This is a genomic window from Chitinophaga sp. SVR4-12A, assembly GCF_056754765.1.
Map to the genome: position 1 here is coordinate 1,211,103 of NZ_JBPGWP010000001.1, position 57,671 is coordinate 1,268,773.

48 protein-coding genes (1 of these 48 only partly in view) are annotated in these 57,671 nt (G+C 49.8%); 20 read left to right on the forward strand and 28 right to left on the reverse strand.

Annotated elements, in window-relative coordinates; genetic code table 11:
• From ACR9Y8_RS04825 to ACR9Y8_RS04890, 14 genes are all read right to left on the reverse strand, one after another.
• Nucleotides 1-7,215, reverse strand: the 5' portion of a protein-coding gene (locus ACR9Y8_RS04825) for a beta strand repeat-containing protein (protein WP_481212102.1). It extends 741 nt beyond the left edge of the window; 7,215 of the gene's 7,956 nt are visible here — the first part of the coding sequence; the start codon lies at nucleotides 7,213-7,215; the stop codon falls past the left edge of the window.
• Nucleotides 7,216-7,236: 21 nt separating this feature from the next.
• Nucleotides 7,237-8,079, reverse strand: coding sequence for a fimbrial biogenesis chaperone (locus tag ACR9Y8_RS04830; RefSeq protein ID WP_481212103.1), 843 nt, complete (start codon nucleotides 8,077-8,079; stop codon nucleotides 7,237-7,239).
• 27 nt (nucleotides 8,080-8,106) lie between these two features.
• Nucleotides 8,107-8,622, reverse strand: coding sequence for a DUF4402 domain-containing protein (locus tag ACR9Y8_RS04835; RefSeq protein ID WP_481212104.1), 516 nt, complete (start codon nucleotides 8,620-8,622; stop codon nucleotides 8,107-8,109).
• A gap of 258 nt (nucleotides 8,623-8,880) precedes the next feature.
• Nucleotides 8,881-9,393: an OmpH/Skp family outer membrane protein gene (locus ACR9Y8_RS04840; RefSeq protein ID WP_481212105.1), complete on the reverse strand. Its 513-nt coding sequence runs from the start codon at nucleotides 9,391-9,393 to the stop codon at nucleotides 8,881-8,883.
• Nucleotides 9,394-9,500: 107 nt separating this feature from the next.
• A complete protein-coding gene (locus tag ACR9Y8_RS04845) occupies nucleotides 9,501-10,877 on the reverse strand; it encodes a glycosyltransferase (protein ID WP_481212106.1) in 1,377 nt (458 codons plus the stop codon).
• A gap of 137 nt (nucleotides 10,878-11,014) precedes the next feature.
• Nucleotides 11,015-11,659, reverse strand: coding sequence for a response regulator (locus ACR9Y8_RS04850; protein ID WP_481212107.1), 645 nt, complete (start codon nucleotides 11,657-11,659; stop codon nucleotides 11,015-11,017).
• A gap of 30 nt (nucleotides 11,660-11,689) precedes the next feature.
• Nucleotides 11,690-14,680, reverse strand: a complete 2,991-nt coding sequence (locus tag ACR9Y8_RS04855; protein ID WP_481212108.1) for a ligand-binding sensor domain-containing protein — start codon at nucleotides 14,678-14,680, stop codon at nucleotides 11,690-11,692.
• Nucleotides 14,681-14,745: 65 nt separating this feature from the next.
• Nucleotides 14,746-15,246 carry a DUF2306 domain-containing protein gene (locus ACR9Y8_RS04860; protein ID WP_481212109.1) on the reverse strand — a complete coding sequence of 167 codons (501 nt, stop codon included), beginning with the start codon at nucleotides 15,244-15,246 and terminating at the stop codon, nucleotides 14,746-14,748.
• Between the two features lie 74 nt (nucleotides 15,247-15,320).
• Nucleotides 15,321-16,910 (reverse strand): amidase, encoded by a 1,590-nt coding sequence (locus tag ACR9Y8_RS04865; protein ID WP_481212110.1) that lies wholly within the window; start codon nucleotides 16,908-16,910, stop codon nucleotides 15,321-15,323.
• Between the two features lie 137 nt (nucleotides 16,911-17,047).
• Nucleotides 17,048-18,181 carry an efflux RND transporter periplasmic adaptor subunit gene (locus ACR9Y8_RS04870; RefSeq protein ID WP_481212111.1) on the reverse strand — a complete coding sequence of 378 codons (1,134 nt, stop codon included), beginning with the start codon at nucleotides 18,179-18,181 and terminating at the stop codon, nucleotides 17,048-17,050.
• Nucleotides 18,182-18,234: 53 nt separating this feature from the next.
• Nucleotides 18,235-21,474: an efflux RND transporter permease subunit gene (locus ACR9Y8_RS04875; protein WP_481212112.1), complete on the reverse strand. Its 3,240-nt coding sequence runs from the start codon at nucleotides 21,472-21,474 to the stop codon at nucleotides 18,235-18,237.
• 30 nt (nucleotides 21,475-21,504) lie between these two features.
• Nucleotides 21,505-22,818, reverse strand: a complete 1,314-nt coding sequence (locus ACR9Y8_RS04880) for a TolC family protein (protein WP_481212113.1) — start codon at nucleotides 22,816-22,818, stop codon at nucleotides 21,505-21,507.
• A 278-nt stretch (nucleotides 22,819-23,096) separates the two neighbouring features.
• Complete coding sequence (gene porY / locus ACR9Y8_RS04885) at nucleotides 23,097-24,410, reverse strand: PorY family sensor histidine kinase (RefSeq protein WP_481212114.1); 1,314 nt, start codon at nucleotides 24,408-24,410, stop codon at nucleotides 23,097-23,099.
• Nucleotides 24,407-25,090, reverse strand: coding sequence for a response regulator transcription factor (locus ACR9Y8_RS04890; protein WP_481212115.1), 684 nt, complete (start codon nucleotides 25,088-25,090; stop codon nucleotides 24,407-24,409). The genes porY and ACR9Y8_RS04890 overlap by 4 nt, the downstream gene beginning before the upstream one ends.
• A gap of 308 nt (nucleotides 25,091-25,398) precedes the next feature.
• Between ACR9Y8_RS04890 and ACR9Y8_RS04895 the strand changes: the two genes are divergently transcribed.
• The gene (locus ACR9Y8_RS04895; RefSeq protein ID WP_481212116.1) at nucleotides 25,399-25,890 is read left to right on the forward strand and encodes a hypothetical protein; all 492 of its coding nucleotides are present in this window, start codon (nucleotides 25,399-25,401) and stop codon (nucleotides 25,888-25,890) included.
• A 48-nt stretch (nucleotides 25,891-25,938) separates the two neighbouring features.
• On the opposite strand, the gene ACR9Y8_RS04900 is transcribed toward ACR9Y8_RS04895, so the two are convergent.
• Nucleotides 25,939-26,112, reverse strand: a complete 174-nt coding sequence (locus ACR9Y8_RS04900) for a hypothetical protein (RefSeq protein WP_481212117.1) — start codon at nucleotides 26,110-26,112, stop codon at nucleotides 25,939-25,941.
• Between the two features lie 147 nt (nucleotides 26,113-26,259).
• The gene (locus ACR9Y8_RS04905) at nucleotides 26,260-27,033 is read right to left on the reverse strand and encodes a helix-turn-helix domain-containing protein (RefSeq protein ID WP_481212118.1); all 774 of its coding nucleotides are present in this window, start codon (nucleotides 27,031-27,033) and stop codon (nucleotides 26,260-26,262) included.
• Nucleotides 27,034-27,135: 102 nt separating this feature from the next.
• Here ACR9Y8_RS04905 and ACR9Y8_RS04910 point away from each other — a divergent pair, with 102 nt between their 5' ends.
• Nucleotides 27,136-27,480 carry an ArsR/SmtB family transcription factor gene (locus ACR9Y8_RS04910; RefSeq protein WP_481212119.1) on the forward strand — a complete coding sequence of 115 codons (345 nt, stop codon included), beginning with the start codon at nucleotides 27,136-27,138 and terminating at the stop codon, nucleotides 27,478-27,480.
• The gene (locus tag ACR9Y8_RS04915; protein WP_481212120.1) at nucleotides 27,464-27,973 is read left to right on the forward strand and encodes an SRPBCC family protein; all 510 of its coding nucleotides are present in this window, start codon (nucleotides 27,464-27,466) and stop codon (nucleotides 27,971-27,973) included. The genes ACR9Y8_RS04910 and ACR9Y8_RS04915 overlap by 17 nt, the downstream gene beginning before the upstream one ends.
• Nucleotides 27,974-28,002: 29 nt before the next feature.
• Here ACR9Y8_RS04915 and ACR9Y8_RS04920 read toward each other — a convergent pair whose 3' ends face one another.
• Entirely contained in the window at nucleotides 28,003-28,545 is a 543-nt protein-coding gene (locus tag ACR9Y8_RS04920; protein WP_481212121.1) for a DUF4199 domain-containing protein, read from the reverse strand.
• Between the two features lie 121 nt (nucleotides 28,546-28,666).
• Nucleotides 28,667-29,140, reverse strand: coding sequence for a response regulator transcription factor (locus ACR9Y8_RS04925; RefSeq protein ID WP_481212122.1), 474 nt, complete (start codon nucleotides 29,138-29,140; stop codon nucleotides 28,667-28,669).
• 47 nt (nucleotides 29,141-29,187) lie between these two features.
• Here ACR9Y8_RS04925 and ACR9Y8_RS04930 point away from each other — a divergent pair, with 47 nt between their 5' ends.
• A complete protein-coding gene (locus tag ACR9Y8_RS04930; RefSeq protein WP_481212123.1) occupies nucleotides 29,188-30,108 on the forward strand; it encodes a ThuA domain-containing protein in 921 nt (306 codons plus the stop codon).
• A 180-nt stretch (nucleotides 30,109-30,288) separates the two neighbouring features.
• Here ACR9Y8_RS04930 and ACR9Y8_RS04935 read toward each other — a convergent pair whose 3' ends face one another.
• The 5 genes from ACR9Y8_RS04935 to ACR9Y8_RS04955 form a co-directional block, all read right to left on the reverse strand.
• On the reverse strand, nucleotides 30,289-30,906 hold the full coding sequence (locus tag ACR9Y8_RS04935) for a hypothetical protein (protein WP_481212124.1): 618 nt from the start codon (nucleotides 30,904-30,906) through the stop codon (nucleotides 30,289-30,291).
• 110 nt (nucleotides 30,907-31,016) lie between these two features.
• Nucleotides 31,017-31,652, reverse strand: a complete 636-nt coding sequence (locus tag ACR9Y8_RS04940) for a hypothetical protein (RefSeq protein ID WP_481212125.1) — start codon at nucleotides 31,650-31,652, stop codon at nucleotides 31,017-31,019.
• Between the two features lie 89 nt (nucleotides 31,653-31,741).
• Complete coding sequence (locus ACR9Y8_RS04945) at nucleotides 31,742-35,170, reverse strand: DEAD/DEAH box helicase (RefSeq protein WP_481212126.1); 3,429 nt, start codon at nucleotides 35,168-35,170, stop codon at nucleotides 31,742-31,744.
• 41 nt (nucleotides 35,171-35,211) lie between these two features.
• On the reverse strand, nucleotides 35,212-35,949 hold the full coding sequence (locus ACR9Y8_RS04950) for a hypothetical protein (protein ID WP_481212127.1): 738 nt from the start codon (nucleotides 35,947-35,949) through the stop codon (nucleotides 35,212-35,214).
• An 18-nt stretch (nucleotides 35,950-35,967) separates the two neighbouring features.
• Nucleotides 35,968-36,756 (reverse strand): DUF3108 domain-containing protein, encoded by a 789-nt coding sequence (locus ACR9Y8_RS04955; RefSeq protein ID WP_481212128.1) that lies wholly within the window; start codon nucleotides 36,754-36,756, stop codon nucleotides 35,968-35,970.
• Between the two features lie 186 nt (nucleotides 36,757-36,942).
• Between ACR9Y8_RS04955 and ACR9Y8_RS04960 the strand changes: the two genes are divergently transcribed.
• The 16 genes from ACR9Y8_RS04960 to ACR9Y8_RS05035 all read left to right on the forward strand — a co-directional run bounded on the left by ACR9Y8_RS04960 (nucleotide 36,943) and on the right by ACR9Y8_RS05035 (nucleotide 50,830).
• Nucleotides 36,943-37,962, forward strand: a complete 1,020-nt coding sequence (locus tag ACR9Y8_RS04960) for a sensor histidine kinase (protein WP_481212129.1) — start codon at nucleotides 36,943-36,945, stop codon at nucleotides 37,960-37,962.
• Complete coding sequence (locus ACR9Y8_RS04965) at nucleotides 37,959-38,669, forward strand: LytR/AlgR family response regulator transcription factor (protein WP_481212130.1); 711 nt, start codon at nucleotides 37,959-37,961, stop codon at nucleotides 38,667-38,669. Before ACR9Y8_RS04960 ends, ACR9Y8_RS04965 begins: the two co-directional genes overlap by 4 nt.
• A 91-nt stretch (nucleotides 38,670-38,760) precedes the next feature.
• Entirely contained in the window at nucleotides 38,761-39,228 is a 468-nt protein-coding gene (locus tag ACR9Y8_RS04970; RefSeq protein WP_481212131.1) for a hypothetical protein, read from the forward strand.
• Between the two features lie 59 nt (nucleotides 39,229-39,287).
• Complete coding sequence (locus ACR9Y8_RS04975; RefSeq protein WP_481212132.1) at nucleotides 39,288-39,638, forward strand: thiol-disulfide oxidoreductase DCC family protein; 351 nt, start codon at nucleotides 39,288-39,290, stop codon at nucleotides 39,636-39,638.
• A 371-nt stretch (nucleotides 39,639-40,009) separates the two neighbouring features.
• Nucleotides 40,010-41,272 (forward strand): dihydroorotase, encoded by a 1,263-nt coding sequence (locus ACR9Y8_RS04980; protein ID WP_481212133.1) that lies wholly within the window; start codon nucleotides 40,010-40,012, stop codon nucleotides 41,270-41,272.
• A 20-nt stretch (nucleotides 41,273-41,292) separates the two neighbouring features.
• Nucleotides 41,293-41,790, forward strand: coding sequence for a DUF4199 domain-containing protein (locus ACR9Y8_RS04985; protein WP_481212134.1), 498 nt, complete (start codon nucleotides 41,293-41,295; stop codon nucleotides 41,788-41,790).
• Nucleotides 41,791-41,816: 26 nt separating this feature from the next.
• Complete coding sequence (locus ACR9Y8_RS04990) at nucleotides 41,817-42,770, forward strand: glycosyltransferase family 2 protein (protein ID WP_481212135.1); 954 nt, start codon at nucleotides 41,817-41,819, stop codon at nucleotides 42,768-42,770.
• Between the two features lie 22 nt (nucleotides 42,771-42,792).
• Nucleotides 42,793-43,932 (forward strand): glycosyltransferase, encoded by a 1,140-nt coding sequence (locus tag ACR9Y8_RS04995; RefSeq protein ID WP_481212136.1) that lies wholly within the window; start codon nucleotides 42,793-42,795, stop codon nucleotides 43,930-43,932.
• 12 nt (nucleotides 43,933-43,944) lie between these two features.
• The gene (locus ACR9Y8_RS05000) at nucleotides 43,945-44,529 is read left to right on the forward strand and encodes a D-sedoheptulose-7-phosphate isomerase (RefSeq protein ID WP_481212137.1); all 585 of its coding nucleotides are present in this window, start codon (nucleotides 43,945-43,947) and stop codon (nucleotides 44,527-44,529) included.
• Between the two features lie 39 nt (nucleotides 44,530-44,568).
• Entirely contained in the window at nucleotides 44,569-45,534 is a 966-nt protein-coding gene (locus ACR9Y8_RS05005) for a hypothetical protein (protein ID WP_481212138.1), read from the forward strand.
• Nucleotides 45,535-45,536: 2 nt separating this feature from the next.
• Nucleotides 45,537-46,070: a YceI family protein gene (locus ACR9Y8_RS05010; RefSeq protein ID WP_481212139.1), complete on the forward strand. Its 534-nt coding sequence runs from the start codon at nucleotides 45,537-45,539 to the stop codon at nucleotides 46,068-46,070.
• A 4-nt stretch (nucleotides 46,071-46,074) separates the two neighbouring features.
• Nucleotides 46,075-46,938 carry a UbiA family prenyltransferase gene (locus ACR9Y8_RS05015; RefSeq protein WP_481212140.1) on the forward strand — a complete coding sequence of 288 codons (864 nt, stop codon included), beginning with the start codon at nucleotides 46,075-46,077 and terminating at the stop codon, nucleotides 46,936-46,938.
• A complete protein-coding gene (locus ACR9Y8_RS05020) occupies nucleotides 46,931-48,031 on the forward strand; it encodes a type III polyketide synthase (protein WP_481212141.1) in 1,101 nt (366 codons plus the stop codon). Before ACR9Y8_RS05015 ends, ACR9Y8_RS05020 begins: the two co-directional genes overlap by 8 nt.
• Nucleotides 48,028-48,732 carry a methyltransferase domain-containing protein gene (locus ACR9Y8_RS05025; protein ID WP_481212142.1) on the forward strand — a complete coding sequence of 235 codons (705 nt, stop codon included), beginning with the start codon at nucleotides 48,028-48,030 and terminating at the stop codon, nucleotides 48,730-48,732. The genes ACR9Y8_RS05020 and ACR9Y8_RS05025 overlap by 4 nt, the downstream gene beginning before the upstream one ends.
• On the forward strand, nucleotides 48,719-49,861 hold the full coding sequence (locus ACR9Y8_RS05030; protein ID WP_481212143.1) for an NAD(P)/FAD-dependent oxidoreductase: 1,143 nt from the start codon (nucleotides 48,719-48,721) through the stop codon (nucleotides 49,859-49,861). Before ACR9Y8_RS05025 ends, ACR9Y8_RS05030 begins: the two co-directional genes overlap by 14 nt.
• A gap of 204 nt (nucleotides 49,862-50,065) precedes the next feature.
• Nucleotides 50,066-50,830, forward strand: coding sequence for a PKD domain-containing protein (locus ACR9Y8_RS05035; protein ID WP_481212144.1), 765 nt, complete (start codon nucleotides 50,066-50,068; stop codon nucleotides 50,828-50,830).
• 263 nt (nucleotides 50,831-51,093) lie between these two features.
• On the opposite strand, the gene ACR9Y8_RS05040 is transcribed toward ACR9Y8_RS05035, so the two are convergent.
• From ACR9Y8_RS05040 to ACR9Y8_RS05060, 5 genes are all read right to left on the reverse strand, one after another.
• A complete protein-coding gene (locus ACR9Y8_RS05040; RefSeq protein WP_481212145.1) occupies nucleotides 51,094-53,640 on the reverse strand; it encodes a DNA gyrase/topoisomerase IV subunit A in 2,547 nt (848 codons plus the stop codon).
• A gap of 15 nt (nucleotides 53,641-53,655) precedes the next feature.
• Nucleotides 53,656-54,054, reverse strand: coding sequence for a hypothetical protein (locus ACR9Y8_RS05045; protein WP_481212146.1), 399 nt, complete (start codon nucleotides 54,052-54,054; stop codon nucleotides 53,656-53,658).
• Between the two features lie 4 nt (nucleotides 54,055-54,058).
• Nucleotides 54,059-54,958 carry a DUF1835 domain-containing protein gene (locus ACR9Y8_RS05050; RefSeq protein ID WP_481212147.1) on the reverse strand — a complete coding sequence of 300 codons (900 nt, stop codon included), beginning with the start codon at nucleotides 54,956-54,958 and terminating at the stop codon, nucleotides 54,059-54,061.
• A 149-nt stretch (nucleotides 54,959-55,107) separates the two neighbouring features.
• Entirely contained in the window at nucleotides 55,108-55,257 is a 150-nt protein-coding gene (locus ACR9Y8_RS05055) for a four helix bundle protein (protein WP_481212148.1), read from the reverse strand.
• A gap of 184 nt (nucleotides 55,258-55,441) precedes the next feature.
• Nucleotides 55,442-57,343, reverse strand: a complete 1,902-nt coding sequence (locus ACR9Y8_RS05060) for a DNA topoisomerase IV subunit B (RefSeq protein WP_481212149.1) — start codon at nucleotides 57,341-57,343, stop codon at nucleotides 55,442-55,444.
• Between the last annotated feature and the right edge of the window lie 328 nt (nucleotides 57,344-57,671).

Here is a 57,671-nt window from a genome sequence, read left to right on the forward strand (position 1 = left end):
ATTATTATTAACAGATAAGGCGCCCGTCACCGGGTAGGCGCCATTGCTTACATGCACGAAGAAACCCTGCATGGCAGGAATAATATTATTGGCGATGCCATCGCTGGAAACACCATTGATGTAAGAACTATAAGCGCCGGTGTACTGATCGGTAGTACCGGGATTGAAGTAGTACACGGCATTATCGATATTGGTACGGGTCCAGCCGCCGGCGGCATCCCAGTCTACCGGAGAAGGATAGGGATTACCTGCCAGGTTAAAGCCCAATGTATAGGTACGGTTGTGATTATAGAGGGTCAGCGAACGGGCGCCGTTGTTCACTACACCGCTGATGTCTATTGTACGCGGAGTAGCAGCTGCCCCGAAGTTTGCAGCATATCCCTGCATAGGGTTCAGTACATTACTGGCAGTAGTGTAACGCACCCAACCCAGTGATGTGAGGTTCTCATCGTAATAGTAGAGCCTGGGAAATGTGGCGTTCAGGTCAAGGTCATTGGCCAGCTCATTCACCGTAGCTGCCTGGAAAGGAGAACTGATATAACGGTAACCAAAAGCGCTGGGCAGATAACGCTGCATGGTAACAGTGCCCAATACAGCTCCTGCACCGCTGCCGCTGATCAATGCTGTTTGCGCAGCGGTAGAGAGCAGGGTAAGATTTCCCGCGGTACTGAAATTACCACTGACGGGCGTTAAGATCCCACTGAGGGATAATGCACCGCCTAAAGTAACACCGGCGCTGTTATTGATATTCAGGTTGCGGATAGTGTTGCCACTGAACAATGCAGCCGGAATAGTTTGTGCAGCAGTGCCGTTCAGCTCAACGGTACCGCTACCGGCGGAAATACTGCCGCTATTGGTAATAGCGCCGCTGATCTGCAGGGTAGCATTTGTCACTGTTATACTGGCGCCGGATTGAATAGTGATAGCGTTACAGGCAGCCGCGCCCGCGGAGATCAGCGGATAGTTGGACAAGGCCGAAGGTATGGTGATAGCCACTGCCGTATTTGGAATAGTATTGGTAGACCAGTTGCCGGATACGAACCAGTTGGTGCTCACCGCGCCTGTCCATATAGCGGCATTCAACAGCTCTCCCACTGCAATATCGTTGAGCGATGTAAGTCCGGTGGCCTGTATAGACGTAGCTAAAGGAGAAGCTATCACAGGCAGCGACCAGGTGCTGCCGTTGTAAACCCCCACTTTAAAATTAGCGGTATTAACCCCTGCGTCTACATCGGTGTTCTTCCAGTTAAGGGTAACTGCAGCGCTGGTAAATATTGTTCCGCTGTTGGTAAGCGTCCAATAGCGGTTCACGCTTTTTGATACATCAATACCCGAAGTGGCCAGGTTGGGATGATCCGGTGTGGTGACGGCGCCCAGCAGGTTGCCCGCAGTGCTTACGCTGGCGAAGAGCACAGTAGCAGGCGTATAATTAGCGGCATCGCCTATCTCAAATGTGCGGGAGACGGCGGAGCCCGTGGCTACGTTCTTCTGTAATTTTCCATACACCCAGCCGGTAGATTGGCCCGCGCCGCTTACGTTAGCGGAAGCGGGTAAGATAAGGGTGTTGTTACCCGTCTGAATAATACCGGTTAAGAAGTTTAGCGTACCGTTCACGGTAATGTTGGACGACAACAGGGCGGAGCCACTGGTCTTTTTAAGGGTCAGATGATTGAAGGCCCCGGTGGAGCTGATGCTTTGTGTGCCAGTGCCGTTCAATACGATGGTACTGCCCGTACTGGTGAATGTGCCGCTGCTCATGCTCCAGTTACCGCCTAAAGTATCCGCAAAATTACCCGGTACAAAACTGCCGTTCGTCAGGGTAAAATTATTGAGGATACGCAGCACAGCGCTGGCAGTTTTAGTACCGGCTGCAGAGATGGTGAGGTTGCCATAAGCCGTGGATGCAGACACCGCCTGTGTGCTGCCTGCATATTCTACTGTACTGAATGTATCCAGGGCGTAGGAATCAAAGACAGGCAGGCTGCTGGTACCACCAATCTTCAGGGTGGCATTATCTTGTATAGTGAGGTCCCCGCCAACATCTTGTGTAAGGGTTTGTGTACCCATATCAAGTGTGCCGCTTTCAATATCCAGGTCTAAAATGTTCGTAATGCTTTTTGAGAGGGTAACAGTGGCGCTGTTCTTGAGGATAGTGAATTGCGCCAATGCAAAAGAGGCGGCGCTGCCGCTGATCACCCCGGGAGTGCTGCCGGTAAAATTGAGTGAGGCAGATGAAGCGTCGATCGTATTATTATTTGTGAAATTATGGGAGATATTGACGTCTGAATTGAGTGTAATGGTACCGGTGACGGTAAGATCATAAAAGGTAGCGTTAGGATTACCGGAAAGCTGACCGGTAGCGCTGCTCATGGTGAACAGGGAAGTACCGCCATTGAGAGTGCCGTCAGCAGTGAGGTTACCGCCAACTGCGAAGCTACGGCTGCCTGCATTAAAAACACCATTACCACCTAAGATAAAGTTGCCGCCGATATTCCAGTCTGCATTCGGCGTAACACCGCTGCTGTTGGTGATGGAAACGTTATTCAATGCAGTAGGGGTGCCGTTCACAGTGATAGCGCCTGTGCCACCAAAGATTACAATACCGGTGCTGGAAAAACCGGTGCCTGTCAGCTGGTAGGTTTTAGCAGTGGAAGGCGTAAAGTTCAGGACGCCGCTGCTGGTCACCGTACCGTTATTGGTGAAGGTACCAATTATGGTATGAGTAGCAGCGCCCCCATTGAAAGTAGCGCCGCTGCTGATGTTAAAAGCCACGCCTATAATCCAGCCTACACTGGCTGTTACGCCTGCTGTATTATTAACGTTCAGGGTGGCATAGGTGGGTGGGCTTGTAGAATTCAGCACCGGTGATACCGTACCATTGAAATTAATGATGCCGCCGGAATTGGAGGTAACCGCGTTGATGAAGCGGATCGTTTGCACCACGGTACCGGTAAAGGTGGCGGCACCATTGCTGATAAGCACCCCCTGGTTGGTTAGATCACCGTTGATGGTGGACTGTCCGGAGCCGCCGTCGTAAGAACCGGTAGAGGTGACCAGCAGCAGCCCATTATAGGTAATATCGCTGCCGCTGACGGCATAGCTGCCGTATACGGTTACTTTGTTGAAGGTGGTATTGCCAGTGATAGTCTTATTGCTCCCGTTCAGGATCACCGTACCGGTACCCGGTGAAAAGGTACCGCTGTTAGACCAGTTGCCACCCAGGTTAACGGTAAAAGCTCCGGCGCTGAAGGTACTGCCGCTGCTGATAGTAAGATCTCCGTTCACCGTGGCAGCAGCGCTCAGTGTTTTGGTATTACCGTTACTGAAGATGAGCTGACCGTAAGAGACACCGGCAACGGATTGAGCACCGGTGCCATTGTAGTTCACGGTACTGCTGGTGCTCAGGGTATAGTTGGTGTAGTTAGCCGGGAAATTATTACTTCCGCCTGTCAGCAGTGTGCAACCGCTGCCTACGGTCATTGTTCCGCCCGCGGAACTACGGTTGGCCGTAAACGTTGACAGATCCAGGGTACCACTGTTTACCGAGAGATTGCCAGTGATGCCGAGATTACCACTCAGTATAGCCGTGCCCGATGCTTTATTGACAGTAAGGTTGTTAAAGGTGGTGGCGGTAATGCTCTGGGCGCCGGTACCATTCAGGGCTACCGTGCCGCTTAATGACACAAAGAAGCCGCTGTTATTCCAGTTGCCGCCTACGGTGGTGGTAACGCCGTCCCCGTTCAGGATGGTGCCGGGACTGATGTTTACGTTGCCAACAACGGTGGTAGGAAAATTGATATCCAGCTCTCCTGCGCTGACAGAAAGTTGCCCGTTCACGGTGGCGCCGCTATTAATGGCGGCGATACCACCGGCTTTGTTAATAACCAGGTTATAATAGCTAACAGGACCAACCAGCTGTGAGGCGGTTCCATTATAGGTAACCGTACTATTCCCCGCGGTGAAGGTGCCGCTGCTGTAGGTAAAATTGCTGCCGATGTTAAACGCACCGGCGCCGGAGAAAATAATGTTAGCGCCGCCGGATTGTGTTAATGCGCCGCTGAGGTTTACGGTGGCAGCGCCAGCATCCAGGCTGATGGTATGCCCGGCCGTACCGTCGCTGAGGATCAGGTCTCCGTTAACGGTCAAAGGCTGTCCGTTCAGCTGGATGGTATGGGCTGCATTGGCAGACCAGGAGCCGGCTACATTTCCGCGTACGGTTAATGCGCCACCGGCAGTAAGAGAGAGATTAGCCGCCTGTGCGCTGCCAAACAGGATACCCTTTACCGTTGTGCTGTTATTAATGACCGGCTGGTTGGTAAAGGCGGCAGTACCTATTTCCACGATATCGTTTGTACCGGGTGGAAGCGAAGGACTACCTGTTACGGAGGTCCAGTTGGCAGCGGTGAACCAGTCGCTGCTCACGGAGCCGTTCCATCTTACCACATTAAGATCGTCGAAGAAGGTCCACCGGCCAGCCGCATCACCTGAGAAGGTCTGTTCCACATAATTGGCCGTGGTGCTGTTGGAAGCTTTGCCCGCTGCGGCCCATGCGCTGCCGGTGTTGCTCCACAACTGCATGGTAGCCTCATTGTTACCATTCAGCTCATCGTCTTCATAGTGCAGTCTTAACGTGGTAACCGGCGACACTACAGCGCCGGTGATGCTGATACTATACTGGCGGTTAACGGCGGCCTGGCGCTGAAAATCCGTGACAGCGCCTTTTGTAACCGATAGCGTGATGGAGGTCACCGTTAAACTAAGGCCCGCAAGGGTAATGGTGGTATTAGGGCTTTCAAAGGCATAGGCAGTGCCCAGTACAAAAGCATGGGTACGTTGAATGTTACCGAAAATAACTCCATTGCCAGTGCGTGTAGTAGTAATAGTGACGGTGTTGCTACCGGTGGTCATGGTGCCGGTGCTCATGTTCAGCGTGCCTACGCTTACATTGCTCAGCAGGGCCAGTTCCAGGCTCGAAGAAGACTTATTAAGGGTAAGGTTATTAAACGTGGTAGCGCCGTTGATAGTGCTATTTACTGTACCGGTAAACGAGATGGTACCGGAGGAAGCGGTGAAAGTACCATTGTTAATCCAGTTGCCCAGCATAGTATGCGTAAAGGAGGATGCATTAAAAGTAGTGGAGGCGGCAATGGTCAGGTCGCCGTTCACGGTAACAGCGCCAGCGGCTGTTTTGGTATTGCCGTTAGACAACATCAGGTTACCATAGGCGCCCCCCGTCACGGTTTGCGCGCCTGTACCATTATAGTTCACTGTATTGGGTGTGGTGGCCGTTACATTCAGGCTGCCGGCGGTGATAGTATAGACCCCTGCAATGCCCAATACCGCGTTGGTAGATAACTGCAGGGAAGTACCGTTCAGCGTAACGTTGAACAGGTTGGCGGTACCATTCAGCGTACTGGTACCTGTAAAGGTAGCAGTGCCCGCCGATGCGGTGAAGCTGCCGCTAACCACCAGGGAAGCGCCTATTGAAAAGCTGGAGGCGGTGCTGATGCTGCCGCTGACAGACAGACCACTGAAGCTGATCGTGCCTGCACCGGAAATAGTTTTAGTAGCGCCGCTTAGTGTAAAAGTACCTGCGCTGGCCGTTAAGCTGCTGCCGCTGCCAACAGATAAGTTACCTGTCAGCGTAATATTGGAGGTGGTACTCACCGTACCGGAGACCGTGAGGTTGTCAAATACAATGCCTGATCCGGTGATGGTTTTAGTAGTGCCGGACAAGGTAGTGGTACCACCGGCGGCATGTGTAAAAGAGCCCGGGCCGCTGGTAGACAGGTTGCCGGCTATATTCAGGCTGCTGTTGGCAACAGCGGTGATGTTGGAAGCGAGAAAAGAAAGGTTGTTGAAATTATGTGTGCCTGTGCCGCTGATGGAAGTGCCGCCACCTGTCATATTCACGGTACTGGTGCTGCCAGTGAAAGTACCGTTATTGACCCAGCTGCCCGCGATGTTGTGCGTAAAGCTGCCGCCATTAAAAGTAGTGGAAGCCCCGATCAAGACGTTGCCGCTTACCGTAATATTAGATGCCGCAGTAAAGCTGAGCGAAGTGCCGGCGCCCAGGTTGCTGGTGAGATTACCGGATATCGTAAAATCGGTAGCAGGCATGGTCTTTACCACTGCGCCCGTACTGGCGGAGAGGGTCAGGTTACCATAAGACTGTGCGGATACAGTTTGACCCGCACCTGCATATTCTACCACACTGGTAAGGCTGAGCGACCGGGTATTGTAGTTGGCCGGGAAAGTATTGGTACCGCCTATCTTCAGCGTAGCGCCGTTGCTGACGGTCAGCGTACCGCCTGCAACGGTGGTGCCGCGGTTAGCAGTAAACGTAGAGAGGTCCAGCGTACCTGCGCTGACAGTGATATTACCGGTATTAGCGGCGGTAGCGTTCAATGCATTCAGGTTACCCGCCAGCGTTTTTACGCCGCTGCCGCTGATGATGAGCGTAGAGTAAGTCACATTCTCCCGAACGGTCTGGTTGACCAGGGTAGCGCTGTAGTCTACCCTGCTGCCTGCACCAAGGCTCACTGTTCCCGACAGGCTATAGTTAGCGGCAAAGGTAGCGGCGTTCACCTTCAGCAGCCCGTTAGCGCCTACCGTTAATGTACCTGTGCCGGATACTACAGGTGGTGTGGCATTTTCAGCCGGGATAAAAGTACCATCTACTGTAAAGGCAGTTATAACAGAAATATTCGTATTCAGTGTAACTGAGCTGCCAGCATTGATGGCCAACCTTCTGAAGGGAGTAGCCGCTGCGCCGTTAATACTCTGGGTCACGCCTGCAAAATTCACCCTGGCATTGTTGGCAGTAGTGGTATAGGTGCCCGCATTGTTCCAGTTGCCTTTAATGGTAAGCACCACGCCTCTGTGAGAGATGCTGCCTCCTGCGTTAAGGTTAAGGTCGCCTGCAATGGTAAGGCTCTTGCTGACGGTGAGCACAGGAGATCCTGTACTGTTGATGGTGAGTGATTTACAGGCAGCAGAACTGCTCACGGTTGGCTGATAGCTGCCAGTGAAGCTGGCATCGCCGATAATGGCGTCCGCAGAAGCAGTGGGTACACCGGCCGTCCAGTTAGACGCATTGTTCCAGGCGGTGCTGACCGTTCCCTTCCAGCTGGTTTGCGCCTGTACTGTAAAAGAGGACAGCAGCAGCAGGATGGCTGCTACGATAGGTAGCCTGGTGGTTCTTTCAAGGCCCATAGTTTAAGTAAGTGTACGCAGTTATTTCAACAGCAGTTCTGCTTCTGACAGCACCACGGGTTTGCCTTTTACCTGTGCAGTGTAGGTAACCTGCAATTTACCATTGCGATAATCCATCCCGTTCTCCTGTGACAGTGGAATGCGCAGCTGCCTTACGCGGCAGGGCGTATATACGGCCACCCCTTTCACGTATCCCACCTGTACAGCTTTGCCCTGCCCGGAGACAGCGCGGACCGTGATATCGCCGTAAACAGACATATCTCCATTGCGCTGCAGGCGCATGTTGAGGCCGGGAACCGTATCATTCGCATTGCTTAGTGAGAGGTCTGCCACCTGTACCTGTGCATTGGATGCGCCCACCTGGATGATCACGGGTATGGTTATACCAAAAACAGGCGTCAGGCGAACAGCAATGGCAACAGCATCTTTGGGAGGCTCCTCTCCCAGCGGCTGCTCCTCGGGTACCGCCCTGAAATAGATATGTGAACGGTATTCTCCCGGCTGCAGCTCATTCATCTTCTCCAGCTGCACTTTAATGGTTTGGGCCTCGCCCGGTCCCAGTGTAACGCTGCGGGGGAAAAAGCGGATATGCCCGCTGGCAAAACGCTGACCGGAGTCTGGCTGTGTGATGGTCTCAAAGGTACCGTCTTCATTCATCCTGATCTCGATCATGGAAATAAGGTAACGGGCGGTGTCCCGTCCGGTATTGGCAAGGTTCAGTTCCCGTGTGCGCTGTGTTCCGTCAAATACCACACGTCTTGGCGTGATCAGCAGGTTGCCCTGCGCAGTGGCGCTTTGACAGTAAAAGATGCTTAGTCCCTGTATGATGCACCAATAGCACATCAGCAGTGATGCTGTTCTCATAGTTAACAAATTTTGCAGCTCTGGTGCTTAGTTGTAATTGACCGTTACGTTAAAGGGCGTTGAAGAAACATAAGTACCGGCGGCCTGTGCGGCAGCCACGCTTAAGGTAGCGCCCACATATAATGTTTGCGTACCTGATGTAAGGGTGCCCGTACCGGAGGGGCTGCTGGTAAATGAGCCTACGGTCATACTGTTGGCGCCACTGGTAATAGTCACAGAAGTGGGCAGCGATATGCTGTAGGTATAACCATCTTCGCCGGTTACGGTAAAGGCTGCAGCAGTCACTGTCCCTGCAGTAGCAGGTAGGGTAACGCCTCCGGTAACGGTACGGGTAGGCGTTGCCGAAGGGGGCAATACTACTGTTCCTCCGGTGGTTGATTGCACGGCCACGTTGCCGAAATTCATGTCTGTTGTTTTGGTAATGGCTATCGGTGTTACGATAGTAGCCGTAGCAGTGGCTGTAGCGGTTTCCTGTGCAGTGGCTTTTGATGAGCAAATAAACAAGGCCAGTGCGGCGCTGATGGGAACGAGGATTCTTTTCATAAACCTATGTTTAAATAATAGTTGAGTACGAACATTAATCTGTCCGGCAGCAATAGGTTATGAAAATAGTTCCTGATTTTCTCGAAGTGATCGCTGTGCTGATAATCTAGGGTGTTCCGGTTATCTTGGTTTATCTACTGGTTCTGAACAATCTGTGTCAAAAGTACAATATTTGCGTGATATAAACAATTAACATGATAAAACGCCCTGATCCGCCTGCGAACAGGCGGAACCAGAGCAAGTTTCCGTATTATCCTCTTATTTGATCCCTAATTTCTGTTTGGCCTGGGCCAGAATATCATCGCAGGTGGCTGTAACGATCATATCCTTGGAACTGTCCAGCACACAAACATATCCCTTCTCCGCTGCAATGTCAGACACAGCTTTCTTGGCCTTTGCCACGATGGGCGCGGTCATTGCCTGCTCCCGGGCGGCCAGCTGCTGTTCTGCACGCGCCTTGTATTGTTCCAGGCTGTTCTGTGCCGTTTGCAGTTCCTGCACTTTAATATCCCTCATGTCCGGTTTCAGGGTAGCTTCTACTTTCTGAAAATCTGCTATTTTGACCTGCAGCTCTTTCATCAGGGTCTCCCCGTCTTTTGCCAGCTCCTTTTCATATAGCTTTAACGAATCATAAGCGCGCTTTGTTTCGGGCATGCTGAAGACCAGCTGCTGCATATCAACATAAGCGATCTTCCCCTGTGCATGACTACGGGTAAATGATAAAGCAATAAAAGCAAAAAGGAGGAATAGGCGTGTACAGTTTTTAAGCATACATTTCATATTTCGTATAAGGTTGTACCGCTAAGTTGCTGCATGTTCCCTGAATAAAAAGTTAAGGGATTGATAAAGGAACGTTAAGGTATACAAACGGTAGGCGTTCAGAAGATGTTTAACCAGTTCATTACCTGGTTTACGCTCAGTTTTGAATGTTCCGCTTTTTCCTCCAGCAGCTGGCTGATATGCCAGGCGCAGAGGGCTTTGGAATCGATGCTGTTCATTTCATCGGCCAGGCGGCTTACGTTCTGCTTATACTTACCGTTGCGCAAGACCTGCCTTACCGCATTATAAATGCTTAAAGGATCGGGCGTTTCTGTGCCAAGGTCGATACCATAGTCAAAATAGCCCACGCGTGAACAGATCTCATTCTTTCCTTCAAACAGGCCTCCGGTCACCATGGGCAGCTCATGCCTGATGCCCAGGAGCGTTCCGCTGTAACCACCATTGGTTACATACACGTGCACGCGGGGCATCACATCTGCGAAAGGTATATAATCTTCGATGATGAGGTTATTGGCTTTATACTTTTCTTTCAGCGCTGCTGTTCCATTGCCGCCGGTGGTAGCAATCACCAGGGTATTGGTATCTCTGAATGCTTCCAGCGTAGGCTCGATGATCTTGCTGGTATCGCGTTCTACTGTTCCCTGGGTAACCAGTATGACAGTTTCATATTGATCAATACGGGGATCAAACCACTTTTCTTCCGCTTTCTTCCGCGATACATAAGGAAAGAGCCCGCCGATAAAGCGTATGTTCTCTCCTATGTCTGTACGGGGGTATTCAAAAGACGCAGTGCCGATCTGCAGTACAAGATCCGCCTGCCTGATCAGCAGGTCTAATAAGATGGACGGCTCATGCGCAACACCATGCCCGGTGAGAATATTGCTGAACACATCTATGCTTTCCCTGAATGCCACTTCCCTTGCGGCTTTATTCATTTCCTGGTATTGCGCGCGTTCCTCATCATTCTTAGGCGGATGGAGGCCTAATCCATAGGGCGCCAGGTCGTTTGATTGCTCTGCCAGCGGAATAATGCCCACGGCCACCACCGGGACATTCATCTTTTTGCTGACAAAGGGAATGCCCGTGAAGAGGTTATCTGCTATCATCAGATCGAAAGGGAAGGTTTTGTAGATCTCCTTCAGATCAATGAAATACTCCGGTCCACGGTTGGCAAATACGTGGATCATATCAAAGTTGAGCTTCTCTCCAGGATCATTGATGGCGCGCCTTTCCGGCATCATCTCATCAAAGTTCAGCGCATTGATATCCGTGCTGTGCACAAAAGGGAAATGGGGTATGCCCAGTTTTGCGAGTTGCTCTTTGAATATAACAGAGGTGAACCAACGAACATCACATCCTGCTTCTTCCTGAAGATATTTCGCGAGGCCGGTGAGGGGGTTAAAGTGGCCATCCGCGGGCACAGTGGCAAACAGGATCTTTTTGCCTTTTAACTGTGTGTTGTGTGCTTTTACCATGACTGACGTTTTAGATGAATTTTGTTGTACACTTATGAGTCATTGTTGACAGGCACAAAAATAGATGGGTTTACATCTCCGTCATATCCCCACATGTGGTGAGAAAGGCTACTGAATTGGGTTATAAGGCTCACTGATTATACGATCTTCTGGTTAATGGCCTTCGCCACTACTTCTGTAAGAGAGGCAACATGCAGCTTTTCATAGATCTTCTTCATGTGGCTGCGCACCGTTTCATAGCTGATATTCAGTTCATAGGCGATCATCTTATAGCTCAAGCCTTTTACAATATGGCCCAATACTTCCTTCTCCTTGGCGGTGAGCTTATATTCTGTTTTCGGCGCCTGTCCTTCTTTATCTCCCTGGTAAATGGAATATAAGACCTTGCGGGCGATCAGCGGCGTCATGGGCGCACCGCCTGCCTGTAGCTCCTGGATGGCATCTGACAGCGACTGGTTCAATGCGCTTTTCAGTATATAACCCGAGGCGCCTGCGCGTATAGATTCAAATATGCGGTCTTCATCTTCAAAAACGGTCTGTATCAGCACCAGCACATTAGGCAGGCTGCTCTTCAGCATCCTGACCGCTTCAATACCGTTGATGCCTGGCATCTCTATGTCCATCAGCACCACTTCCGCGTTACAGTCCACTACTTTCTTCACGCAATCCTGCGCATCCCTGAAGGCGCCCACTACTTCAAAAGAGGGATCGGCGCTCAACAAGAGGCTGATGCTGTTACGGATATTCTTGTTATCGTCAAATATGGCTATTCTGGTACTCATTATACAGCATGTTTAGATCAATATAAAATATCACTTATATAGTATCATCTCGCGGAATGTCAGGATCACCCGGGTGCCTTTGCCGGGGGCACTGTTGATCATTACTGCGCCGTTCAGTTCCTTTGCACGGAATTGCATATTGGGCAGGCCGTTCCCTCTCAGGGTGTCCTGCCCCTGGTTCTCTATTAATGCGGTGTCAAAACCAATACCGTCATCTGCTATTTCTACTTTCACCAGGTGATGGAGATAAGACATAGTGATGGTAAGATGCCTGCACTGCGCATATTTCACGGCATTGTGAATGGCCTCCCTGATGATCAGGAACAGGTTCTTACGTTCTTTCATGCCGAGGTTCATATCCAGCAGGTTGGCCGCACAGTCGGAGCTGAAGCTGATCTCCTTTGCTTTGCACAGGGATTGCGCGTAAGTATCTACCCGCTGCACAATGCTCCGGAAATGGTCATTCCGCGGGTTTAAGGCCCATACGATATCGCCCATTTCGGTGATCATCTCGTTGGCAGATTCGCTGATATTATCCAGCACTTCTGTCAAACGCTCCGGTTTCTGCTGATCAAGAAATCGTTTGGCCACTTCTGAATATACCGCGATGCTGCCCAGGGTAGAACCTACCTGGTCGTGCAGGTCGCGGGCAATACCATTGCGGATGGCCAGCTGCTTTTCCCGTATGCCCACCTGGTAACGGTAAATGCCGTAGCCAACCAGGAAGGATACTATGCATAACAGTACATAGAACCACCAGCGGAGCCAGAACGGCGGCACTACCACGATCTCAATGCTCCTGTACGGCCCATTAAATGTGCCCTTCCAGTTGCGGGCCTGAACCAGGAACTGGTATTTGCCGCCGGGCAGGTTGGAATAAGTGGCTACATTAAATTTACCTGCGTCTACCCAATGCTTGTCAAAACCTTTGAGCATGTAGGCATACTGGATATTATCCCCGCTGAAATCCGGTGCAGAAAAGCTGAGTGAGAAATAATTCTGCGTATAGTTGAGGCGAATGCTTTTTTGTGTAAGCAGGTCGGCAAAGGATTGGTTAAAGATCCTGAAATCAGTAAGGTAAACCGGAGGCGCCATATTGACCAGTTTTACCCGGTTGGGCTGAAAGCTGATGTAATAGTTCTCGCCGCTTGCATACAGGTTACCTTCACTATCCTTGTAAATGTAGCCTCGCAGGCCTTTTGTTTTTTGCAGGGAGGGCAGATCATAACAGCTATAGATGCTGGTGCCGGGATCATACTTGTGAATATGGCCATTGCAGATCATCCATACAATGCCTTTGGCATCTGTTTGCAGGCCTTCTGTAAGATTGCTGGAGTATGGGATGTGCACAAACTGCTGTGTGCTTTTATCGTAGTGATTCAGGCCGCCACCGTAAGTACTGATCCAGAGCTTACTGTCTTTATCCCGCAAAATATCATATACGTAATTGCTGCTGATGCTGTTCCTGATCTCGGGGTCGTTATCCAGGTAGTGAATGGCCGAATCTTTCACCGGGTCCCAATAGCCCAGGCCAAAGCTGGAAGTAGCGAGCCACACGCCTGCGCTGTCCCTGTAAAGGCGCTGGATCAGGTGATCCCTGATATTGTGATGCCGGATGATATTCTTGACAGGATCAGTGCGGGAAATCCACTGCCGGGATTGCAGATCATAATACGTTAGATAATGCCCATAGGGAGATACCAGCAATACAGGATGACCATCGATCGTATCTCTCACGATAGAAACGATCCTGGAATTGATCAGTTGCCGCATGACCGGGTCTTTCTCTGTGTTAGGCAAAAGACTGAGCTGGTTGCGCCGGGGATCATACTTAAAGAGGGAATAATCTGTGCCCAGGTAGCAGGTGCTGTCTTCGTCGATGAAAAACTTGGTCACTGCCAGCGGCTGTCCTTTGTAGCGGATCTCGCGATGCTCATACTGCGGGCTGCCAGGACGTTTTATGTAGATGCCTTTGTTGGTACCTATCCAGAGTTGACGGGCCTTGTCTACATAGAAGTCATAGATCTGCAGATCAGCTGTCTGCCCCGCAGGATAATATTTCTTAAACGGATGAAAGAGCGGGTTGTATACACTCAGGCCATTATTGGTGCCGACCCATACAATGCCGCTGCGGTCTATATATACGGCGTTAGCGTGATCATCGATCAATGAGCCTTCATCAGAAGGATCGTTGCGGTAGTGCTGAAAAGTCTGGTGTTTGGTATCGAAGACGGTAAGGCCGCTGTTCTCGTCCGCCATCCATATTTTTTTATCCGCATCTTCTGCAAAGGAAAGGATCTTATCGCGCGGGAACATACTACCGTCACTGCCCTTTACGGGGACATGCGGCAGGCGGGCGTACAGGCTGTTATTGCGCTTATCTGCTGTGTAGGACAGCGTTCGCGTATTGATCTTCAGTGAGCCGTAGCCTGCACTTTCCACCCAGAGGGTATCCGCGTCAACAGATAGTGAAAGGATGCCCGTAGCGCCTTCCGGTACCGGGGTATCAAACTCCTCCGTACGTTTATTGAAACGTACTACAAAACTTCTGCTGGTAGCCAGCCACAAATAACCCTGCCGGTCTTCCACGATCTTCCTGATATCATTCTCCGGGATACTGCCCGGTTTATGCTCACTATGGCGGAACTGCCTGAACTGGTGCGACTGATGCAAACGGTGATCGTAACGGGTAATGCCGCCATCCCTGGTGGCGATCCAGATCACGCCTTCTTTATCTTCGTAGAGGTCGTTGATGATATTGCCTGAAAGACTGGCGGTGTTGCCGGGATCATTCCTGAATACCGTAAAGAAACGTCCATCATAACGGTTTAATCCATCTTCTGTACCGAACCAGAGAAATCCTTTCTGATCCTGCAGTACACAGTTCACCTTATTGTGAGAAAGGCCATCGCCCATGCGCAGCCTTTTAAAAAAGATATGTTCCTGCTGTGCGCTTGCATGATAAGCCCCCAGCAGGAACAATAATATGATGACGACGTGTTTCCGTAAGTTGTGTCTCATGGATTTCCGTCGCAAAATTACTCAGGTAGCTACAAAAAACAAATCCCCAATACCGGGTAGATCGTTCAAGCGGTGCGTTTATGCCATTTCTGGCGGATGAAGATCTCTGCCAGGGCCAGGTTAGGCAGGTAAAAACAGAAGGCCATTACCTGGTCAAATACACCGTTTAAACGAGGTGTATCGCCTGCTTCACCGGCCAGCAGCAGGCAATATCCATAATGCATCCGGTACAGCAGGGAGCCGGTCGACAAAGCATATAAACGCAGGGCCCAGACCCGGTGGTCATAATAACGTCCTTTGGCCCCGTAGCGGTACGTTTCAAGGGCCGAGATGAACAGCAGCAGATTGTAAATGGAGCAACCTACATCCATGGCAAGGCCGCCATTAGTGCCGCGCAGCCCGATGAGCAGCAGGCCCGCTGCAGCCATCAGCAGGGAGGAAAAGACATACATGCGCCCCGCCCACCGGTGCAGCAGCGGATAACGGATCCGCAAATAACTGACAAGCTGGATGCTGCCAAGCAAAAGATGCACAGTGGAAACGACCGGGTCCGCAGGATAATGCATGATAGCCAATAATTAATAAAAACTTAAAGTTAGCTATCCGCCTGCTGACGGCCTATCACCTAAAACGGTCAGGCCTATCCCAGCAGGTCTTTCCTATACTGCGGCGCCCTGCGCTGTCTGGATGCCTGCTCATAGGCATAGGCCATACTGATCAGTGGAGCTTCCATATAAGCGGTGCCGACAAAAGATAAACCAGCCGGTAGGCCGTGCGCATAGCACATCGGTACCGTGATATGTGGGAACCCGGCAATGGCTGCGGGTGTGGCAAAATAAGGACCGTTATCATAGTCGCCGTTCACCAGGTCGATACACGGCGCAAAGCCGTAGGTAATGCCGCAGACGGCGTCCAGGTGTTGTGCAGTCATCAGCTCAGTGATGATCTGCCGCGAACGAAGCGTTTGCGCCAATGCATCTTTATATTCCTGGCTGTTAAGATCCCCTTTCTCATTGCTTTCGATCAGCGTTTCCTGCTGGAAAAAAGGCATTGCTTTAGAAGCATTGGCGGTATTGAAGGCGATGACTTCTTCCAGTGAGCGGACCTTGGCGCCGGCTGTAGAGAGATAACGGTTAAGGCCGTCTTTGAATTCATAGAGCAGTACTTTGAATTCTGAGCGGGGCGTGATCACGTTCAATGCTTTCAGCAGCTCCACTTCCACAATGATGGCGCCCTGCGCTTTCAGCACCTCAATGGCGGCACGCAGTCCCTTTGCCAGGGCTTCAGGCGCATCCAGGTGCTGCTTCTCAATACCGATACGCTTGCCTTTCAGGCCATCCTTATCGAGAAACTTCGTATAATCTTCCAGGAACTTTCCTTCGCTTTCTTTGGTAATAGGATCTGCTGCATCCACACCGGTGAGCGCGCCCAGCAAAATGGCCGCATCCTGTACAGTGCGGGCCATGGGGCCTGCCGTATCCTGTGTGGCGGAAATGGGAATGATGCCTGAACGACTCCACAATCCCACCGTTGGCTTGATGCCTACCAATCCGTTCGCAGAAGAGGGGCAGGTAATAGAGCCATCCGTTTCTGTTCCGATGCTTACTGCGCAAAGGCTGGCAGACGTGGCGCTGCCTGAACCGGAGCTGGAACCGGAAGGGTTACGGTCAAGGATATACGGGCACCGGGTCTGCCCTCCCCTGCTGCTCCAGGCGCTGGTAGAATGGCTGGACCTGAAATTGGCCCACTCGCTGAGGTTCGTTTTGCCTAAGAGCACGGCGCCGGCTTCACGCAGGCGCTGGATGATGAAGGCATCCTGCTTTGCATGGTGCCCCAGCAAAGCCAGGGAACCGGCCGTGGTCATCATCCTGTCTGCCGTATCGATATTATCTTTCACCAGTACAGGAATGCCGTGCAGCGGACCTCTTACCTTGCCCTGTTTCCTTTCTGCATCCATACGGGCGGCAATAGTAAGGGCATCAGGATTCACTTCGATCACCGAATTCAGCTTAGGCCCCTGCTGATCAATGGCTTTGATCCGGTCCAGGTACTGCCGGGTGATAGATACAGCGGTAGCCTGTCCCTTTTGCATGCGCTCCTGGAGCTGCGCGATGGTGATCTCCTCCAAAGACTGCTGCTGCAGGGTGTTGGCAGCAAAGCCGGGTAAGCGCGAGGCCATCAGCCCCAGACCGGTGACTGAGCCGGCGTGCAGGAAATTTCTCCTGTTCATAAACGGGTTAGTTTGGTATTAATATAGGGAATTTTTGCAGTACTTAATCTACCGGGTAAGGCACTTCTGAAAATGTTGCTAAACGCAAAAGGCCGCCACCTGTCCGGTAACGGCCTTTCCCCTGCGAGGCGCTGAAACTATTTCTTCCCTGCTGTAACCATTGTCAGCTGTTTCACATCCGAACTATCCCTGATCTCCTCACTGGCTGTTTTGACCAACACATCATTCAGCGCCAGGTCCCCAAATACTTCCACTTTGCCATCCACGATACGGCCTGTTTTCACAGGAACCCATATCGCTTTGTTGTTGACCACTTTTATGATATACACCCCCTGGGTGGAATTCAGCACTGCCTTGGAAGGCACTACAAAGGTGCCATCCGCATTGGTTAAGGGGATAGACACTTCCGCCACCATACCAGGCAACAGTTTTACATCATTGTTCACTACGTCCATCTCAATGCTCTGCGCACGCAGGCGTTCATCCAGCGCGCCGGATAACCTGGTCACTTTTGCCTTGAACACCTGGCTGGGCAGGGATTTCACCGTAAAATCCACTTCACTGTTATTTCCCAGGTAACTCACATATGCTTCCGGTACACTTACTATGAGACGCAGCTTCTTCTGCTCCTGCAGTGTGAATATCGGCAGACTGGATCCCGCACCAGCAGGACCTACATAGGCGCCTGCGCTTACATTCCTGCGGCTGATCACTCCATTGAAAGGCGCGCGGATCTCCAGGTAATTGCGGTTATCGCCTACTTCATGGTAGGATGCGCGGGCTGCATCCAACTGCGCCAGGTCTGATTTCTGCTTGGCAAAAGCGATGTCCAGGTCGTTCTGCGATACGGTACCAGGCGTTTTGCTGGTTTCCAGTAAACGATCGTAAGTGGCCTTGCTGGATAAATAAATGGCCTCCTGTGATTTCAGCCGTGACTCAGCGCCAGACAGCTGTGAATTGATCTCAGGCGCTTCCATGGTTACCAGTAACTGCCCGGCATGCACTTCACTGCCCACATCTACATACAGCTTCTTTACAAAGCTGCTTACCTTGGCGTAGAGGTCTACCCGCTGAAAAGCCTGCAGCTCACCCGGGATCTTTATAGAAGAGGATAATTGTTCTTTCTGCAATGAAAATGCTTCCAGTGCAGGCGCGGCAGCCTCCTTGTGTGCATCTTCGCTCTTTGCCTCTGAAGAACCGCAAGCCTGCAATAGGAGCGCAAAGGCGATCACCGGTAAAAGTATAATAACACTTTTAGATACTGGTTTCATAAAATGAGTTTTATTTCCTGTTGTATTTCTTTTCATAATTCAATAACACCTGTTTACGCCTTTGAAGGAACATAATGTACGCTCTCTTCATCTTCCGGATCCAGCGATACGCTCTGGGTAGTCGTCCTGCCCTGCCCCCATGCAAAGGCCAGCGGTAAAATGAACAATGCAGCAAATGTGGAGGCTACCAGTCCGCCGATCACGGCACGGCCCAGCGGTGACGACTGATCGCCTGTTTCACCCAGGCCGCTGGCCATCGGTATCATCCCTACCACCATGGCCAACGCCGTCATCACGATCGGGCGTAAGCGCAGGGCCGCTGCTTCTTTGGCTGCCAGCATCGCATTACCATTGTGCCTGCGTATCTGCTCGGCATTGGTGATCAGCAGCACCGCATTGGAGATAGACACACCTACCGACATGATCATACCCATATAAGACTGCAGGTTCAGCGTAGAACCAGCCAGCATCAGCAGCGCCAGGGAACCTAACAATACCGCCGGTACAGTGGCCAGTACGATAGCAGACACTTTGAACGACTGGAAGTTGGCCGCCAGCATCAGGAAGATCACTACCACCGCCACCAGCAGACCACCTTGCAGGCTGTCCAACGTGTCAGTGAGCGTGTCGCTCAGGCCAATCTGTTCTACCGTCAAACCACGCGGCAGTTCACCCAGTGAGTTGATGGCCTGCTGCACGGCTTTGGAAGCATCTCCCAGGTCTTTATTATTCAGGTTAGCGGTGACCGTCAGGATCGGCAATGCGCCCAGGTCATCATTCTCTCCATAGGTCACATCCGGTGTAATAGAAGCCACATCACTGAGGATAGGACGAGCCGTATTTCTCAGCAGCGGGATCTCGCCTATATCATTCTGGCTGGTGATCTGGTTTTCGGGCACCTGTACCTGTACGTTGTAGCTGAGGCCCGCACGCTCATCCACCCATATATTCTTTTCTGTAAGCCTGGAAGAAGAAGTACTGGCAATGAGCGAACGGGTAATGTCGCCCATATCCACACCCAATTGCGCTGCCCGTACCCTGTCTATATTGATGTTCAGTGCCGGGTAGTTAATAGACTGGCCCAGCTGCACATCCCGCAGGTAAGGTATCTGCTTCAGCTTCTCCACCATCTTCTTCGCATACTGTTCGTTGATCTTCTTGTTCCTTCCTGCGAACCTTACCTCGATCGGTGTAGGCGACCCCTGGCTGAGGATTTTGTCAGTCAGCTCGATCGGCTCAAAGGAGAGCTGCATATCGCGATCGATCTGCCCGGCGCGTTCCCTGATCTTATCTTTCAATTCATCCAGGTTCACGTGATAGCCCTCTTTTACGGCTACCTGCAACACTGCCTCGTGCGGGCCTGCCATCCACAGGAAGATAGGCGCGGTAGAAAACAGCTGCGGGTGCAATCCCACAAACGCAGAGGTGATGGAGACGTTGTCTTTCCCTATAATATCATTTACTGCATTGATCAGTTGTATAGTTTTCTTTTCTGTTTCCTCGATCCGCGTACCATCCGGCTCCCGTAAACGCAGCTGGAACTGGCTGCCATTTACTTTAGGCAATACGTCGCGGCCAATGCTGTTGATCAGCAGGAAAGCCAGGCCGGAGATGATCAGCAGATAAGCTACCACAATAGGTTTGCGGTAAGGCATGATCCTGTCTATAAAGCGCAGGTAACGCAGCCGCAATCTTTCAAAGCGGCTCAGCTTTCCGTCACGGTTGCTGTCTTCTCTTTCTACCAGCGCTTTCTTCTGGTCCCAGGTATCTGCCTCCCGCACTTCAGGAATTGCTTTATCTTCCTGGCCTTTATGATGTTTCACTTTCATGATCCAGTTAGCCATCACCGGCACAAAGGTCTGCGCCAGGAAATAGGAAACGATCATGCTGAAACCAATCGCCAGCGCCAATGGCAGGAACAATGAACCGGGGATGCCGCCCATGGTGAAGGCAGGTGCAAACACGGCGAGGATACAGAAGAGGATCAGCAGTTTCGGGAAAGCGATCTCCTTACATGCGTCCCAGATCGCCAATGCCTTACTTTTGCCCAGATCCAGGTGTTGATGTATATTCTCTATCGTCACCGTACTTTCATCTACCAGGATACCGATAGCCAGTGCAAGGCCGCTCAGTGTCATGATATTGATAGTTTGCCCGAACAGGCTCAGGAACAATACACCGGAGATAATAGAGGTAGGAATAGTAAGGATCACGATCAGTGCTCCCCGCGGGTCTCCCAGGAACAGCAACACCATCAGACCGGTAAGTATGGCGCCGATAACCCCTTCACTTAACAGGCTTTTTACGGAATTGATCACATAAGTAGACTGGTCAAATTCGTAGCTCAGCTTCACATCATCGGGCAACTGTGCCTGTATCCTGGGCAGCGCCTTTTTCAGGTTTTGTACTACTTCCCAGGTAGAAGCATCTGCTGCTTTTGCAATGTCTATATATACCGAACGTTTTCCGTTGATCAGTGCATAGCTGGTGCTTACATCCGCGCCGTCTTCAACGGTGGCCACATCACGCAGGTAAAGGTTTTGCACACCGTTCTTGAAGAGGGGAATATTCTCAAAATCCTTTACCTGCTTGATAGTGGCGTTAGCAGGTGTGATGTAGTTCTTATCGCCGATACGCACATTACCGGATGGCGCCGTCTGGTTATTGAGACGTAAGGCCTCTACCAGCTGATCGGGCGTCATATTATGTGAGCGTAAGAGCTCAGGGTCGGCCTTGATCACCACGGTACGGATATTACCACCAAAAGGCGTTGAACCTACCAACCCGGGAATGGAGGTAAAGGAGGAACGCACGTACACGTTGGCCAGGTCCAGCAATTCATTATTGCTGCGTTTTTCACTGCTCAATACCAGCTGGCCTACCGGCAGCGTGGAAGCGTCAAAACGGATGATGAAGGGCGGGTTAGAGCCCGGCGGGAAGATGGCCTGTATACGATTGGAAAATGCGCTCACTTCTGCGGCCGCCTGCGCCATGTTGGTACCGGGATAAAAGTTGATCTTGATCAGCGTTAAGCCCTGTATGTTCTTTGTCTCAATGCTCTTCACCCCGTTCACGTACAACAATATGTTGATATACTGCTTACCGAAAAAAGATTCCATCTGGGTGGAGGTGTATCCGCCAAACGGGTGGGAAAGATAAATCACCGGCATGTCCAGCTTTGGAAAGATGTCGATCTTGATAGAGGTGACAGCTTTGATCCCAAAGAAGAACAATCCGGCCACTATTACCAGGATGGTAATAGGCTTACGAAGTGCGAAACGGATAAGGTTCATAATGTCTGTATATAATGATCAATTCCACGATTAAAGTTCCTTTTCAAACAGGTTGAAATCACCTGTTGCCGAAGCTTTCAGCAGCAATGCCTGCCATACGTTGTTATAAGCAATGTCGCGATCTGTTTCTGCGCGTACCAATGCATACAGCGCCTGTGTAACATCTACAAGATTAGTGAGACCGTTACGGTAGAGCACAGATTTCTGCAGGTAAGCATCAGAAGCAGCTTTCACCTGCACCGGCGCTTCATAGTAGTTATTAAGCGCGTTTGCTATCTTGGTTTCAGACAATTGATACTGCGCCTTCAGCTGCTGGCTGGCCAGCTCATACTCTGCTTCCAGCCCTTTACTGACAAGCTTTTGCGACTTCACTTGTTGCGAAATACGGAAGGGCTGCGCCAGGTTCCAGGTTACGCCAACACCGATCAGGTAGTTGGTGCGGGTGGGCTTCACGCCATCCCAATAATTGGTAGTATAAGCATGCTGATCCTGGTTATAGGCGGCATTAAATCCCGATCCTCTTGTTTGCAGTACGCCTACTAATGAGAATACCGGGTAATTGAAGGTCTTGTAATATTTAGCCTGTTCATCGCTGACAGCAATGCGACTTTTATACCATTGCAGCAAAGGGTGATCATTTAAAGCAGCTGAATCTCCCAGCATGGAAGGAAGGCGGGAAATAAACACCGTATCCAGGGTAAACTCCTGTACGGGCACTGCCATCAGCTGTGCCAGCTGGTTAGCTGCAGATTGCTCAAAATCCAGTGCCCTTGTCAGCGCGATCCTTGCACTGGATACTTCTGCATTTGCCTGTGCAGAATCTACACCGGCATTCAATCCGTTCTTCACACGGGTCACTACCACACGGCGGAAAGTATCTGCGCGGTTCAGGTTCTTTTGATAGGACTGTGTCAGCTTTTGCGCGGCCAGCAGGTTAAGATAAGCGGCTGCTACCTTTACTTCCTGTTGAAAAATTTCTTGTTGCCAGTCTTTGCTGTCCCTGGTAGCAACCGCTTGCGCTGTTTTGATCTTTTCTTTGGCTCTGCCAAAAGCAAAGAAGTCCCAGTTTATATTGGTCAAATAAAGTGCTCCGAATGCGGCGTTCCAGTTCTGGTCTGGTAAAGCCAGGCCTGAAGAGGAAACACCCAATCCGCCAAAACCGTATAAGGGGCCGTTCTGGCCGTTCACCGTACCGTAGTCCTGTTGGGCGGATAAGTTGAAATTAGGCAGGTAATCACGTTTAGCCTGTACCGCGCTTGCTTTTGAAGCATCTGCATAGTTTGATTTGGCTTTAATGGTACCGTAATTATTCACCGCTGTACGGATGGCATCCTTCAGCGTCAATGTTTCTTGTGCGTTTGTTATTGGTGTGTTTGCAAAAAGTAATCCCAGAAAAATCAACCAATTTTTTATCTCATACATGAAAGAAAGATTTTGCAGCATGATCACTAAAGAAGTGTTTCCGGCTACAAAATGACTATAGGAATTTGAAGTAATCTTGAAGTAGCGTGACTATTTTAAAAAATAGTGATGGAGTAATGATACAAACACAAAGGCCTGGCACATTACGCGCCAGGCCTTACAGGATTGATTCTCAACTGCCGGTTCCGTATATAATATTATCAAGCCAGCACCGCTGCTTCTACATTATCATGTGATATTTTTGCACCTTCATTTTGTGATGCTGGTACAAATTCTATCTGTATCACATGCAGCTGGTTCTTATAATTGTAAGAGATAGAAAAGCCGCACACCTCACAGATCTGTTTCACGATAGCCAGGCCAAGCCCCACGCTATCACTGCTTTGATTGCTTTTCTTAAAGCGCTGGAAAAGCTCTTCTGTAGGCATTTCCGGCGGCAGCCCGGTGTTCCTGATCACAAGCCGCTTATGCGTCAGGGTGAGCTCAATTTTGCCATCCTGTACGTTATGGCGGATGGCGTTGCCCACCAGGTTATTGACCAGCATATCTGCCAATGCAGGATGTATTTTCAGGTAGATGCTCTTGTCAATATCTGTTGTTACGGTAAGATGCTTCATCTCTATCCTGTCTTCATAAGCCGCCAGGATGTCCTTGGTAATTTTGCAGAAGCGGATATTCTCTGAAACCGCATACTCATTATTTTCCAGCTTGGTGAGCAGTACCAGCGAACGGTTGATCTTAGACAATTTCTCAATGGCATTTTGCATGTCGCCGATCAGCTCCGCCTGGTCTTCTTCAATATTTGTTTCGCTCAGCAGCTCCAGTTTATTGCGCAGTACAGCCAGTGGTGTTTGGAGCTCATGAGACGCATTCTCGCTGAACTCTTTTACAGACACATATTCATCTACTGCTTTATCCGTCATTTTCTGCAGGAAAGAATTCAACTCTTTAAACTCGCGGGTGCGGCTGCGGGGAAATTCCACTTTTTCTTTTACGTTGAAGTGCTGTATGGTCTTCATGGTTTGCCGCAAAGAAGAGAGTATTTTCTGAGACACCATCCGGGCGGTTACACACACGCAAAGGATGATGAGCAGCAGTTTCCACACAACAGTGTCCATGATGGCATTCCGGATCTGCCTGCCGCTGGGTATATAATTGGATGAGGAAATACGGTAGTTCGTGTTGCCCACAGCTACATAGGAGTTAACGGTGAGCAGGCTTAACATCCCGGTACTATTGCCGTTGCGGATGTCTGTTTTCGAGATCTTCATCCGCTCTTCGGGCAAGGCGGTAGTTAAAGGGTTCACCAAAGTGGAGGTCCCATCCACCTGCTGATCGCGCCACTGCCCGGCTGCCAGGCGCTTCGCGGCGATATCGTTCAGCTCCTTCAGGCGCGTTATCTCCGATTCATCTATTTTCCTTTCCAGGTTATAATAGCAGATATAGGCGGTAACGGGCGTCAACAGCACAACAATGCCGATAAACCACAAGGATAATTTGTCAACCAGCTTCATACATTAGAAGAATTAAATTTATAGCCTAAGCCATAAACGGTATCAATATAGTCTGCTCCATTCGCTGCACTGATCTTCTTGCGCAGGTTCTTAATATGCTGATATACAAAGTCAAAATTAGCTAAATTATCGGTATAATCGCCCCACAGGTGGGTGGCGATGGACTGCCGGGATAGCACGCGGTTCTTGTTGACGATCAGGTACAGCAGGAGGTCGAACTCCTTGCGCGTGATATCCAGTGTAATTTCATTCACTTTTGCTTCCAGCGTATCTGTATTCAGCGTGATCTCGTTAAAGGAAATGATATTGCTGCCTGCCAGCTTTTTGCGGCGGTACACGGCGCGCAGCCTGGCATGCAGCTCGGGCAGGTGGAAAGGTTTGGTGATATAATCATCTGCACCACCTTCCAGGCCCAGGATCTTGTCGTCCATGGCGTCTTTTGCCGAAATGATCAGGATCCCGCTCTGGATCTTCTGCGCCCTGATAAATTTGAGCAATACCAGTCCGTTTCCATCGGGAAGCATAATGTCCAGCAGGACGCAGTCATAGGTATATAACAACAGCTTTTCCTGCGCTTCATCAAAACTATAAGCCAATTCACAGATATATCCTTCCCTGGCTAAAAAATCATGAACGCTGCCAGCGATCTCCTTGCTATCTTCTACCACTAGTACTTTCATACAGGAACAAAGTTATTGCTGAATTTTGAGACAATTTTGAAGTTGGAATACAAAAAGGAGGGAACTGTCAGGCTACTGTCATCTGTATAAGTTTGAGGTTTGAGGTTTGAAGTTTGAAGTTCGTTGAATGTGAGAGGTTCAAGGCAGGCCGCCCTACTAAATAAAACCTTTAACCTCTAACGAACCTCAAACCTCAAACTTCAAACCTCAGACCTGAGACCTGAAACTTATATCTTTTTGTTAATGTATTAAGCGGTTAGTTATGAATTATTTCCCTTAATTTGCGGCCCTCAAACGATTTTGCAAACATGAGAAACCGATTTATGACCCTGGCAGCCCTGCTGTCATTTTTCACTTTCGCAGCCTGTAAGAACACCCAGCAGGCCAGCGGCGCTGCTACCACTACCGGAGAAGGCCTGGTAACCGAAATGTCTGTACCCGCTACTGTAAAAACTGGCAATCCTGTCATGTTAAAATTTACGGTATATAACAAATCGGGCAAGGAGCTGCAGTTCTGTAAATGGCATACCCCCTTTGAAGGATTTATGTCTTCTTTCCTGGATATACAAAGCAGCAACAATACGGAAGTATTATACAGGGGAGTAATGGCTAAAAGGATCATGCCTCCTCCTGCTGAGGCGTATATCAAGGTACCGGCTGGTAAAAGCGTATCTGTGGATATTGATCTGCTGAAAGGCTATAATCTCTCCGCTCCGGCAACCTACAAAGCAGCTTACCAGGCCAGCGGCATGAGCGGTTTGGAGAAAGTGAATGAAGTGACCTTTACGGTAACAGAATAAGCTGATATTATTCGGGCTATTAAAGGACCTGCGCTACCGCACCAGCGGTCAGAGCTGGTCCTTTTTCCTTTCCTGCTCCCGCTTCTCCTCCGCTATTCCAGCGTTATCTTCCGGTGTGATCAGCTCTTTCCTGTCCTTCCTGTTCCGCAGAACGAGGAATACGATCAGTAAAATGGCCAGCATGACCACCAGGATGCCTAGGATGGTACTACCAGATAGCATACAATAGTTTCCGCTATTACCTTGCCAAATATGTAGATTATGCGGTTAAGAATTTTTTCCACTCCACTCCATCAATACATCAGCCACTCCCCAGGCAATGAATACTACCTGTTGATCAAATGTTCCCTGGTGAAAAACCATCAGTCTTTACCAGTACTCCGCATCCCTGAAAAAGTCTTGCGGGGTCTTACCCGTGAACGCTTTAAAATCTTTGATAAAATGCGCCTGGTCAAAATAACCGGCAGAGAGCGCGGCATCCGTCAGGTTTTTTGTCTGCGAATACCCGTCGATCAGGTGTTTGATCCTTACAATAGAGGAGAATTGCTTGGGAGATGCGCCCGCCTGCCGCCTGAACCGCTTCTCAAAAGCGTCCTGGCTAATATACAAACTGCCGGCAAGATCTTTCATTCGTATAGTCCCCCGCGTGAGTTGTATTGTTTGTATGGCATGCTGCACCAGCTGATCAGGTGCAGGAGATTTTATCTTTGACAGCATCCATTTTTCAGCAATACGGATGCGCTGCAGATCATTGTCCGCCTCCGCCAGCTGCTCTTCTATCGCAGCTACCTCGCTGCCTTTCATCAGCGTATCGAGCGACAGGCTGATATCAGACAGCTCATGCAGCGGTTCCCTGAAAAACGCAGCAGCACCCGCCTCGTGAAAGATGATCAGCAGGTTGGCAGTACCCCGTGCATATTCCATTGAGCGCGCAGACCGCCTGATACCGGAGATCACCGAAGGAGCCATTACATATTGCTGCCCGTCTATCCTGGCGGTTACAGCTCCCCTGAAACGAAAAGCGATCACCAGCGCAGTGTCTGGTAATATATTGTTCACCATACCATCCGCGCTTTCAATGATCATGAAAGTTTTGATGAAAGGTTTCAACACATCCTTCGGAAAATACCGCTCGATTTTCATTGCTTCCAAAGGTAAACGATTCGTGCTATTTAACCACCGCCTGAAAATAAATTTGTAACCAAATGGTTTTATTACATACTTTTGTAACCAAATAGTTACAAGATGTATATCCGGAGAGATGTGTTCCAGGCTATAGCCGATCCTCAACGCAGGGCTATTATAGACCTGCTGGCCCGTCAGCAGCTTACCCTTAATGGCGTGGCAGAACAATTTGATATCAGCAGGCCAGCCATCTCCAAACACATCAAGATCCTGGCAGAATGCGGATTGATCGTGATCCGTCAACAGGGCCGGGAACGCTTTTGTGAAGCCCGTCTTGACGGGTTGAATGAAGTAGCCGGCTGGGTAGGACAATACCAACAGCTATGGGCCGACCGCTTCGATACCCTCGATAATTTTCTTGGTGATTTACAATCAAAAAAGAAGAAATATGGAAAAAAGAAATGACCTTACCGGCGATGCCGCCGCTGGCCAGGTGCTCATTACCCGCGTGTTCAACGCACCGCGTAAACTGGTGTTCAAAGCCTGGACGGATCCCGAGTACCTGAAACACTGGTACGCACCCCCGGGCTGCACCATTGAATTCTACCATTTTGACCTGCGCCCCGGAGGTGGTTTCCTTTCGCTGCTCACCAATCCTGCCCATCATGATTGCCGCTGCAAAAGCACCTTCCTGGAGATAAAAGCGCCGGAAAAACTTGTGTACACCATCGCCTTTGCCGATGAACAGGGCAATCTCCTGACATCTGAGCAGGTAGGTGTGGATGCAGACTGGCCCTCCGAAACAGTGGTGACCGTTACCTTCGAAGAAACGGAGGGTAAAACGACAGTAACCCTCCATCAAACCGTAGCTGAATCCATCGCCAAACGCACCGGCGCACATCCAAGCTGGCTCCTGATGCTCGATAATCTTGATCAGCAACTCCTGGTAGTACAATAAAAGCATAGCCACCGGTAGTGGCTATGCTTTTACCGGGCAGGCGCTACTACCTCTCCTTTTGATTTCCGCCTTAAAATAGCGGCGCTGATAAGAGCGATCACAAGGCCCACCGGCAGTATTTCCAGGTAAGTGAACAAGATCATTACAACAGGGTTCTTATACATCTCGTTGTTCTTTGCCAGTTCTGCTGCCTTCTTTTGCAGCTCCTGCTGACTGGCCCCCGCGGCTTCCGCCTTGCGGAGCAAATGCGCAGTATACTTATCCATAAAATCAGGTACAAAGAAATAGTAGTCCACCAGCCACACCAGCACATACATCGTGGAAGCCACCAGGCAGATATATAAACCTATCCTAAAAGCCTTCCCGAAGGTGATGACCCCGTTATTGTACTTGTCCCTGAAATTTTTAACGCCTACAAAGATCATGGAGAAGGCCAGCAGCATACCGGCATACCCCAATACCATGCTGCCATCAAAATCCTCCCTTTTATAGCATTGAGAAACGGAATACAGCATCATGCAGGAAACAATGAAGCCTGCAATTAACCCGAATACAAGTACATTCTTTTTCATCCTTTTGCAATTTTAGTTTGGTTGATCTACCGCAAATTTGCGCGTTCCGTCCCATTTGCCGGTCATACTTTAGGATGATTTTTGGGATTACAGGCGCATTCCTACCAAAGTATGAAAACACTTAAGGTATGATACTCAGTCGCTTGGCTTTTTCTATAGCCTGCGTCCTGCGTTTTACATCCATTTTTATAAAGAGGTTCGAAGAATGGGTCTTGATCGTGTTCAGGGATACAAACAAACGGCCGGCGATCTCCTGGTTACTTAATCCTTCCGCCATTAATTGCAATACTTCCAGCTCCCGGCTGCTCAGTCCTAATTTGTTCAGCTCACCATGGTTCAGGGTAAATACCGGCGGACGGCTGACAGGTACTTCCTTCTCGACGATCACGGTCTTTATCTTTGGTTTGGCCAGCTTCAGCGCCAGCCAGATGCCCAATGCCGTGAAAATAAGCGCAATGGCGCCGATATAGATTTCGAAGGCGTGGTCGATAATAATAAACCGCAGCTCCAGCCATTTCAGCAGGAATAATAGCAACGCCAGGCTAGCCCCGTATAAGAGGATATGTTTGTTCCTTGTGAAAAACTTAAAAGCCATCACCAAAAATAAGATATTATCTTAGCCTCCATACCAAACCTATGAACATGCCCGGCAAAATATGCACCTTGCTGCTCACTGGCTTACTTAGCTTTTTCATGGCAGCTGCACAGCCAAAGCAACAAAAACAGATCAACGTGCTGATCGTAGACGGATTCAGCAATCACGACTGGCAACAGACCACCAAACTCGTAAAACAGATCCTGACGGCCACCGGTCGTTTTAACGTGGATGTCTCTACCACTCCCTCCACAGCTACCGCCCGCGAATGGAAAGACTGGGACCCTGATTTCGACAAGTACGATGTGATCATCCAGAACACCAATAATATCAAGGACAGCACCCTACGATGGCCCCGCAAGGTGGAACGCCACCTGGAAAAATATGTGCGCGACGGCGGCGGCTTATACATCCTGCATTCTGCCAACAATGCATTTCCCGACTGGACGGAATACAATAATATGATCGGCCTCGGTTGGCGCCCCGCCACCGCGGGTATTGCGCTGGAAATTGACGCGAAGAAACACATTATCCAAATCCCGCCCGGCAAAGGAGAAGGCACCAGCCATGGCGACCGCTTCGATGCCCTGATCCATGTGATTCACCGGCATCCTATCAACAAAGGTTTCCCCGAATACTGGAAAACCGCTTCCATGGAACTGTACCTTTACCCACGCGGCCCTGCTGAAAATATAACGGTATTATCTGCCGCTACAGACAGTATCGGCGGCAAAACCTGGCCCGTAGAATGGACCGTTGCCTACGGACAAGGCCGTGTTTATAATTCAAGCATGGGCCACCTGTGGAAAGGCGATACCTTTCCGCCCAGCTATCGTTGCGCCGGTTTCCAGACCACGTTGATAAGGGCAACAGAATGGCTGGCCACCGGGAAGGTCACCTACCCGGTACCTGCGGATTTTCCATCGGCCAATGGGGTAAGCCTTCGCCCGGCAGCCTCCATTCCATAGGCACAAAGTCTTATTTAGCGGTGTATACTTTCACCCAGTGTACATAGGTAGTACCTGTTTTAATTTTGGAAGGATCAAAATCGTCGCCGAAATACCGGGTGAATAAAAGAAAGGGCCTGAAAGCCGGAACGATCTTCGCCGTTCCAACTTTCAGGCCCTCAGGCAGGTAAAGTCTGCAGACTATTTTCTTTTCTTCAGTTTTACAACCTGGTCTGCCACGTTCACTGTCTTGCTGAGATAACCGTTTGCAGTTTCCTGGTTGCTCATGGCAATCCTGGTACGCAGCACCAATGTGTCGCCAGACCAGGAATATTTAGAACCGGAAGGTGTGCTGGCAACGCCTGTGCCCGAGCCGTCGGGGTTCTCAACGAAACCTTTCTCAAAATAAACTGAATCCGCTCCTACCAGCTTATAAGGCGCATGGCTGCTAAGTTTTGGCAGGTCAAATTTGAAAGGGATCTCCAGTTCAGATTCGAAAACGCCATCAGAATAAGACTTTGCATTCACTACTGTGTCAACAGAATAAATAAAATCCGTGTTTGTAAAGTTGGTAGCGTCCACTGTAACGGTCCCCCCGTTATTCTTGGTAACATAGTTACTGGTGGTGATCGTCATCTGGTCAATATCCGGGCCGGTAACAGTAACTGTACTTTGTGATGCTACGGTCATGCCAACAAAATCGTAAGTACCCTTTAGTGTGTCCGGATTGGTCTCGCCTGGCGCTGTTTCGTCTTTGCTGCAGGAATAAAGTACAGTACAAGCGGCAGCTAACAAAAGTGTAAATCTTGTGAATTTCATTAGTTTGGGTTTGGGTGGTGTTGTATAGGAATAAAGCCCGCAAGTTAAGCCTTTCCCAATCCAAACAGATAACATTAAAATACCATATTTAAATGTAAGATCTTCTCAGCCTATTTCCTTTTCTTCAGCTTTATAACCTGGTTTGCCATGGCCACAATCTCGTAGATATAACTATTTGTCATTCGTCCTTCACTTATGGCAAATCTGGTACGTAGGATCAATGTATCGCCAGACCAGGAGTATTTAAATCCTGAGGGACTGGCGGGAAATTCCAGGGAGGAACCATCCTTGTAGTCAATAAAACCGTTCTCAAAATAAATGGAATCCATACCTACCAGCTTATAAGGCGCCTGGCGGCTAAGGTTTGACGCGTGAAACCATAAACGGACATCTCCATCAGACTTGAGCACACCATCTGAATAAAACTTCTCGTGTACTAAGGTGTCAATAGTATACATAAGATCTGTGATCGTGAATGTACTTGTGTCCACGGTTACCGTACCACCATTCTCCTTGCTGATGTAATAGGCGGTAGTGATCCTCTTTTCGTCAACATCAACGGGATTGGCAATGCCATCTGTAGTGATAACTGTACTTTGCGAAGCCACTGTCATACCAGCAAAATCGTAAGTACCCTTGAGTTCCTTTGAATTGTCTCCCTCATCGGGCGGAGTGTCGTCTTTGCTACAGGAATAAAGAACAGTGGATGCCGCAGCTAACAACAGTGCAAACTTTTTGATGGTCATTTTTTGGGGGATTTAGTTTAAATATAGGTTGAATACCCTATAAGTTACTGCTTTTCCCGCCCCCCACCAATAACATTAAAATGCCATATTCATATATGGGGCATATACCCGCCACGTTCCCGTATAAACGCTATCAACTGCCGGTAAACAGGATTGCTGCACAACAGCGTTGGCTCTCCGGTAATAAGCAACTGCTTCCTGGCCCTGGTAATGGCCACATTCAGCTTACGATCTATCAGTTGCCCTTCATCCACGGTCTCATTGGCCAGCAGGTCCAGCTGGTAGCGCTGGTTCACACAGCATGAATAGATAATGATGTCACGTTGCGAGCCCTGGTAGCGCTCTACGGTATCAACAGTAATATCATTCAGTTCCGGGATCTGCAGCTGGTGGATGCTGCGTTTAATACAGGCGATCTGGTTCCGGTAGGGCGCTATCACACCTATGCAATCCTCTGGTGTAAAAGGCAGCCCGTTCAGGCGGTACAGGCTATACAGCTGCTGTAACAGCAGGGCAACAATGCCCGCCTCGCAGGAATTGCTTTTGGGATGCTTGTCGTCCGTTTGTTTCTCCGAAGGGATGAACAGCAGCCGTTTGGTAGCCAGCGCCTGTTGCAATGGCTGGGCGGGATCAAAGCGGGCAAACTCAATATCGCCCGACTGATGCGGCAGCGGAACGGCCTGCAGCTGACCATTGTAAAAAGCCATATTGGGAAACAAGGCGATTTCCGGGTGCATACGCCCCTGCTTCCGCAACATGCCCCACACAGGCGATTGCGCATCATCTTTATGCAGCTGGTACAAGCGCTCGAATAGTGATCGCCGCCTGTCGGTAAGGCCCATCGCATGTAATGCAGGGTCCTCCACCCGCGAGTCCCGCTCCCGCTGTAATACCACGGCAGGTAACTGTTTATGATCGCCTATGAGGATGAACCTGCCGATAGCGTTACGTCCGGCTGTATCGCGGGCAGAGAGGATGCCCAGCAAATGCGGCTCCAGAATCTGTGAGGCTTCGTCAATGATGGCCACATCAAAACGTTTCAGGCGGAACAATTCCATCTTGCCGGATATAGCCGCCACCGTGCCCACAAATATGCGATGCTCCTGTATTTTCGTTCTCACCTGCGTCCTGTTATCACAAGCGGAAATAACGTTCTCCAATAAACGCTCCCGGTACGCCGGCTCGCAGGAAAGTGAAGGCCCGATCCGTATATAAGCCGGACCGCCTTCAATACTATGCAGCGCTTTGCAGATCTCATCTACGGCACGGTTAGTATACGACAGCAGCAGGATATTGCAGGCCGGATCAGCCGCAAAGGCCTCCACCATGCTTTTCAGGGCTACGGAGGTTTTGCCTGTTCCCGGCGGACCTAATAACAGGAAATAATCCCTGGCCTGCTTTGCTTTCAGCACAATCTCCCTCACCTCATCAGGGCACTGCAAAGTAGCCGGTATACTTACATCCGCTTCCTGCTGCGGCTTGCGCTGGTGCAACAGCAATTCCTGCCGGTCATTGTTTGCCTGCAGAAAAGCATATAAGCCCCTGCACATAGCGGTATAGGAAGTATCCAGGAAATCGTGCTCTATCGCATATTTGCTGTCAGCCGGCAACACCGAAGGATTCCGCTGGCGATAGCGCAGCCGGATAGTCAGCTCATGCGGCGTCAGCGAAGCAATGGTTCCTTTGAAGATCTGCCTGTTGGTAACATTATCTTTCCTGCTGTTACGCTGGTAGAGGATCACAATATCCCCTTCCCTGAAATTGGGCATGAAGTCTTCTTCATAGGCAGGTATCTGTAGCCGGATAGATGGCGACTGCTGTGCGGCATGATTCTCCAGGATACTGAGATCCGGCAGTATCTCGCCCGATTCCAGCTTATCTTCGAGGGGCGACAGCCAAAGCGAAGAGATCCCTTTATTCGTATCGTAATTGGTATCCCCCGCCTTGGAGATATAATGCTCCCTGGTAACAAACGTATAGAAGCTGTGAAAATAAGCCAGCGCCAGGGGCGAAGCATCGGTAAAAGGCCGTTTAAAAGCGCTTATCTGCGGAATAATGAATTGCTCTACAAACCTGCTTTGTACCGCTTCTCCCTGTATCAGCACATCTGGCGATATACTGTCTATCAGCTGCCTGGACGCCTGCAGCGGCTGATCATTGGCAATACTCCGCTCCTGCGCCACGATCAGGTTACGGATGTTTAATATCTCCTTGATGGCCGCCATAAACGGCTGGGATAAACGCAGGTTGGCATTGCTGTCGGCATACCTGGAGTACAGGATAAAAGTATCCAGCTGCTTGAACGCTACTCCCAGCACTTTCTGTATTACGATCTGGTAGATGAAAGCCTGCGAGCGGTGGTTCTTTCCAATGAGTGTAGTATTCGTTTCTGGGTAGGGCGATTTCCCCGACTTCAGCTCTATCACGATCTGCCGCTTCCCGTCCGCTTCCAGCTGCAAATAATCCAGCCTTCCCTGTACGCCCAGGTGCTCGCAGATAAAGCTGGGCTCCAGTACGCCATTCTCCCGGTTGATTTGCTTAGCCGGGAACACCTCGTTCACCACCTGTTTGATATTGTTGAACTGCAGCCGCGCATCCTCAAAGAAGGCCCATTCATGTTCTTTGGCGCTGAAGTCTGCACAGGTGGCGAATTCAAAGGGTAAGGACTTAAACACCTGCTGCATGGTATCCTTGTACACCACCTGCTGATGCTCCTTTTCATTCACAAATTCATCCAGGAAAACGTTCGCCGCATTACCCAGCAAAATATGCCGCGAGTTCTTCGGCGCTTCCAGCTTGCTCTGTATATAATACAGCGGATGACTGCCGTATTCTTTCATACATTCTGCCAATGAGCTGATATCCACGAGGTAATCCGGTTCCAGGATGATCAGGTCCGGGTAGTAAATATTGTCTTCATCCACCACCACATCCAGCAGGTTGAGCTGGCAACCTTTCCATAGTACGGCAATGGTACTTCCGAAGGCTTCTTTTATCTCCGCTGTATGATGGCAGATCCTGATCGGCACATCCGCCGGTGTTTCTTCATCAAACGCGTATATATACTGCTGGTCGCTTGACAGCACCGTTACCCGGATCCGTTCATGCCGCAGATCCCTCCTGCGATGCCTGGGCTTATAAACATCCGTTTCCGGCAACAGCTCCTGCAGAGCTGCAGGAACAGGGATGTTATAAAAATGGCTGAGTACTTCGCAGATGGCTTTCAGGTCCTGCAGATAATCTTCGCCCGTAGGGTTAAAATCATTATGGAGCACGCTGTTGGCATGGATCCGGAAAGTATTGATGCGGTAGGTGGCCCTGGCGTTCAGCTTCGTTTGCTGACAAACATAGTTCAGCCGGGAGAACAGGTTGGAGAATTGCATATGCTCCCCGGCTGCCATGTGCTTGCACACCCGCTCGAGCAGCAAACGTAAACGGGTATACTTCTCCTTTAATGTATTATTCGCCTGATGATACTGCAGCAGCTCATCGAAGAAAACAGCCCCTGTAATGTCCATGTCAACAACAAATGAAGCAGCAAATATACAATCTTCAGTTGTTACGGATGACTGCGGAGCCATTGCTCCATATCTACCAGGGTAATACCTGGCTTGCGGCCCAGTTCTTCCCGCAGTACGTTACAATTCTCGATCCCGTTCAACACCAGGATCCGCTTACCGGGATGCTCCTTTGCCGCCTGCAAGGTGATCTTTACAATATGCTGCGTCCAGCGAATGCCGCATTCCACATCCACCGGTCCTGTCAGCCGGTCTTCGATCACCCTTTTCCCTGCCAGCGCCTGGTCAGTGATCCGGCTGTTCACATCAGCAGGTGTTTGCCAACCGGCTTTCAGCACCTCAAAGATGCTGAGCGTCATTTGTTCCACCGACCTGGCGGCCTCCGGCCGCTCCCGCTTAAATTGCTGACGTACGTCCTTTACCGCAGTCACGATCTCGGTAAACATCGGCTCCGGCGGCTCTGCCGCATAAACGGCATATTCTCCGCCATTGATAGCGGGGAAAATAGCGCCGGGATATTCTATCTTGGAAGGGAACACCTTTTGTTCCTGCAGCTCGGTGGGCGTCACATCCAGCACAAACACATCCGGTTTGATAGCCGCTATGATCTTCTTCAGCGTATCCAGGTCATACACCGGCGTGGTTTTGTGCCGGCTGTAAAGGGTAGCCAGCACATAAACCTCGCTCTTGTCCTTATCCGGCAAAAAGCTTACCGGCAGGGCGCTCATGAAAAATACAACACACAGGAATAGAATGGCGGGCATAGTGAGCTTTTTCATCGCGATAATATTGAAGTATTATAACTTAAATTTTTCAAGGACATCCGGTGTTAATCCCGGCAGTTTAATTTTATAACGGTACTTCCCGTCATACTCATCCTCTTCCTTGAGCAGCTCATGTCCTTTTTTGCTGATCCAGAAAATTTGCGAGTAGGCCTTACCGGTGGGATCTGTGCCTGTTGTCAGCAACTTCCAGCAATCCACTTCGCGGTTATCCAGTGTATGAAGCGTTTCGCTGCCGCTTACCTTGTACAGCACAAATCCAGGAGGCGATAAGCCTGCATCATAGAAACTGATCGCAAAGCTTTTACCTGCTGCCAGCGGCAGCATCTCAAAAGTTTCTATATCCAGGTGCCAGTTGAGGTTAGGCCGCTCAAATGCCAGCTCAAAACTCTGCTGCACATTTCCCTGGACAGTATCTGCACCGGCAATGCGGGCGCTGCCCCAGTTGTAAGCAGCCACCTTACCACCTCCATTGGAGGAATGGTACAGCGGCGCAAAATCTTTGGTGCTGTTGAGCGAGAGGAAAGTTTTATACCGGCTACTATCTGTTGTGTACCAGTGCTGGCTGATCACGAACACCTGCCGCCCGTTCTTTTGCTCAATGCGCACATCCCGCATCCAGTAAGAGAACTGCAGTACACGATTGGATTGCGGCCATTGATGATATACCAGGTATTGCCGCAGCCCCGGTTTCAACAAAGCCGTGTTTAAATGACCGGACCCGGGGTAGACGGTATCGGTCTGCGCATATAATGCTACCGTACAGCATAACTGTAAAAGGAGCAGTATTAAATATCTTTTCATCTGCATAGTTTGATGATCAGGGATATGTAAATTTCATCCTCCACCCGCTCATTTAAAAGCCGCTTCAATGAACAGGTAAAGTTTTTTAATCACCGCACCATTCGCTTCAATACTCCCAATCATTGAGAATATCTGCCTGATGGTTGAAAAAAGATCCCGGCCATGAAATTCTTTGTACTTTTAATTATGAACATTTTAAGCGGGAAAGCAAGTCCCGTACAACTGCAATGGCTCATCTGGGGAGTAGTGTTCCTCATCAACTTTCTTTCATTGCTTCCTATGGACGGAGTGGTGCAGGCAGCCACTTACGCTACCCTTTCCATTGTCTTCTACGCCATTATCATCTACGGCAACCTGAATTTCCTGATACCGGTTTTCTATGAAAAGAACCGTATCGTACTATATGTGATCTGTTCCATCCTTTTTCTTGCACTGGTAGGTATTGTAAGAAGCTACCTTTCGCAGTTCGTCTACAATCGTTTCTTTGCAGAAAAACCAGTGCCCCTTACCATGAAGGCCATTACTTACGGCAGCATTACCGGTATGGTGGCCTACATCCTCAGCTTCGTCTTCCGGCTGGCCCTGGGTTATTTTAAGCTGAAGCAGGAGGCAGACGAGATCATTGCCCAGAAAAGCCAGGCAGAGCTCAACCTGCTGAAATCACAGGTGCAACCGCATTTCCTGTTCAATACACTCAACAACATCTACTACGAAGCTTACCGCGAATCACCCCGTACCGCTATGTTCATTGAACGGCTTTCGGAGATCATGCGTTATTTTGTGGACGAAAGCCCTAAAGAGGAAGTGGCATTGAACACCGAGATCCAGTTCCTGGAAAACTATATCGCCCTGGAACGGATTCGTATACGCCATGCAGTGGCCATCACCTTCACCAAACAATGCAATGCATCCAGCGGTATTCCGCCCATGCTGTTAATGACCTTTGTGGAGAATATCTTCAAGCATGGTATAGATAAATCCAGCAGCGAAAACGAAGTGGTGATATCCCTGCTGCAGCAGGATGGTTACCTGGAGTTCCGCACACAAAACCTGCTGCATCCGCCGCAGGCAGCTGCCCCGGAGCGCGGCTCCGGTTTGCAGAACCTGCAGCAACGGCTCTCATTGCTGTTCGGCGCTAACTTCGAGCTCCGCACCTGGCCCTCCGGGAAATACTATAACGCTTTTTTAAAAATTCCGATCCAATGAACCTGCGCTGCATCATCGTAGACGACGAGCCCAATGCGGTAAACCTCCTGGAAATGTTCATCCAGCAAAGCACCCAATGGCAGCTGATGGCCAAATGTTACGATGCGCTGGAGGCAATGACATTCCTGAAAACACAGGAAGTGGATTTTATTTTCCTGGACATTAACATGCCCCATCTTAGCGGTATGGAAATGGCCGCCCTGCTTCCTGCAGGAACACATATCGTTTTCACCACAGCCTATTCGGAATATGCAGCCGACAGTTACGGCTTTACCACCCTCGATTACCTGCTGAAGCCCATTACCCTCAAACGCTTTTATGCGGCTGTACAGAAAATAGAATCGCACTTCGCCAGGAAAGACCGCAGTCAGCCCCTCCCCGCGCCAGCCGCAGAAGAATATATCTTCATAAAATCAGGGAAAACATTGCATAAAGTGCTGCTGAAAGATATTCTTTATGTGGAAGGAGAAAAGGAGTATGCAAGACTGGTTACCAGTACCGAGCAATTGCTGATCTATCGCCGTATGAAAGAGATCGAAGAACAACTGAGCAGCCCCTTCATCAGGGTGCATCAGTCTTATATCATCAACATAGCGCGCCTGGACAAGATCCAGGATAACCACATCTTCATTGGCGGCAGGCAGATCCCTGTGAGCGATAAGTTCCGCGACCAGTTCATGGCAGCCGTGCGGCAGCGTACCTTTTAGCCATGCGGAATGTTGATAATTAATTTAGGGTATGCGGCAGATAAATGATTAAACTATTCTCTATATTTACCCGCAATTTTTTCATATCATCATGCGAAAATCCCTTACCACTTGCAGCCTTCTACTTGGATTAGTAGGTTGCCTTCCGGCAGACAGTCAGACAGCAGGAGCACACAAACCGGTTATTGACAGCCTGCAATTCCTTCCTCACAATACACCGTTCTTCTACGAACACGAAAATGATGAATCATTCGCAGTAGACAGCAGTTTACGCAACCGGCTGAACTGGATCGACGGATTGGCAGCAGGATACATCGAAGGTTCTGAAGATCCCTCTATTCAGCAGGCAACGAGCGACAGCACCATGCAATGGACCTGGGACAGGCTACTGCATACTGACACGGCAGCGTTTGTAGTGCTTCGCCTGGGCCATGATGAATTCAACGGCCAGGAAAAAATGTTTGCTACAGACCGCTGGCTGTATGTGGATACCCTTTCCCGCAAAATGTATGAGTATGATGTGCCGAATGATAGTTTGATCAGGTGGAATGGAAGATAGGCGTTGAATTCCCTGAAAATCTTTAACTTTGCGTCCGCAAATCAGATTTTGGGGGCTTTATGCAGGCAGATAATATCATTTTGTTCGATGGAAGCTGTGCTTTTTGCAATGGCTTTATCCGCCGGATACTCAAGGTAGACAGGGTGCGTTTCCGCCTCTGCGACCAGCAAAGCAGACAATTTAAGGTAATCGCGCAGGAACACCGCCTGCCCGTCTCTACAGGGAAGAAAGCAGGTACTATTTACCTGATACAGGGTGGCAAAGCCTATAGCCGGGCCAGGGCCGTTGCCCGCATCCTGCGCGGCTGCCACCGTCGTTATCGCATTATGGGCCGGATCATGGAGCTGGTGCCTCCCTTCCTCTCCAATTTAATATATAACCGGATCGCCAAACGCCATAAGACTGAGTAAACCTACCCGCTACATACCCTCCACATACCCTTGTCAAAACCTGGTACTATTTAAACCCGCTTCAAGTCCGCCTCAGGTCCACCTCATATCCAGCTCAACACCAGTTCTACATAGGTTCTCCTGGCCGTTTACACGCCGCATGCTCCTGGTGTTAATTTAGTATCAGCTTAGTCAGTGCTTAGAGAGTGCTTAGTCAGCGCCTGGTGAGCGCTTAGTAAGTACTTTGTAAGCCCCTGATCCCTCCCCGCTCCCCTCACCTTTTCCCCCATAACTGACAACTGACAACTTACGACTGACGACTTTTTATATTACTTTTGCCCCCGGACTTTTGACCAAGCATTATTCTTACAGACAGGTTTTATTTGTACAGCATGCACATACTACTTAAAAACGTCAAGATTGTCGCACCTACGTCCGGTTTCCACGGACAACAGCAGGATATCCTGATAGAGAACGGGATGATCCGCCAGATAGCCCCCGCTATCCAGGCAGACAATGCCAAAATAGTGACTGGCGGCAACCTGCACGTTTCCATTGGATGGATGGATATTTTTGCCCATTTCTGCGACCCGGGGCAGGAATATAAGGAAGACCTGCAAAGCGGTGCCCTTGCCGCGGCAAAAGGCGGTTTTACCACCGTCATGATCGTGCCCAATACCCAACCGGCCCTTCATACCAAACCGCAGATAACCTATGTGCTCAGCCAGACCGCCCACAGCCCTGTACAGGTACTGCCCATTGGCGCAGCCACCAAGAACCTGGAGGGCGCCTCCCTGTCTGAAATGTATGAAATGCACGAAACCGGGGCCGTCGCCTTTTCGGACGGCTTTAAGCCCATCCAGTCGCCCGGCCTCCTCCTCAAAGCCCTGCAATATGTGAAAGCCTTTGACGGCACCATAATACAAGTACCTGACGATCAGAGCATTTCAGCACATGGTCTCATGCACGAAGGCATCTTTTCCACCCGCCTGGGTATGCCCGGCAAACCGGCCATCGCAGAAGAGCTGATCATCCAGCGGGATATCGAACTGGCTGAATATACGGGCTCCCGTCTCCACTTTACAGGCGTCAGCACGGCCAGGTCTATAGAACTGATCTCCAGGGCGAAGGCGCGGGGCATCCATGTTACCTGCTCCGTAACGCCATACCACCTTTCGCTTACAGACGGCCACCTGCTGCATTACAATACCAACCTGAAAGTGAACCCGCCCCTGCGTACTGCGGAGGATGTGGCGGCCCTGCAGCAAGCGGTGCTCGATGGCGTAGTAGATGGTATCGCTACCCACCACCAGCCGCAGGACTGGGACGCCAAACAGCTGGAGTTCGAGTACGCCAAAAACGGCATGATCGGACTCGAAACCTGCTTTGGGGTGCTGCGTAGACATATTCCCCAGCTGCCGCTGGAGCAGCTGATCACGCTGCTGGCCATCCAGCCACGCCGGATCTTTAACCTCCCCGTACCTGAAATAAAGGAAGGCGCTGTAGCCAACCTCACCATTTTTGACCCAGACGCTGACTATACATTTACACAAGCGGATATTGCTTCCCGGTCTAAAAATTCAGCGTATATTGGCGAGCAGTTGAAAGGCCAGGTGAAGGGAATTATCAGTAATAACCAGGTTCTGTTTTCTTAATCCTTATAAACCTTACGCTCATGAACTCTAAAACCCATATTCAGTATGGCCTGATAATCAGTGCAATTGTAATACTGTTTTCTACACTATTCTATATACTTCATATCAATACCCAGAAATGGACACAATGGGTAGGGATACTGATCATGTTCGTGGGCGTTATCATTTCCTGCATTCAATTTGCGAAAGCGAATGACGGCAATGTAACTTTTGGCAATGTTTTTGGCAATGGGTTCAAAACCACCGCCATTGTAGCGCTGGTGACAATAGCATTCTCTGTGCTGTTTGTGCTCATTTTCCCCGATATCAAGGAACAAGCCCTTGAACAGGTGCGCCGCGATATGGAAAAACAGGGCCAGGCAGACGATGTGATCGACAAAGCAGTGGCCATGACCGATAAGATGTTCATCGTGTTCATGCTGGCGGGCGGGATCTTCGGCACCCTGTTCTTTGGTGTTATCGCCTCCCTGATAGGGGCCGCCGTAGCCAAAAAGAATCCGAATGCAAGGGCGATCTAAAGTAACGTTACAAGACTAATTGACAGATGAGCATAGACATATCCGTTATCGTTCCACTGATGAACGAAGAAGAATCTTTACCTGAACTGGCTGCCTGGATCGATCGGGTGATGCAGGCGAATAACTTTTCATACGAGATATGGATGGTAGACGACGGCAGCACCGACAATTCCTGGCAGGTGATCCGTCAGCTCACTGAAGAGAATAAGCACATCAAAGCGATCCGCTTCCGCCGCAACTACGGCAAATCCGCCGCCCTCAATGAAGGCTTCAGGGCCGCACAGGGCAGCGTGATCATCACCATGGATGCCGATCTGCAGGATAGCCCCGACGAGATTCCGGAGCTGTACCGCATGATCAAAGAAGACGGCTATGACCTCGTCAGCGGCTGGAAAAAGAAGCGCTACGATAACGCTATCACCAAGAACCTGCCCAGTAAATTATATAACTACACTACTACCAAAATGAGCGGCGTTAAGCTGCACGATATGAACTGCGGCCTGAAATCCTACCGCAAAAAAGTAGTGAAGTCTATCGAAGTATATGGCGAAATGCACCGCTATATTCCCGTGATCGCCAAATGGGCAGGCTTCCGTAATATCGGTGAGAAACCGGTGGAGCACCGCGCCCGTAAATACGGCGTATCTAAATTCGGGCTGGAACGTTTTGTGAACGGCTTTCTTGACCTGGCTTCCATCATGTTCATCGGCAAATTCGGTAAGCGGCCCATGCACCTCTTCGGCGCATTGGGAACGGTGTTCTTTATACTGGGCTTCGGCATCGCATTCTACCTCGCCTACGCCAAAATATTCTTTGATAAGTATAACATGACAGACAGGCCTATCTTTTACTTCGCCATGCTGTGCATGATCATCGGCTCGCAGCTTTTCCTCACCGGTTTCATTGGCGAACTCGTGGCCCGCAGCGCACCGGAACGCAATAATTACCTGGTAGAAGAACGGATAACGCAGAACGCTTAATGCAAAACGTTCAGCTAAAAAGATGACATCACCTAAAAAGAAAATACTCATCCTGGGAACTGCCCATCCTTACCGCGGCGGACTGGCAGCCTTTAATGAACGGCTGGCGCAGGAGCTGCAGCTGACGGATGACGTGGAGATATGGACCTTCACCGTGCAGTATCCCAACTTCATATTTCCAGGTAAAACGCAATACGCTACAGAGCCGCCGCCTGCTAATCTGCGGATCCGCCGTCTTGTCAATTCCATCAACCCGCTGAACTGGTGGATCACCGGCCGTAAATTACGCCGCCTTGCGCCAGACCTCGTCATGGTGCGGTACTGGCTGCCCTTTATGGGGCCTTGCCTGGGTACCATTCTCCGCCTGGGAAAGAAAGGCAGCCGTCCCAAAATAGTGGCCATGCTGGATAACGTAGTGCCGCATGAAAAAAGACCGGGCAACGTACCCTTTACCCGCTACTTCCTCAAGCCAGTGGATGCATTCATCGCCATGAGCCAGTCCGTATTGAACGACCTGCGCCGCTTTGAGCCGCTGAAACCTGCGCAGCTCATCCCCCATCCTATCTACGACAACTACGGGCCTATTCTGCCCAAAGCCGTAGCCAGGGAACATCTTAAGCTTGACAATAACAAACGCTATATACTCTTCTTCGGCTTTATCCGCCAGTACAAAGGCCTGGACCTGCTGCTACAGGCCATGGGCGATGAACGCCTGCGACAGCTCGATGTGCATCTCATCGTGGCAGGAGAATTCTACGAAGATGCAGCGCCATATCACCAGCTGATAGAACAGTTTCACCTGGGCGAGCGGGTACTGCTGCATTCTGAATTCATTCCCAATGAAGCGGTCAAAGATTATTTCTGTGCAGCCGACCTGGTGGTACAGCCCTATAAAAGCGCCACCCAGAGCGGTATTTCACAGATCGCTTACCACTTCGAAAAACCGATGGTGGTTACCAATGTAGGCGGCCTCGCAGAAACAATACCGGATAATAAAGTAGGCTTCATCTGTGAACCGGAACCGGGAGCAATAGCAACAGTCGTGGAAAAATATTACCGGGATCAGCGGGAGGCGGATATGACCGCTGCCCTCCGTATAGAGAAGCAAAAGTATTCCTGGCAAAGGTTGGCAGCAGAATTGCATAGGTTAGCCGAGAGCTAAACCGCTGCCCTTATGAGCCTGATAGACAAGATAACGGAAACCATTCAACAGAGCATCGAAGTAAAGAAAGCTATCCTCCGGGATACCGACCTGTTGAACACCATACAACAGGTGGCCGATGTGATCACGCATTGCCTGGAACAGCACGGTAAAGTGCTTTTCTGTGGCAACGGCGGCAGCGCGGCAGATGCGCAACACCTGGCCGCTGAGTTCTCCGGCAGGTTCTATAAAGACCGTGATCCGCTGTATGCAGAAGCATTACATTGCAACAGCTCTTACCTCACCGCAGTGGGTAATGATTACGGATATGACCAGGTATACGCCCGCATACTGCGCGGCATTGGTCAGGATGGCGATGTGCTGGTAGGCATCTCTACATCCGGCAACTCCGTAAATATCCTGGAAGCTATGAAGGTGGCCAGGGAAAAAAGAATGACAGTAATCAGCATGACCGGCGACACCGGCGGCAAAATGAAAGAAAATAGTGATTATCTCATCAACATACCATCCACTGATACGCCACGTATCCAGGAATCGCACATCACCGTGGGCCACATCATCTGCGAGATCGTGGAAAACAACCTCTTTGGGGACTGAACACAATAAATACATTAAAATATTCGTAATAGGTAGGATATGAAGAAAGTAATATACCTGCTGTTATGGTCCTTTACCTGTGTAACTACCTTACAGGCACAGCGCCTGAGCGCAGCTGACAGCGCGGTGATGCTCAAACAGCTGGACACCCTTCGCCTCCTGGCCGATACTATTCTGAACGGAAGGACGGAAGACGTAAGACTGCCCGCCAGCGATCGCTTTATCCCGGTACTGGTACGTACGCTCAAAGCAAAATACTCATTTGATTTTCCTTTTGATTCACTGCGCAGCATCAGCGTGCAATACCCGCAGGACAGCACTTTCCGGATCTTTACATGGGGACTGGAGAATGAAAGCGGGTTTTACCGCCACTTCGGCGCCATACAAATGAACACAAAGAACGGGGAGCTGAAACTCTTTCCGCTCTTCGATAATTCTGATTACACCGCTAATACCGATACCGTTACAGACAACCGCGGCTGGTACGGATGTCTCTATTACAAGATCCAGCAGCTGCACTACTTCAATACCGAATACTACACGCTGTTTGGCTACGATGCCAACAACATGCGCAGCACCAAAAAGCTGCTGGATATGCTGACCTTTAAAAATGGCAGACCTGTTTTTGGCGGCCCTTACTTCAGCTTCGCAGAAGATACCGTGCCCAAGCCTGTGCGCAAGCGCTTCATACTGGAATACAACAAGAACGCCACGATCAGCCTCAGTTACAATGCCGAAATGGATATGATCGTATACGATCACCTGATCTCGGCAACCAATGAGCCCGGAAAACCGTATACGTATGTGCCCGATCTGGACTATGAAGGTTTTAAATGGAAAGGCGGCAAATGGGTACATGTAGAGAAAGTATTCCATGACGCCCTTAAACTGGGAAAATTCCCGGTGCAGCAACCACAGGATCAAAGTAAAAAGAACCTGATGCGCCCGCAAACCGCCGAAGAGATGGAAGCAGAAAAGGCAACGAAGAAACGTAAAAACAAGTAACAATGAAAAGGGCTATCGTTACGCTTACCGCGGTGCTGTGCTTCATGGCGTCCGCTTTCACGCTGATCCATGCAGACAGCTGGAAGATCACAGACAGCTATTCCATTAAATTTGACGGCAAAGGCGCCTCCGGTACATTCAGGGGCTTAAAGGGAGACATTGTGTTCGATGAGCATGATCTTCCCAACTCCCGTTTTAACGTTTCCATTGATGTAAATACGATCAATACCGGTATTGGTCTGAAGAATAAACACGCCAAAAGCGAGAAATACTTTGATGCGGAAAAGTATCCGCAGATCCGGTTCACTTCCAAAAGCATCAAACAGGCAGACAAAGCTTATGTTGCCACAGGCACCATGGAGATCCACGGCGTTAAAAAGGAAATATCCTTACCTTTCAAATACAGTAAAACCGGAACGGGCGCCTTATTCACCTCCAGTTTTGAGATCAACCGGCTCGATTATAAGGTCGGAAGCTCACACTGGCTGCTCGGCAGTACTTTCACTGTAGAGCTGTCGGTACCCGTCACAAAATAACTGCATGCTACAAGCTTCCACTATACAGCTGCTCCGCTTTCCTTTCTCTTATTTCCTGATGCCGGTGTATTGGTTTGCGATGAGCTTTGTACCGGATATTAATTGGATGCTGGCGATCCTTATCTTTGTATTGCTGCACCTGCTGCTTTACCCGGCCAGCAATGGTTATAACAGCTATATGGACAGGGATGAAAGCAGCATCGGCGGCCTTGAAAAACCGATGCAACCTACACGACAGCTATTTTATGTAACGCTGCTGATGGATCTGGCAGCTTTTCTGCTGGCATTCCTGGTGTCGCCCGGCTTTGCCCTGGCGCTGGGCTGCTACATACTCTGTTCCCGCGCCTACAGCAACCGCCGTATCCGGCTCAAACGCTTTCCCGTTACCGGCTATCTCACCGTCATCCTGAACCAGGGTACCCTGGTGTTTTGCATGGTTTACTACGGCGCTGTCAGCGGCGCCACCCTGCCCATACCCTGGCTCCCCGCACTGGCGGCCGCTTTCCTGATAGGTGGTTTTTACCCCGTTACACAGGTATACCAGCACGAAGCCGACGCAAAAGACGGGGTTACCACCCTCAGCATGCGGCTGGGGAAAAGGGGCACCTTTATTTTCTGCGCCGCCATGTACGCCGTAGCCTTTGGCCTGTTGTTTGTTTATTATAAGCAGAGGCAACAATTAGCGGATTTTATGCTCTTACAGCTCTTTTTTATACCCGTTATATACTTTTTTATACGATGGGTACTGCAGGTATGGAGAGAACCGTCGGCAGCAGATTTTAAACACACAATGCGGATGAATATCATAGCCGGTACATGTACGAACCTGGCTTTCATTATATTACTAATCAAACATCAACTTGGCTGAGATCATTTCAATAGGAACGGCGGTGCCTGCTTATTGCCACAAGCAGGAGGATATCCTGCATTTTATGCAACAGGCACATCGTCTGGGAGAAACAGACAAACGTAAACTGGCTTTCCTCTACCATCACAGCGGGATTGAAACCCGCTACTCCGTGCTGTCAGACTTTAGCCTGCCGCACGACCAATGGACATTCCTGGCCTCTATGAACGGCAACGGCGGCGATACCCTCATTTCCATAGACGACCGCCTGGAGGTCTATAAAAGAGAAGCCCTTCCACTGTCGCTGCAAGCCATCGAAAAATGTATTAACGGCATCCTGCCCGCTACCGATATTACCCATCTCATTACCGTGAGCTGCACGGGGATGAGCGCTCCGGGCCTCGACCTGGAGATCATCGAAGCTTTACAGCTCTCACCGGCTATTTTCCGTACCTCTGTCAACTTTATGGGCTGCTACGGGGCCGTGCACGCGCTCAAGCTGGGCAAGATGATCTGCGATACCGATCCCCAGGCAAAAGTGATGATCGTATCCACCGAACTCTGCACCCTGCATTTCCAGCAACAATATACACCCGATAACGCCGCCGCCTCCCTCCTCTTCTCAGATGGCAGCGCGGCAGTGCTCATGGGCAACGTTCAGAGCGATCAACCCGTACTAAGTGTAGACAATTTCTGTTCAAATATCACTTTCCGGGGCAAGCAGGAAATGGCCTGGGGCATCAGCAGCAAAGGATTTCTCATGACCCTCAGCGGCTATGTTCCCTACCTGATAGAAGAAGACATCAGCGGATTGGTAGAAGAGGCGCTGAACAAGTGCAATATCCCAAAACAGGAAATTACGCACTGGTGCATTCACCCCGGCGGCCGCAAGATCCTGGATACCATCCAGCAACAGCTGCGGCTCAACGAAAATGCATTGCAATATGCCCGTAACGTGATGCAACGCTACGGTAACATGTCCTCTCCTACCATCCTGTTCGTGTTAAAGGAGATCATGGATGAGCTGCAGCAGGGCGGTGAACCTGCCCGTATCTTTGGAGTGGCCTTCGGTCCCGGACTGACCATGGAAACATTCATCGCTTCTGCAAAATGAACTTTGCGCAACGCTCATATCAACTGGAATTGCTGGACGGAGACAACATTCCTTTCCCCGATATCCAACAGAACCTGCGGGAGCTCGACGTGATCAACCGTTGGCTGGGCGGGCACCGTATGTCTATCCGCGGATTACAGGAGCTGGTGGGCCCCCGCAGGCAGATCCATATCTGTGAGATCGGCTGCGGTGGTGGCGATAACCTCCTGGCCCTGCTGCAATGGTGCCGCCGCCGGGAGATCAGCGTTACTTTCACCGGCATCGATATCAATGCCGCCTGCATACAGTATGCCGCCCAAAGCGCCGCCTTACAGCCGCTTACCCGGTGGATCATCAAGGATTACCGCGAAGTATCGTTCACAGATAAACCGGATATTATTTTTTCCAGCCTGTTCTGTCATCATTTTAAGGAAGATGTGCTGGTCTCCCAGCTGAAATGGATGCAGGAGCACAGCGCGGCTGGCTTCTTCATTAACGACCTGCATCGCCACTGGCTGCCTTATCATGCCATCCGCCTGCTGACAAAAATGTTCTCCCGCTCCTATTTGCTGAAGAATGATGCGCCGCTGAGCGTAAGCAGGGGCTTCCTGAAAGCAGAGTGGGACAACCTGCTGCAACAGGCTGGCATCTCTCCTTACCGGGTAAGCTGGCAGTGGGCTTTCCGTTATTTAATTATCTTTAAGCATCATGATGGTCGATAACAGATACGATATTGCCATTGTAGGAGGCGGACTGGCAGGGCTTAGCCTGGCCATCCAGAGTGCGGAAGCTGGCTATAACGTTGCGCTGTTTGAACGCGAGCAATATCCCTTTCACAAAGTTTGCGGAGAATATATCAGCCTGGAAAGCCGCAGCTTTCTGGAGCGCCTGGGGCTGCCCCTGGATAGCTGGGACCTGCCCGTCATCCGTCAGCTGTATCTTTCAGATGCCAGCGGCAACGCCTACACGGCGCGCCTGCCCCTGGGCGGCTTCGGTGTAAGCCGTTACAGGATAGACAATGCGCTTTATGAGATCGCCCTGCGTAAAGGTGTGCATGTTTTTACCCAAACCAAGGTACAGGATGTGCAATTCCAGAACAACCGTTTCATCCTCAGCGCTGATCCCGGTAAACGGGTGTCTGCCTTTATAGTGGCCGGCGCTTTTGGTAAACGCAGCAACCTGGATGTAAAATGGAAACGTTCCTTTGTACAGCAGCCCCCGGGCAAGCTGAATAACTATGTAGGCATCAAGTACCACATCCGCTATGATCACCCGGAAGATATGATCGCCCTGCATAATTTTGAGGACGGCTACTGCGGTATCTCCCGTATAGAAGATGGTAAGTGCACCGTATGTTACCTGACCACCGCCGCCAGCCTGCAAAAGCACAATAACAGCATCCGCCAGGTTGAAGAAAAGGTGATCTTCCGTAACCCTCACCTGAAAAAGATCTTTAGCGAAGCCACTTTCCTGTACGAACAACCACTGGCCATCTCACAGATCAGCTTTGCCCGTAAAGCTGCTGTAGAAGATCATATCCTGATGGTGGGCGATGCCGCCGGTATGATAACCCCGCTCTGCGGCAATGGTATGAGCATGGCCCTGCATGGCAGCAAACTGGCCTTTGAGCAGATCAATGCCCTGCTGCAACAGTCTATCACCCGCAAGGATATGGAAGACAATTACCGCCGCGCCTGGAGACAGCATTTCAGAACCAGGCTGGCGATGGGCCGCATCCTGCAAAGCTTCCTGGGTAAAGAAAGCCGCGCCAATATACTGGTTGGCCTGATGCGTTATCTCCCCCCGGTGGCCCGGCAGATCATCCGGTCTACCCATGGCAAGCCTTTTTAATGATATTAAAGCGGCCAGTTAAATTATCAGAAAAATATATTTATCTTTACTTTGAGTGCCACGGGCACCAATATACTTTATGGAGTACAATACAAGATATCCCTATTGTGTAAACGTTTGTAACCCGTTCATACTCATATAACACGCCAGCATGTTCTATTAGATTTATAAACGATAATTGTTTCCCATTTTTAAATCCCTATTATGAGATTAGTACAATCAGCCTTACTGGCTTTACTGACCGCAACGGTTCTTTTCACAAGTTGTACAAAAGAAGACGCTCCCGAGCTGAATCCGCCCCAGGCTAACGCCGGTGATCCGCAGATCGTTCAGCTGCCTAAAGATTCCGTAACGCTTACGGGTACTGGTAAAAGCTTTAATGGCGACATCAGGGGTTACCTCTGGAGCCTGATCTCCGGTCCTAACCGCCCGGTGATCGCTACTGAAGGCGCAGCTCAGACAAAGGTATATGGACTGGTACGCGGTACTTACCTCTTCCAGTTCATGGTAACAGACAGTGTAGGCCTTACCGGGGTAGACACCGTTTCTATCAGGGTAACCAACTCGCCGGTTGATACACTCACCCTGCAGCCGTCCAACAACGCCAATGATGTATTCCTTTACTACCTGTCAAACCAGTCTAACCTGATAAACAATGCTGCTGAACTTTCAGGAACAGCATGGACGGTAGATGGCGCCTTTGTGGTGATCAGGAGCTTCCTCAAATTCGATTTGAGCGGTTTACCAGCAGGTGCAAAAGTGCTTTCTGCTAAACTGAGCCTTTACTCCAATCCCAACCCGAACAACGGAGACCTGATCAATGCCAATGCTGGTTCTGATAACTCATTGCAGATAAGCTACCTGTTATCAGACTGGTCACCCGCCAGCCTAACCTGGGACAATCAACCCATGGCCGAAAGCGTTGGACAGGTACTTGTACCCCATACCAATGAGCCCGGCTTGACCTGACTAACATTGATATCACCAATATGATGCCGCTGATGCAGGCGCATAACTATGGCATCCAGATCCGTTTGCAAACTGAAGAAAAGTATAATTCCCGCATTTTCTGCTCCAGCAGGTATCCCGATGCGACTAAGCATCCAAAACTGCAAATTATATACGAGGGCAAATAATGGCTTGGCCATCTTACATAAAAAAACGCCTGATGTGTAAGCATCAGGCGTTTTTATTTCGCGCCAATCAGCTAACAGCCAGGCGCTAACAGCTGTTTAGAATAATTCTCCCTGTACGCCGCCGTCTTCATCTTCCGGGCTGGGATCTTCATCTTCAGACAGCAGCTCCACGCTTACCAGGTCCTCTCCGGCAATACGGGTACCTACTGTTCTCCATCCCGTTACTTCCACAAATTCGTTCAGGTTCACTTCCTCTTCATCAGGGTTGCGCTTCTTACCGGTTCTCAGCAACACTACCGGGTCTGAATGGGTAGTGGCCAGCTCCAGGTAATTGTTGGGGCCCTCTTTAATGAAGACGAATTTATTGTTCAGTGTCTGCGTTTCAATCTTGAAGCGCTTTACATTGAACTGCTTCTTATCTGCATCGTAGTAAATAGCAGTGACAATCTTCTCCGGGTTGAATTTCTCTATGTAGATCACGTCATCCGGTTCATAACGATTGGTGAGCTCATAGTTGGTGAGCTCATAGCTGCCGTTCTTGAATACTACAAAGATCTTGTCCTCTCCTTCAAAGCTGCCGATGTATACACCGCGTTCTTCCGTGTTCAGCCTGCCTACTTTGTCATCGTACCAGATCTTCTGACCAGCCAGGGTACTGGCGCCCGCTTCCTTGAACTTCACGCTGCGGATGGGATACTTGGTCACCTGGTTACCTTGAGAATTACGCCCTTTAATAGCGATGGTCTCAAAGTACATATCAAACTCCTTGTTTCGCGCCGCACAATTTGGGCTCAGCTTGATGGTCACCACTTCCGCTTCGCCGTTGGGATTGGCGGTAAAGTAATGCACCTTGGAATTCTTTTCGCCTTTCACTGTAAGGTCGTATTCCTTATCACGGGTAATACCGGTTACGTTGAAGCGCTTGGCATAGCTGATGCCTGTCTTGCCATCCACATAGATCATATTATAAGTGGTGCGCTCATCATTCTTCCTGAAGATGTCCACATGGATGATATCCTTGCCTACAAAGGTTTTGTCGGCCACTTTGGTCACCAGCATCTTACCGTCTTTACGGAATACGATGATGTTATCCAGGTCGGAACAATCTGCTATAAACTCATCTTTCTTCAGGGAGGTGCCGATAAAGCCATCTGCACGGTTCACATAGATCTTGGTATTGGCGATGGCCACCTGCTGCACCTGGATGGTGTCGAAGGTCTTGATCTCTGTCACCCTTTCCCTTCCCTTGCCATACTTTTTCAGCAGGTTCTCATAGTAGCTTACGGCAAAGTCTACCAGGTGGTCCAGGTCATACTTTACCTGTTTGATATCTGCTTCAATACCTTTGATCTGTTCATTCAGCTCATTGATGTCCAGGCGGTAGATGCGGCGTACAGGCTTTTCAGTGAGCTTTACAATATCTTCGCGGGTAATAGCCCTTTTCAGCTGTTTCTTATAGGGATTAAATCCTTTATCGATCGCCTGCAGCACGGTTTCCCAGTCCTTATGCTTCTGCTCAAGTTCCTTATAGATCTGTTTTTCAAAGAAGATCCTTTCAAGGGAGGTATAGTGCCATTTATCTTCCAGTTCTGCCAGCTTCAGTTCCAGCTCTTTCTTCAGCAGTTCCCTGGTGAAGTCTGCAGAGTATTTCAGCAGCTCTGATACAGTAAGGAACTGCGGTCTGTCGTCTACGATCACACAGGCATTGGGAGAGATAGATACTTCACAGTCAGTGAAAGCGTACAATGCGTCGATGGTGATATCCGGGGAAATGCCCGGCGCCAGCTGCACTTCTATTTCCACGTCTTTGGCGGTATTGTCCACCACTTTCTTCACCTTGATCTTACCATTGTCGTTGGCCTTTACGATAGACTCCATCAGCTGTGTGGTGGTCACACCGTAGGGCACGTCTTTGATGAGCAGTGTCTTTTTATCTTTCTCTTCAATATGTGCGCGCACGCGTACCTTACCACCGCGTTTACCATCGTTATAGGCTGCAACATCTATCATGCCGCGGGTGCTGAAATCCGGGAATAGTTCAAACTTGCGCCCGCGCAGGTATTTGATGGAAGCTTCGATCAGCTCGCAGAAGTTGTGAGGCAATATTTTGGTAGACAGGCCTACAGCAATACCCTCGGCGCCCTGTGCCAGGAGCAGCGGGAACTTCATGGGCAGTGTGAGCGGCTCATTCTTTCTGCCGTCATAGCTCAGCTGCCAGGTAGTGGTCTTTGGGTTGAAGGCAATATCCAGTGCAAACTTGGATAAACGCGCCTCAATATACCTGGCGGCAGCTGCTTCGTCACCCGTCCTTACATCGCCCCAGTTACCCTGCGTTTCTATCATCAGGTCTTTTTGTCCCAGGTTCACGATGGCGTCGCTGATAGAAGCGTCACCATGCGGGTGATATTGCATGGTTTGTCCTATAATATTGGCCACCTTGTTAAAGCGGCCGTCATCCATTTCTTTCATGGCATGCAAAATGCGCCGCTGAACCGGTTTCAGGCCATCTTCAACAGACGGCACTGCACGTTCCAGGATCACGTAGGACGCGTAATCCAGGAACCAGTTTTCATACATACCACCCACGTGGATGATATTGTGTAATGATTCTTCGTTTTGCAGATTATCTTGAATATCACTCATAGACTTGCATTAATATTAAGCGTTCAGCATTTTTTCAAAATCTTCCCGCCAGATACGTATGGAATCCTGCTGTACATCCTCCAGGGAGTTCAGCTCCAGGAAAGAACAATCAGTGATGGCGATCAGCTGGTGCCATACATTGATAGGCACTTCCACCCTGGCAGGCGCCGTAATCTCGGTAACACGTATCTCCTTTTCTCCCAGCGGGCACCAGTGCAGTGCTGCCTTTCCGCTTGTCAGGTATAAGATCTCCGGGTTCTTGTTATCGCGCTTTCCTTCATGATAATGCTGACCGCTGCTGCTGCCTGCATTACGGAAGCACATAATGAAGTGGCCCGTTCTTGAAGCGTCCCAGATATAACTGGCGCCACGATCATCCTGGCCAATCAGCGCTAATGGTGTTACCGTTATCATAATTTTATTGTCCTTCAGGAGTAGCATCCGGCGTTGCGCTGCCTTCTGCCTGTCCGGGTTGTTTCACTTCGAAATCCTTTACTGTTTTTAGCTCTCCCCTGCTTTCCAGTTTCTCTTCTTTGATCAGCTCTTTCAGCCGCCATCCCAGGAATTGTTCCGGCACCGGGAATTTCATTTTGCCGGTCAGCTGGCTCACTACCTTGGATGCTTTCTGGAATTCTTTGCTGCAGAACTGCAGGAGGTCTTTATCATAATAGGTAACCGGCTCTCCTTTCAGTTTCTTTCCACCTTCCAGCAGCCGGATCCCTGCATTCTCATTCATCAGGCGGTGCCATTCGTCTCCGTCCAGCTCAAACTCTGCAAGGGATACAGGCCTTGCCAGCTTCCTGGCTTTCAGGAACTCCTTGGGCAATATCTGGTGCAGGTGAGTAGGATAAAATACGGCGCCTTTATCATTCAGGAAAGGCAGGTTGTTGAGGTAGATAATGTGTATGCGGCCGGAGAAATCATAGAGCTGGCTCACCAGCCAGTAATATCCGCTCACGTCCCTGGCATTTTGTCCTGCCCAGATCCATACCTGCAGCTCTTCTTCTGTTTTCAGCCGCGCCTTCAGCTGTTTAACCAGTTCAAAGTCTCCGCTCTCTTCTTCTACTGCTACCGGCTCCGTTGCCTGCGCGTTTTCAGCCACCGGCTGGGCTTGCGCCTGCGCCTGTACACCCGCCAGCTGCTGCCACCACTGGCGGCGGTTAGACTGGCCATCTTTGGTATCCAAAATGAATAGCGGCCCGATAGACAGGTCATCATCGAAGCTCAGCAGATCTCCCTTCAGGGTCTCATCCAGGTCAAACGCTGCCGCCAGGGCTGGCGCACTTGATGATCCGAATACGATATGTAACAATTCCATTTAATTAATAATTAAGAATTAAAAATTAATAATTGCGGATAGAGTAATCGGTCAAATTCATGCATACCTTCTGGAAGTATTTAATATTGCTGTCATAATTTTCAACAACTCTTCACAGTCATATAGCATAGAGTGCCCCAGCTTCACATCTACTCTCCTGCCTCAATTAATAATTTCAATCTATATCTTGTTTCTCTTGCCTCCTTATAGGCAATCTGCATTTTTACAATAAATTCTTTTCTCGATACACCACCTATCGCCTCTTCAATATTTGCCCCTATGCCTGTCCCACAGCCCAATATTGATTCAATAACGGCAACAAATTTGGCCCCTTATACATATACCTATAAAACTTCACTACCCTCACTCCAAACCTGAATGCCTTCTCTTGAATAATATTGTCACTTCTCACAACACTGCCATTTTAGGGGTTAACTTTTGATTAGAACACTTGAATTAAGATTATTAATTATTCATTATTAATTATTCATTAACAAGGTCCTTTTCATACCGCAGGTTGCTGATAATGAATTCCTGCCTGCTTTGGGTATTTTTACCCATATAATATTCCAGCAGTTTCTGGATATGCGTGTCTTTCGACAGGATGATCGGTTCTACCTTCATATCCTCGCCAATGAAACGGCCAAACTCCTCCGGGGAGATCTCTCCCAGCCCTTTAAAGCGGGTGATCTCCGGCTTGCTGCCCAGTTTCTTAATAGCTTGTTGTTTTTCTTCTTCTGTGTAGCAGTAAATGGTTTCCTGTTTATTACGCACCCGGAACAACGGCGTTTCCAGGATATATACGTGACCGTTCTTCACCAGGTCAGGGAAGAACTGCAGGAAGAAAGTGAGCAGTAAGAGACGGATGTGCATACCGTCCACATCGGCATCGGTAGCCACCACGATCTTATTATAGCGCAGGCCTTCCAGTCCTTCTTCTATGTTGAGAGCGTGCTGCAGCAGGTTGAACTCCTCGTTCTCATAAACGATCTTCTTGGTAAGGCCAAAGCTGTTCAGGGGCTTACCACGCAGACTGAATACCGCCTGTGTTTCCACGTTGCGGGATTTGGTGATGGAACCGCTGGCAGAATCGCCCTCCGTAATGAAGATCACAGATTCCAGTCTTTTGGCGTCCTGTTCCAGCTTGTCCTTTCCGCTTACTTCATCGTTGAGGTGGTAGCGGCAGTCGCGCAGCTTACGGTTATGCAGGTTGGCTTTCTTGGCTCTTTCATTAGCCAGCTTCTTGATGCCCGCCAGTTCCTTACGCTCACGCTCGCTCTGCTCGATGCGTTTCTTCATCGCTTCGGCCACAGCAGGATTGCGGTGCAGGAAATCATCCAGGTGTTTGCTCAGGAAGTCCAGCACAAAAGCCTTCATGGACGGACCATTTTCATATACCGTCAGTGAGCCGAGCTTGGTTTTGGTCTGCGACTCAAACACAGGCTCCTGCACCCTTACAGATATGGCAGCGCAAATAGAGGCGCGGATGTCTGTGGCATCGTAGTCTTTCTTATAGAAATCGCGAATGGTTTTCACAAATGCTTCGCGGAAAGCAGCCAGGTGCGTACCGCCCTGGGTGGTATGCTGTCCGTTCACGAAGGAGTAATATTCTTCCCCGTACTGGTTCTCGTGGGTGATGGCTACTTCAATATCTTCTCCTTTCAGATGGATAATGGGATAGCGCAGGTCCTCTTCAACGGTTTTGCGTTGCAGCAGGTCAAGCAACCCGTTCTTGGAAAGGTATTTCTGCCCGTTGAAGTTGATGGTAAGCCCAGCGTTCAGGAAGCAATAGTTCCATATCTGGTTTTCCAGGAACTCAGGGATATAATGATAGTTCTTGAAAACAGTATCATCCGGTATGAAGGTTACGATGGTGCCGTTGGGCTCATTGGTGGCGGCTTCCTTATGTTCTTTCGTCAGCACGCCGCGTTCAAACTCCGCTACTTTTACACGCCCGTCGCGAATGGACTGCACCTTGAAATAATTGGACAGGGCATTTACTGCTTTGGTACCCACCCCGTTCAAACCAACGGATTTCTGGAAAGCCTTGCTGTCGTACTTGGCGCCGGTATTGATCTTGCTCACCACATCCACCACCTTGCCCAGGGGAATACCGCGGCCATAGTCGCGCACGGTAACACTGTGCTCAGACACCTTGATATCCACCTGTTTACCAAAGCCCATGGTATGTTCATCTATACAGTTATCCACCACTTCTTTAATAAGGATGTAGATGCCGTCGTCCATGCTGGTGCCATCTCCCAACTTACCTATATACATACCCGGCCGGAGGCGAATGTGTTCCCGCCAGTCCAGGGAACGGATAGAATCTTCCGTATAGGCAGCAAAGAGGTCTTTCTTGTCCGTTTTATCTGTAATTGCCATAATATATATAATAACATTTTCAATAGGTGCTAACCCTGCCGATACTAAATCTTTTAGCAAAATCCGGCTGCTGGCAAAAATAAAGGATTCAGGCTATCATCCCAAGTATAAGTTTTCCATCCCCGCCTTTTTTCTTGCTTTTAAAAAGTTTTTTATGCAAAGTATACGTTATATGAGATATTTATCTATATTTACAGTCCTGGTTGCACACAAGTACAAAACTGTCCTAATTTATGAAAACACTATGCCTTTTGCTGCTCATGGTAGTGCTTTCTGTCGCGCTACTAGTTACATTTTTCGTTAATAGGGAACAACGCTCTATGAATCG

Coding starts and splice junctions, on each gene's coding strand:
- ACR9Y8_RS04920 (WP_481212121.1), bottom strand. CDS start 28,545: ATGAAAAAGAATGTACTTGTATTCGGGTTAATTGCAGGCTTCATTGTT.
- ACR9Y8_RS04910 (WP_481212119.1), top strand. CDS start 27,136: ATGTATATCCGGAGAGATGTGTTCCAGGCTATAGCCGATCCTCAACGC.
- ACR9Y8_RS04955 (WP_481212128.1), bottom strand. CDS start 36,756: ATGAAAAGATATTTAATACTGCTCCTTTTACAGTTATGCTGTACGGTA.
- ACR9Y8_RS04900 (WP_481212117.1), bottom strand. CDS start 26,112: ATGCTATCTGGTAGTACCATCCTAGGCATCCTGGTGGTCATGCTGGCC.
- ACR9Y8_RS04835 (WP_481212104.1), bottom strand. CDS start 8,622: ATGAAAAGAATCCTCGTTCCCATCAGCGCCGCACTGGCCTTGTTTATT.
- ACR9Y8_RS04935 (WP_481212124.1), bottom strand. CDS start 30,906: ATGAAATTCACAAGATTTACACTTTTGTTAGCTGCCGCTTGTACTGTA.
- porY (WP_481212114.1), bottom strand. CDS start 24,410: ATGAAGCTGGTTGACAAATTATCCTTGTGGTTTATCGGCATTGTTGTG.
- ACR9Y8_RS04965 (WP_481212130.1), top strand. CDS start 37,959: ATGAACCTGCGCTGCATCATCGTAGACGACGAGCCCAATGCGGTAAAC.
- ACR9Y8_RS04975 (WP_481212132.1), top strand. CDS start 39,288: ATGCAGGCAGATAATATCATTTTGTTCGATGGAAGCTGTGCTTTTTGC.
- ACR9Y8_RS04945 (WP_481212126.1), bottom strand. CDS start 35,170: ATGGACATTACAGGGGCTGTTTTCTTCGATGAGCTGCTGCAGTATCAT.
- ACR9Y8_RS05050 (WP_481212147.1), bottom strand. CDS start 54,958: ATGGAATTGTTACATATCGTATTCGGATCATCAAGTGCGCCAGCCCTG.
- ACR9Y8_RS04850 (WP_481212107.1), bottom strand. CDS start 11,659: ATGAGTACCAGAATAGCCATATTTGACGATAACAAGAATATCCGTAAC.
- ACR9Y8_RS05005 (WP_481212138.1), top strand. CDS start 44,569: ATGAAGAAAGTAATATACCTGCTGTTATGGTCCTTTACCTGTGTAACT.
- ACR9Y8_RS04875 (WP_481212112.1), bottom strand. CDS start 21,474: ATGAACCTTATCCGTTTCGCACTTCGTAAGCCTATTACCATCCTGGTA.
- ACR9Y8_RS04840 (WP_481212105.1), bottom strand. CDS start 9,393: ATGCTTAAAAACTGTACACGCCTATTCCTCCTTTTTGCTTTTATTGCT.
- ACR9Y8_RS04960 (WP_481212129.1), top strand. CDS start 36,943: ATGAACATTTTAAGCGGGAAAGCAAGTCCCGTACAACTGCAATGGCTC.
- ACR9Y8_RS04950 (WP_481212127.1), bottom strand. CDS start 35,949: ATGAAAAAGCTCACTATGCCCGCCATTCTATTCCTGTGTGTTGTATTT.
- ACR9Y8_RS04915 (WP_481212120.1), top strand. CDS start 27,464: ATGGAAAAAAGAAATGACCTTACCGGCGATGCCGCCGCTGGCCAGGTG.
- ACR9Y8_RS05035 (WP_481212144.1), top strand. CDS start 50,066: ATGAGATTAGTACAATCAGCCTTACTGGCTTTACTGACCGCAACGGTT.
- ACR9Y8_RS05040 (WP_481212145.1), bottom strand. CDS start 53,640: ATGAGTGATATTCAAGATAATCTGCAAAACGAAGAATCATTACACAAT.
- ACR9Y8_RS04925 (WP_481212122.1), bottom strand. CDS start 29,140: ATGGCTTTTAAGTTTTTCACAAGGAACAAACATATCCTCTTATACGGG.
- ACR9Y8_RS04895 (WP_481212116.1), top strand. CDS start 25,399: ATGAGAAACCGATTTATGACCCTGGCAGCCCTGCTGTCATTTTTCACT.
- ACR9Y8_RS04890 (WP_481212115.1), bottom strand. CDS start 25,090: ATGAAAGTACTAGTGGTAGAAGATAGCAAGGAGATCGCTGGCAGCGTT.
- ACR9Y8_RS04995 (WP_481212136.1), top strand. CDS start 42,793: ATGACATCACCTAAAAAGAAAATACTCATCCTGGGAACTGCCCATCCT.
- ACR9Y8_RS04985 (WP_481212134.1), top strand. CDS start 41,293: ATGAACTCTAAAACCCATATTCAGTATGGCCTGATAATCAGTGCAATT.
- ACR9Y8_RS05060 (WP_481212149.1), bottom strand. CDS start 57,343: ATGGCAATTACAGATAAAACGGACAAGAAAGACCTCTTTGCTGCCTAT.
- ACR9Y8_RS04845 (WP_481212106.1), bottom strand. CDS start 10,877: ATGGTAAAAGCACACAACACACAGTTAAAAGGCAAAAAGATCCTGTTT.
- ACR9Y8_RS05025 (WP_481212142.1), top strand. CDS start 48,028: ATGAACTTTGCGCAACGCTCATATCAACTGGAATTGCTGGACGGAGAC.
- ACR9Y8_RS05000 (WP_481212137.1), top strand. CDS start 43,945: ATGAGCCTGATAGACAAGATAACGGAAACCATTCAACAGAGCATCGAA.
- ACR9Y8_RS04855 (WP_481212108.1), bottom strand. CDS start 14,680: ATGAGACACAACTTACGGAAACACGTCGTCATCATATTATTGTTCCTG.
- ACR9Y8_RS05030 (WP_481212143.1), top strand. CDS start 48,719: ATGATGGTCGATAACAGATACGATATTGCCATTGTAGGAGGCGGACTG.
- ACR9Y8_RS04940 (WP_481212125.1), bottom strand. CDS start 31,652: ATGACCATCAAAAAGTTTGCACTGTTGTTAGCTGCGGCATCCACTGTT.
- ACR9Y8_RS04930 (WP_481212123.1), top strand. CDS start 29,188: ATGCCCGGCAAAATATGCACCTTGCTGCTCACTGGCTTACTTAGCTTT.
- ACR9Y8_RS04905 (WP_481212118.1), bottom strand. CDS start 27,033: ATGAAAATCGAGCGGTATTTTCCGAAGGATGTGTTGAAACCTTTCATC.
- ACR9Y8_RS04870 (WP_481212111.1), bottom strand. CDS start 18,181: ATGAAACCAGTATCTAAAAGTGTTATTATACTTTTACCGGTGATCGCC.
- ACR9Y8_RS04990 (WP_481212135.1), top strand. CDS start 41,817: ATGAGCATAGACATATCCGTTATCGTTCCACTGATGAACGAAGAAGAA.
- ACR9Y8_RS04830 (WP_481212103.1), bottom strand. CDS start 8,079: ATGAGAACAGCATCACTGCTGATGTGCTATTGGTGCATCATACAGGGA.
- ACR9Y8_RS04865 (WP_481212110.1), bottom strand. CDS start 16,910: ATGAACAGGAGAAATTTCCTGCACGCCGGCTCAGTCACCGGTCTGGGG.
- ACR9Y8_RS05010 (WP_481212139.1), top strand. CDS start 45,537: ATGAAAAGGGCTATCGTTACGCTTACCGCGGTGCTGTGCTTCATGGCG.
- ACR9Y8_RS05045 (WP_481212146.1), bottom strand. CDS start 54,054: ATGATAACGGTAACACCATTAGCGCTGATTGGCCAGGATGATCGTGGC.
- ACR9Y8_RS04980 (WP_481212133.1), top strand. CDS start 40,010: ATGCACATACTACTTAAAAACGTCAAGATTGTCGCACCTACGTCCGGT.
- ACR9Y8_RS04970 (WP_481212131.1), top strand. CDS start 38,761: ATGCGAAAATCCCTTACCACTTGCAGCCTTCTACTTGGATTAGTAGGT.
- ACR9Y8_RS04860 (WP_481212109.1), bottom strand. CDS start 15,246: ATGCATTATCCTGCGGACCCGGTCGTTTCCACTGTGCATCTTTTGCTT.
- ACR9Y8_RS05015 (WP_481212140.1), top strand. CDS start 46,075: ATGCTACAAGCTTCCACTATACAGCTGCTCCGCTTTCCTTTCTCTTAT.